The following is a 52,662-nucleotide window of genomic DNA, read 5'->3' as shown; positions in this document are numbered from 1 at the left end:
GGCTGGGGGTGTTCGGCGGGGAGGGGAAAGGCGACGGCCCGCGGCTCCCGGGTGGGGGCGCGGGCCGTCGGGGTGGGGTGGGGTTACGCCTTGCGGAGGCGGAACGTCAGGCCGAGGGGCTCGTCCGTGAACGGGTCGCCGTAGGACGCGTCGGCCTCGCCGGTCGCGAAGTCCGTGGCCAGGACCTCCTCCGCGATGAGCTCCGCGTGGTCCGTCAGGGCCGTCACGAGCTCCGGGTCCGCCGAGGACCACCGCAGGGCGATCCGGTCCGCCACGTCCAGACCGGAGTTCTTCCGGGCCTCCTGGATCAGGCGGATCGCGTCGCGGGCCAGGCCCGCCAGCCGCAACTCCGGGGTGATCTCCAGGTCCAGGGCGACGGTCGCCCCGGAATCGGACGCCACCGACCAGCCCTCGCGCGGGGTCTCGGTGATGATGACCTCCTCCGGGGTGAGGGTCACGGTCTCGCCGTTCACCTCGACCGAGGCCTCACCGGAGCGCAGGGCCAGCGAGAGCCCCGCCGCGTCCGCCGCGGCCACGGCCTTGGCGACGTCCTGCACGCCCTTGCCGAACCGCTTGCCGAGCGCACGGAAGTTGGCCTTCGCCGTCGTGTCCACGAGGGACCCGCCGACCTCGGACAGGGAGGCCAGCGAGGAGACGTTCAGCTCCTCCGTGATCTGGGCCCGGAGCTCCGGGGTCAGGGCGTCGAAACCGGTCGCGCCGACCAGGGCCCGGGACAGCGGCTGGCGGGTCTTGACGCCCGACTCCGCGCGGGTCGCGCGGCCCAGCTCCACCAGGCGGCGGACCAACAGCATCTGCCGCGACAGCTCCGGGTCGATCGCGGTGGTGTCCGCGGTCGGCCACGTCGAGAGGTGGACGGACTCCGGGGCGTCCGGGGTGACCGGGACGACCATGTCCTGCCAGACCCGCTCCGTGATGAAGGGGGTGAGCGGGGCCAACAGCCGGGTCACCGTCTCCACCACGTCGTGGAGGGTGCGCAGGGCCGCCTTGTCGCCCTGCCAGAAGCGGCGGCGCGAGCGGCGGACGTACCAGTTCGACAGGTCGTCCACGAAGGACGACAGAAGCTTGCCGGCGCGCTGGGTGTCGTAGGACTCCATCGCCTCCGTGACCTCGGAGGTGAGGGTGTGCAGCTCGGAGAGCAGCCAGCGGTCCAGGACCGTGCGGTCCGCGGGCGCCGGGTCGGCCGCCGACGGCGCCCAGTTCGACGTGCGGGCGTACAGGGCCTGGAAGGCCACCGTGTTCCAGTACGTGAGGAGCGTCTTGCGGACGACCTCCTGGATCGTGCCGTGGCCCACGCGCCGGGCCGCCCACGGGGAGCCGCCGGCCGCCATGAACCAGCGCACGGCGTCCGCGCCGTGCTGGTCCATCAGCTGGATCGGTTCGAGGGTGTTGCCCAGGTGCTTGGACATCTTGCGGCCGTCCTCGGCGAGGATGTGCCCCAGGCAGACCACGTTCTCGTAGGAGGACTTGTCGAAGACGAGGGTGCCGACCGCCATCAGCGTGTAGAACCACCCGCGCGTCTGGTCGATGGCCTCCGAGATGAACTGCGCCGGGTAGCGCTTCTCGAAGATCTCCTTGTTCTTGTGCGGGTAGCCCCACTGCGCGAACGGCATCGAACCCGAGTCGTACCAGGCGTCGATGACCTCCGGGACGCGCACGGCTTCGAGGGAGCAGCCCTCGTGCGTGCAGGTGAAGGTGATGTCGTCGATGTACGGGCGGTGCGGGTCCAGGGCCGACTGGTCGGTGCCGGACAGCTCGCCCAGCTCGGCGCGGGAACCGACGCAGGTGAGGTGGTTCTCCTCGCAGCGCCAGATCGGCAGCGGCGTGCCCCAGTAGCGGTTCCGGGAGAGCGCCCAGTCGATGTTGTTGTTCAGCCAGTCGCCGAAGCGGCCCTGCTTCACCGAGTCCGGGAACCAGTTCGTCTTCTCGTTCTCCCGCAGCATCGCGTCCTTGACGGCGGTGGTGCGGATGTACCAGGACGGCTGCGCGTAGTAGAGCAGCGCGGTGTGGCAGCGCCAGCAGTGCGGGTAGCTGTGCTCGTAGGCGATGTGCTTGAAGAGCAGGCCGCGCGCGTCGAGGTCGGCGGTCAGCTTCTCGTCGGCCTTCTTGAAGAAGACGCCGCCGACGAGCGGGACGTCCTCCTCGAAGGTGCCGTCGGGGCGGACCGGGTTCACGACCGGCAGGCCGTAGGCGCGGCAGACCGCGAGGTCGTCGGCGCCGAAGGCGGGGGACTGGTGGACCAGACCGGTGCCGTCCTCGGTCGTGACGTACTCGGCGTTCACGACGTAGTGGGCGGGCTCCGGGAACTCGACGAGGTCGAAGGGGCGCCGGTACGTCCAGCGCTCCATCTCCTTGCCGGTGAAGGTCTCGCCGGTGGCCTCCCAGCCCTCGCCGAGGGACTTCTCCAGCAGCGGCTCGGCGACGACGAGGCGCTCCTCGCCGTTGGTGGCGACGACGTACGTGACCTCGGGGTGCGTGGCGACGGCCGTGTTGGACACCAGGGTCCACGGGGTCGTCGTCCACACCAGCAGCGCGGCGTCGCCCGCGAGGGGGCCGGAGGTCAGCGGGAATCGGACGTAGACCGAGGGGTCGACGACCGTCTCGTAGCCCTGGGCCAGCTCGTGGTCGGAGAGGCCGGTGCCGCAGCGCGGGCACCAGGGGGCGACGCGGTGGTCCTGGGTGAGCAGACCCTTGTTGAAGATCTCCTTCAGCGACCACCACACGGACTCCACGTACTCGGGGTCCATGGTCCGGTAGGCGTCGTCCAGGTCGACCCAGTAGCCCATGCGGGTCGTGAGCTCGGCGAACGCGTCGGTGTGACGGGTCACCGACTCGCGGCACTTGGAGTTGAACTCGGCGATGCCGTACGCCTCGATGTCCTGCTTGCCGTTGAAGCCGAGTTCCTTCTCGACCGCGAGCTCGACGGGCAGGCCGTGGCAGTCCCAGCCGGCCTTGCGGGCCACGTGGTAGCCGCGCATGGTGCGGAAACGGGGGAAGACGTCCTTGAAGACGCGGGCCTCGATGTGGTGCGCGCCGGGCATGCCGTTCGCGGTGGGCGGGCCCTCGTAGAAGACCCACTCGGGGCGGCCCTCGGACTGCTCCAGCGTCTTGGCGAAGGTCTTGCTCTCGCGCCAGAACTCCAGGACGGCGTGTTCGAGGGCGGGCAGGTCGACCTGGGCGGGTACCGGGCGGTACTGCGGCGGTGTGGTCATGAGGCTGAACTCTTCCTCCGGCGGGATGTCACTTCCGTCCGGAGGGACGAGAGCCTTGACGCGCTCCCGCGGTACCACCCTCCTTGGCCGTCGGACGGATCCGATGGCCCCCTCATTGGGGTGCGAAGCCGGTTCTACTTCCCGTACGGGGATCCGTGCGGGATCCGTGATCGTGACGGCTTTCTTCCGGCGGCTCCGGGGTGATCCTTCGCATCGCGCTCGCCCCCGGGCTCTCACCGTCCCCGGGTCGCTCCTGGCTGCGTCCGACGCTACTCGTCCCCATCCATGCCTCTCGCTGGGCCCAGTGTACGGGCCGACGCCGCGCGCGGCCGACCGATATTCCGGGCGGGGCGCGGGGCCGCGGGGCGCGGGGCGGAGTGACCCGGATGGGCTGACGCGCCGGTCCCGGTTCCGGTGGGGCGGGAGGGGCGGATTACCGGGCCGTCGGATGGGCACAACGGATGCAGGTTGACCTCGCGGGATGCGCGCCCCGTTGCCGCGGGGCCGGCGTCGATTTATCGTTCCGGCACGATTCGCGAGCAATGATCACAGTATGTGAAGGGGCCGCGGCCATGGTGGCGAAGAAGACCGCCGGGACTACCAAGAAGGCTGTCGGGAAGGCTGTCGGGGCCGAGGTCGGAACCGAGGTCGGAACCGAGGTCGGGGCACCGGCGCCGGCTCCCGCCGAGGCGGCGCCCGAGAAGACGGCCGCCGTGCGGAAGGCGCCCGCGAGAAAGGCATCCGCGAGGAAGTCGGCGACCACCGCCAAGGTGGCCGCCGCCGAGAAGTCGACGGCGAAGAAGGTCACGGCCAAACGGGCCGCGACCGAGGGGGCGGCGCATGCCGCGTCAGAGACGGGAGCCCGGAAAGTGGTCGCCAAGAAGAGCACCGGCACGGCCAGGAAGACGGCCGCTGCCGCCACCAGTGGACTGCCCAAGGCGCGGGGCGGTGCGGTGGCCGCCACCCCCGGAGAGCTCCCCGTACGCCCGGGAGAGGACCCCTGGACGCCGGCGGAGGTCGCCGAGGCACGGGCCGAGCTGGAGAGCGAGGTGCTGCGCCTGAGGGCCGAGCTCCAGGCCTCCGACGCGGCCATCTCCGGCCTGATGCGGGACTCGGGTGACGGCGCGGGGGACGACCAGGCGGACACCGGCACCAAGAACATCACCCGGGAGTCCGAACTGGCCCTCGCGGCGAACGCCAGCCTGATGCTGGAGCAGACGGAACGCGCGCTGGAACGGCTGGAGGCGGGCACCTACGGGCTCTGCGAGACCTGCGGAAAGCCCATCGGAAAGGCCCGGATGCAGGCATTTCCGCGCGCCACGCTCTGTGTGGACTGCAAGCAGAGGCAGGAGCGGCGGCACTAGCCGGGCGGCGGGCGGGCGCCCTGACGTACCCTCGTGTCTCGTCAGGGTCCAGGAACCTGGCAGGGCGGTTTCGCCGGAACCTGGTTCGAGCTAGTTCGAGGGACTCACGTGGCAGAGGCGGAGCGCATCATCGGTACGCCGGAGGTCGGGGACGACACCGAGCCCGAATCGACCGCGCCCAAGGGGCGCCGGCGGATCGTGGCACTGCTGGTGGTGGCGACGCTGGCGTACCTGATCGACCTCGGCAGCAAGATGCTGGTCGTCGCGAAACTGGAGCACGAGCAGCCCATCGAGATCATCGGTGAGCTGCTGAAGTTCTCGGCGATCCGCAACCCCGGGGCCGCCTTCGGCTTCGGCGAGGCCTTCACGATCATCTTCACCTGCATCGCGGCCACCGTGATCGTGGTGATCGTCCGACTGGCGCGCAAGCTCTACAGCCTGCCGTGGGCGATTGCGCTGGGCCTGCTGCTGGGCGGGGCGTTGGGCAACCTGACCGACCGGATCTTCCGTTCGCCGGGGGTCTTCCGGGGAGCGGTCGTCGACTTCATCGCGCCCGCCCACTTCGCCGTCTTCAACCTCGCGGACTCGGCGATCGTGTGCGGCGGGATCCTGATCGTCCTGCTGTCGTTCAGGGGTCTCGACCCGGACGGCACGGTCCACAAGGACTGATCGCGGGGCGGCTCGCGGGAAGGCTCCCGCGCCCCGTCCTGCATACTCGACAGGTGAGTACGATTCCCGAGATCCGAACCCTGCCCGTTCCCGATGGCCTGGAGGGCGAGCGCGTCGACGCCGCCATCGCCCGTATGTTCGGGTTCTCCCGGACGAAGGCGGCCGATCTCGCGGCCGCGGGGAAGGTGTCGGTCGACGGCAGTGTCGTCGGGAAGTCCGAGCGCGTGCACGGTGGCGCCTGGCTCGAAGTCGAGATGCCCGCGCCGCCGCGGCCCGTCGAGCTGGTGGCCGAACCGGTCCCCGGCATGGAGATCGTCCACGACGACGACGACATCGTCGTCATCATGAAGCCGGTGGGCGTCGCCGCCCACCCGAGCCCCGGCTGGACCGGCACCACCGTCATCGGTGGCCTCGCCGCGGCCGGCTACCGGATCTCGACGTCCGGCGCCTCCGAGCGCCAGGGCGTCGTGCACCGGCTCGACGTCGGCACGTCCGGCCTGATGGCCGTCGCGAAGTCGGAGCGGGCGTACACCTCGCTGAAGAACCAGTTCCGCGAGCGCGTGGTCGACAAGCGCTACCACGCGCTGGTGCAGGGCCACCCGGACCCGATGAGCGGCACCATCGACGCGCCCATCGGCCGTCACCCCAGCGCCGACTACAAGTGGGCCGTGACCCAGGAGGGCAAGCCCTCGGTCACCCACTACGACCTGATCGAGGCCTTCCGCGCGGCCTCCCTGCTGGACATCAAGCTGGAGACCGGCCGCACGCACCAGATCCGCGTGCACATGTCCGCGCACCGGCACCCCTGCGTCGGTGACCTGACGTACGGCGCCGACCCGACGGTCGCGAAGCGACTGGGGCTGACCCGGCAGTGGCTGCACGCGGTGCGGCTCGGTTTCGAGCACCCGTCGGACGGCCGATGGGTGGAGTTCGAGAGCGGATACCCGGCGGACCTCCAGCACGCCCTGGACGTGATCCGGGCGGAGAGCGAGTGACCTCGTACCAGGTGCGCGTGGCCTCCTGCGACGCCGACCTGGCGGCCTGTTTCGCCGTGCGCACCGAGGTGTTCGTGGTCGAACAGTCCGTGCCGGAGTCGATCGAGTACGACGCCTACGACGCGATGGCCGTGCACGTGCTGGCCGAGGGGCCGGACGGGGAATCGCTGGGCACCGGCCGGCTGCTGCACGGGCCGGGGGCGCTCGGCAAGACGGGCGCCGCGGAGATCGGCTCCCTCGGGCGGCTGGCCGTCGCGAAGTCCGCGCGCGGACTGGGCGTCGGCGCGGCGCTGGTCCGTGCGATCGAGGCGGAGGCCGCGAGGTTGGGGCTGACCGCCGTCGACCTGGGCGCGCAGACCCACGCCCTCGCCTTCTACGAGCGGCTCGGATACGAGGCCTACGGGCCGGAGTTCCAGGACGCGGGCATCCCGCACCGGTCGATGCGGCGCCGTCTGCCGTAGGTCGTCCGGTGCCGGCCGGGCGTCGGGTGTCGCCGCGGGGCTCGGCCCCGGACCCCGCGCCCGGAAAGCCGGCGGGGCTGGCGGGGCTCGGGGGGCGGATGGGGCAGGCTGGGAGCTGTGGACCAGCTTGCTCTGTTTTTCGTGTTGTTGCTCGGGGCCGTGGTGACCGTACCGCTCGGGGACCGGCTCGGGTTGCCCTCGCCCGTGCTGATGACCATCGGCGGGGTGGTGCTGGCCCTCGTGCCGGCCGTGCCGAACGTCGACATCCCGCCCGAGTACATCCTGCCGCTGGTGCTCCCACCGCTGCTGTACGCCTCCGTGCAGCGCACCTCCTGGCGACAGTTCGCCGCCAACGTGCGCCCCATCCTGCTGCTGGCCGTGGCCCTGGTCTTCGTGACCACCGCCGCCGTGGCCGCCGTCGCGCACGCCGCCGTCCCCGGCCTGCCCATCGCCGCGGCCGTCGCGCTCGGCGCGCTCGTCGCGCCGCCCGACCCGGTCGCGGCCACCGCCGTCGCCGGCGCGCTCGGGCTGCCGCGCCGCATGGTCTCCATCCTGGAGGGCGAGGGGCTCTTCAACGACGTCACCGCCATCGTGCTCTACCACGTGGCCATCGCCGCCGCCGTCAGCGGCAGCTTCTCCTGGCCCGACGCGCTCGGGGAGTTCGTGCTCTCCGCCGTGGTCGCGGTGGCCGTGGGGCTCGCGCTCGGCTGGGCCACGAACCGGCTCATGGGCAGGCTCGGCGAGGTCACCCTGCAGATCGGGCTGACGCTGCTGGTGCCGTTCGTGGCGTACGTGGTCGCCGAGGAACTCCAGGGCTCGGGCGTGCTGGCCGTGCTGACCACCGCGCTGTTCCTCGCCGAGTACGCGACCGACGCCGACGACGTGCTCGGACGCCTCGCCGGGCACACGTTCTGGGAGATCGTCGACATGCTGGTCACCGGCGTCGCGTTCGGCCTGATCGGACTCGAACTGCACCACGTGTTCGGCGTCGCGGGGGACCGTGTGGGAGAGATGGCCGGCTGGGCGGGGATCGTGGTCGCCGTGGTGGTCGGCGTACGACTGGCGTGGCTGTTGCCGGCCGGCTGGCTGGCGAAGAAGCTGCACAACCGGCGCGACTACGACGAGGAGATCCCGGTGAGCTGGCGGGAGAGCGTCGTCATGTGGTGGGCCGGGATGCGCGGCGTGGCCTCGGTGGCGCTGGCCCTGGCCATCCCGCTGAAGGTGGACGGCGGGGACCCCTTCCCGGCGCGGGACCAGATCATCTTCATCGCCTTCGCCGTGATCATGGCGACGCTGGTCTGCCAGGGCCTGACCCTGCCCTGGCTGGTGCGCCGGCTGGGGGTGGAGGCCGACGAGGACGCGGAGAAGGAGACCGAGCGCCGGCTGGCGATCCGCGCCGCCAAGGCCGCGAAGCAGCGGCTGAAGGAGATCGAGGCGGCGGAGGACCTCCCCGAGGACCTGGTGGAGACCCTGTACCGGCGGGCCTACGACGTGGGCGCCAGGATCAGCCCCGACATGGTCGACGAGGAACGGCGGGAGGCGTACGCGAAGCGGGTCGAGCGGATCCGGGACGTCCAGCGGATCCAGCGCGAGATGATGTCCGCCGCCCGGCACGAGGTGCTTTCGGCGCGCAGCGAACCGGGTTCGGACCCGGAGATCGTGGACCGGGTGCTCCGCCACCTCGACGTCCGCAGCCTGCGCAGTCCTTAGGGGGCGAGCGGGGGCTGTTGCACCGCGTCGGCGGTGTTCACGTGGGGGAGGGCGTACGGGTGGTGGTCCACCAGCCAGGTGATCAGGCGCTCGCGGACCACGCAGCGCACGGTCCAGATGTCGTCGGCGTCCTTCGCGGTGACCGTGGCCCGGACCTGGATCGTGTTCGGGGTGGAGTCGGTGACGACCAGGCCGCTCGCGCGACCGTCCCACTCCGGGGTCTCCTTGAGGATCTCCGACAACTGCTCGCGCAGCAGCGGGATCGGCGCCGAGTGGTCCAGGTGCAGGAAGACCGTGCCGGTCATCTGGGCCCCGCCGCGCGACCAGTTCTCGTACGGCTTGCCGGTGAAGTACGAGACCGGCATCGTGATCCGGCGCTCGTCCCAGGTGCGGACCACGAGGAAGGTGAGGGTGATCTCCTCGACCGTGCCCCACTCCTTGTCCACGACCACGGTGTCCCCGATGCGGACGGTGTCGCCGAAGGCGATCTGGAGGCCGGCGAAGAGGTTGCCCAGCGCGGACTGGGCGGCGATGCCCGCCACGATGCCGAGGACGCCCGCGGACGCCAGCATCGAGGCGCCGACCGTGCGCATCGCGGGGAAGGTCAGCAGCATGGAGGCGATGGCCACGACGACGACCACCGCGGTCACGACCCGCTGGATCAGCGTGACCTGGGTGCGGACCCGGCGGACCCGGGCGGCGTCGCCGGCGCCGGCCGCGTAGCGCGTGTACGTCGAGTCGACGACGGCGGTGGCGATCCGGATCAGCAGCCAGGCGGTCGAGGCGATCAGCACCAGGGTGAGGGCCCGGCCCACGCCGTCCCGGTGATCCGTGAGGATCCTGGTCTGGGGGTAGGCGGCCCTCAGCAGGGCCGTGCACAGGACGATCCGGAAGGGTGGACCGCACCGGCGTAGCAGCCCCCACAGGGGTGTCTCGCCGTGGCGGGCGTCGGCCCGGCGGAGCAGCAGGTCAAGCAGCCAGGCGGCGACGAGCGTGAGGACCACCGCGCCGCCGATGACCACGACGGGGCGCAGGACGTTCTCCATATCCATGCCCGTGAACCTAACCGGAAGGGGACCCGGGAAACTGGCACGATGGGGATATGAACATCATGCTCTTCCATTCGACGTACGGGCTGCGGCCCGCAGTGCACGCGGCGGCCGACCGGCTGCGCGCGGCGGGGCACGAGGTCCACGTGCCCGACCTGTTCGAGGGGCGCACGTTCGGGAACGTCGAGGAGGGCATGGCTCACCGGGACGAGATCGGCCGTGACGAACTGCTCAAGCGCGCGATCCTGGCCGCCGCCCCCTACTCGGACCGGGGCCTGGTCTACGCGGGGTTCTCCTTCGGCGCCTCCGTGGCGCAGCACCTGGCCCTGCACGACGAGAAGGCGCGCGGGCTGCTCCTCCTGCACGGTACGTCCGACCTGGACGACGACGCCTCGGCGGACGACCTGCCGGTGCAGCTGCACGTGGCGGACCCGGACCCCTTCGAGCCGCACGACTGGCTGACCGCCTGGTACCTGGGGATGCGCCGGGCCGGGGCGGACGTGGAGGTCCACGGCTACCCGGGCGCCGGGCACCTGTTCACCGATCCCGATCTCGACGACTACGACGCGGAGGCCGCCGAGCAGACCTGGAAGGTCGCGCTGTCCTTCCTCGACGGGCTGTAGGGGGCGGGTGCGCGCGAAGGGGCCCGGCCGGATGGACGCCCGGCCGGGCCCCTGTCACGTGCGTCAGGCCCGGTAGGCCGTCCACATGCTCTTCATGCGCGACACCTGGCCGCTCGTGAACTGGTACATGCAGGAGTCGTACGTGTAGTCCATGAAGTTGTGGATCGGGTCCGCTCCGCTCGCACCGCAGGTGTCGCGGCCGGTCGGGCACTCGAACGCGGCGCTCGCCTCGGCCGGGGTGTCGGAGACCGAGTCGCCGCTGCCCGAGCAGCCGCCCTGGAAGGTGTGGTAAAGGCCGAGCCAGTGGCCGACCTCGTGGGTGGCGGTGTCGCCCTGGTTGTAGTTGGCGGAGGAGCCGCCGGGGATCGAGCTGTTGAGGATGACCACGCCGTCCATCTTGGGCTGGGAGGCGTAGGAGCTCGGGAAGGTGGCCCAGCCGAGGAGCCCGCCGCCGAGGTTGGCGGTGTAGAGGTTCAGGGCGTTCTTGCCGCCCTTGCGCAGGGCGTTCTTCATGTTCTTCTCGGCGGTGGTGCCGTCCGAGACGTTGTACCAGGTCGCGTTGTCGGTGTAGTCGGTCCCGGCCAGCGAGAACTGGAAGCCGGAGTTGACGTTGCCGCTGCCCTGGCCGGCGTAGGCCGAGTTGAGGACGGCGAGCTGGCTGTTGATCTGCGCGGCGGTCAGCTTTCCGGTCGCACCGGAGTGGATGACGTGCACGTAGACCGGGATGGTCGTGGTGGCGGCGACCCGGGCACGCATGCCGTCGAGCTGCTGCGGGGTCGACTGACCGAGTCTTCTCTTGAGGTCGGCGTCCATGGCCTTGACCTGGGCGTCCGTCACCTCGTTCGGGTCGGCGGCCTGGTGGTCGCGCGGGCGCGCGACCCGGGCGTTGGCGGCGGTGCCGCCGGCCTGTTCGAGACAGGCCTGCGCCGGGGTCTTGGCGGTGGGCGCCGCGGCGACGGAGGTGGGGGCCGTCAGCGGGGCGAACGCCAGGGTTCCGGCCAACAGGGCCGTACCCGTGATGCGGCGGCGGAGAAGGGGGGATATGCGGGCGAGAGCGCGCACGTGTACTCCTCGCGAAGCGTGGTGGGGGGTGAGGGACTTCCTCACGCCGGCGCGAGCTTACGTGGGCATGTCATAAGGATGGCAAGATCTCGGCGGTTAAAGATTTGTTGCGTGAGAGACGAAAGGGGCGCCTGGTGTGAACCAAGCGCCCCTCTGAGCAGCAAAATTGATGGAATGTCAGGAAACCGGGCGGTCGGCCCGCTCGACCTTCTGCGTCCCGTTCAGGGTGCGGTACGAACGGGCCCACGTGGAGCGCGCGTCCTGCCTTCGCTTGTCCGAGACCACGAAGTAGTCCATCTGTGAGCGCTCGCCCGTCACGTCCAGGACGCCGTACCCGTGAGAGTCCATGTCCAGCCACTTCACGTGCCAGTTGGCGGCCTTGATGGCCGCCTCGGCGACCAACGAGGCGGTGTCCGCCGGCACGTGCAGGATGTCGTCGATGTTGTCGGAGGTCACCGACGTCACCACGAACTCGGTCGCCGCCGTGCCCGAGCCCGGATACGTCGCCATGTTCACCGGGACGTCGTTCGCCCACGCCATGTGGATGTCACCGGTCAGGAAGACCGTGTTCTTGATGCCGCGGTCCTTCAGGTGGCCCAGGAGTTCCTTGCGGTCGTCCGTGTAGCCGTCCCACTGGTCCGTGCTGATCGTGAGACCGCCCTCGGGCAGGCCCAACAGCTTCGTGAGGGGCTTGAGCAGGTGCGCGGGCAGTGAGCCGAAGGCCACCGGCGAGATCATCACCGAGGTGCCGACCAGCTTCCAGGTGGCGTTCGAGTTCGCCAGCCCCGACTTGAGCCAGTCCAACTGCGCCCGCCCGGTGATGGTGCGCTCCGGGTCGTCCACCGCGCCGCTGCCCACCTTGACCTGCTGCGAGCGGAAGGTCCGCAGGTCCAGCAGGTGCAGGTCGACGAGACTGCCGAAGCGCAGCCGCCGGTAGACGGTGCCGGCTATGGAGGCGCGCACCGGCATCCACTCGAAGTACGCCTGCTTCGCGGCGGCCGCACGGGCCGCCCAGTCGCCCTCGGCGCCGGGGGTGTGGTTCTCGGCGCCGCCGGACCAGGCGTCGTTGGCGAACTCGTGGTCGTCCCATATCGCGACGACGGGGTGCGCCGCGTGCAGCGCCTGGAGGTCCGCGTCGGTCTTGTACGTGCCGTGCCGGGTCCGGTAGTCGGCCAACGAGACGATCTCGTGGCGCGGCTGGTGCGGGCGCACGACGTACTTCGCCTCGGGATAGGCCCCGGAGGCGTACTCGTACACGTAGTCGCCCAGGTGCAGAACCGCGTCCAGGTCGGTGCGGGCCGCCAGGTGCCGGTACGCGGAGAAGTACCCGGACTCCCAGTTCGCGCAGGAGACCACGCCGAAGCGGATCCCCGGCGTCGCCGCGTCGACGGGCGGGGCGGTCAGGGTGCGCCCGATCGCGGAGACGGTCGCCCCCGCCGTGAAGCGGTACCAGTACGGGGTGTGCGGGCGCAGGCCGCGCACGTCCACCTTGACCGTGTGGTCGGACGCGGCGGTCGCCGTGACGGCGCCGCTCGCCACGACCCGGGCGAAGTTGCGGTCCTCGGCGACCTCCCAGCCCACCGCGGTGGCAGGGCCGAGGCCGGAGCCGGGGACGGCCTCGGGGGAGGGGGTGACGCGGGTCCACAGCAGGACCCCGTCGGGCAGCGGGTCGCCGGAGGCGATGCCGTGCGGGAAGGCGGGGGCGGTCTCGGCCGCGTGGGCGGGCGAGAGGCCCAGCGTGGCGATCGGCGCGAGCGCGGCCGCGGCCGCGGCGCCCAGAACCACCGTACGGCGGCGCGGGTTTGTCGCGGCGGGGGAAGAGGAGAGTTGACTGGTCACGGGCGGTCATATTACTGACCGGTATACCGTCGGTACAGACATGGAAAGGCAACGGGCGGACGAACTCCAGGAGTTCGTCCGCCCGTTCTCGTCCGCCCGTTGCCGGGACCGGGGAGGGTCAGCCCGCGAGAGCCTTCTCGATCGCCGCGGTGTACGCCTCCGCCGTCGAGGGAGTCTCGATCTTCTTGCCGTCCATCATCAGCGTCGGCGTGCCCTTCACCTCGGACTTGTTGAAGACCTTCGACATCTCCAGCGCCCACCGGTCATAGGTGCCGTCCTCGACGGCCTTCTTGAACTCGGCGTTGCCCTTGAGCGCCGGGACCGTGTCCGCGACCTTGATCAGGTAGTCGTCCTTGGCGAAGCTGTCGACGGTCTCCTCGGGGTGCAGGTCCTTGGAGTAGAGCGCCCCCTTGTACGCGAGGAAGGCGTCCGGGCTGACGTTCAGCGCCGCGCCCAGCGCGCTCAGCGCGTTCTTCGAACCCTCGCCCTGGGCGGCGTTGTCGATGAAGGTCGCGCCGAAGTAGCGGAGCTTGAACTTGCCCGCGTCCACGTCCTTCTTGATCTGCTCGCCGCTGGTCTGCTCGAACGCGGCGCACGCCGGGCAGCGCGAGTCCTCGTACAGGTCCAGGGTCTTCTTCGCCTCGGGCTTGCCGATGACGACCGTGGTGCCGTTGTCGCCCGAGGTGTTCTTGGGCTTGACCAGCTCCGCCGAGGCGGCCTTCTCCCAGTGGTCGGGCTGGTTGGCCTGCACGACCGCGTAGCCGACACCGCCGGCCAGGGCCAACGTGGCCACCACCGCGCCGGCGACGATCAGCTGCCGGCGCGCCTTGTCCTTCTTGGCCTGCTTCTCGCGCTCGACGCGCAGTCGATCGCGGGCCGCCGCCTTGTTCGCCTGGCTGTTGCGTGAACTCATCGTGATCTCCGTGGGGTGTGGAAGAGGGGGGATTGCCGTACGCGTGTCAGACGCTCGCGAGCGTCCCGCGCACGGGCGGTCCCCGCCGCCCCACGGAATGTGCCGGGAACCGGGTACGGGCACCCGAGCCCGGCCCGGGCGGGCATGCCCGCCGGCGTGCCGGACCGGCGACCGCCGCGACGGAGGTCACCGCCAACAGCAGCGGACGGAAGGCGAAGGCGGCCACGGCCCGCAGCAGCCGGCCCAGCGCCCGCTCGCCGTACCGCAGCCACGCGGCGGCCAGCATCCCGACCGCGACGTGCCCGCCCAGCAGCAGCCAGGGCGTCCAGGGCCCCGCCGCCGCGGACAGCGCTCCCGCGTCGGTCACGGAGCCGGGCACGCCGGCCAGCTGCCCGCCCACCGGGGTGCCCCCGCACAGTTCGTCCAGGCCCAGCGCCCGCAGCGGACCGGCGACCGGGCCGCCCGCGGGGCCGTAACAGAGGTGCTGCCCGGCGGTGAAGACGGTGTCGGCCGCCAGCTCCAGCGGCACCAGCAACCCGGCGATCGGGCCGAAGCCGCGCTCCCGGCCGGCCAGCGCGAACGCCAGGGCGAACACCCCCGCGAAGGAGCCGACCACCAGCGCGGGCGGCAACGGCACCCGGGACATGAGGACGTGCGAGCCCGCGGAGAGCAGCACGACGAACGCGCTGAACAGCGCGGCTCGCAGCCCCCGGAGTCCTGCCCCTGATATGTCCATCGCCGCGAGTCTTTCACGACTCCCTGTGAATCGGAGGCCCCGGGTTCCCGACGGCCCGCCCGCTACGACGTGATCCGGCCGTTGCGGAACAGGTCGACGAAGATCTGGTGGTCGGCGCGCGCCCGGGCCCCGTAGGCGTGGGCGAAGTCGACCAGCAGCTCCGGGAAGCCGACCTCGTCGGCGGCGATGGCCGCGTCGATGGCCCGCTCCGTGGAGAAGGGCACCAGGGACTGGCCGCTCTCCGCCGCGTCCGCCGCCGCGTGCATCGTCGCCGTGGCCCGACCCAGGTCGGCGACCACCGCCGCGATCTCCTCGGGGTCGTCCAGGTCCGACCAGTCCAGGTCCACCGCGTACGGGGAGACCTCCGCCACCAGCTGCCCGGAGCCGTCCAGCTCCGTCCAACCCAGCCACGGGTCGGCGTGCGCCTGGAGGGCCCGCTGCGAGATCACCGTGCGGTGTCCCTCGTGCTGGAAGTAGTCCCGCACCGACCGCTCGGTGATGTGCCGGGACACCGCCGGGGTCTGCGCCTGCTTGAGGTAGATCACGACGTCGTTCTCCAGGGCGTCGCTGTGCCCCTCCAGCAGGATGTTGTACGAGGGCAGGCCGGCCGAGCCGATCCCGACGCCGCGCCGGCCCACCACGTCCTTGACCCGGTAGGAGTCCGGGCGCACCAGGGACTCCTCCGGCAGGGTCTCCAGGTACCCGTCGAAGGCGGCCAGCACCTTGTACCGGGTGGCCGCGTCCAGCTCGATGGTGCCGGGGCCCGCCGTGAAGCGGCGCTCGTAGTCCCGGATCTCCGTCATCGAGTCGAGGAGCGAGAAGCGGGTCCGCGCGCGGGCGGCGCGCAGGGCGGCCAGCAGCGGGCCGTCGGCGGTGTCCAGGGTGAAGGAGGGGACCTCCTCGTGCTTGGCGCCGGTGGCCAGGGCGTGGATCCGCTCCCGGTAGGCGGCCGCGTAGATCCGCACGAGCCCGCTGATCTGCTCGTCGCTGAGCGCCTTGGTGTAGCCGATCAGGGCGACGGAGGCGGCGAAGCGCTTCAGGTCCCAGGTGAACGGGCCGACGTAGGCCTCGTCGAAGTCGTTGACGTTGAAGACGAGGCGGCCGTTGGAGTCCATGTACGTGCCGAAGTTCTCGGCGTGCAGATCGCCGTGGATCCACACCCGGCCGGTCCGCTCGTCCAGGTACGGGCCGCCGTGCCGGTCGCGCTCCAGGTCGGCGTAGAAGAGGCAGGCCGTCCCCCGGTAGAAGGCGAACGCGGACGCCGCCATCTTGCGGAACTTCACCTGGAAGGCAGCGGGGTCGGCGGCGAGGAGCTCACCGAAGGCGGTGTCGAACACATCGAGTATCTGCTCGGCGCGCTGCTCGTTCGTCGTCTCGGGAACCGCCATGGCGGGTGCCTCCTGGTGGCGCTGGATCGATCGCGTGCGGAAGGTGTGGAATCGGACACCGTCCCTGGGTCTGCAACGGATGACCGTACCCGTCGGTGCCCGTTTTCTGTCACTCGGGAGACGTAGACTTCGAGGCTGCCCCCCTCACTCCCGCCCGGAGGACTCCACCGTGACCAAGGCGCCGTTCACGCACCTGCACGTCCACACCCAGTATTCGCTGCTGGACGGTGCCGCGCGGCTGAAGGACATGTTCAACGCGTGCAACGAGATGGGCATGTCGCACATCGCCATGTCCGATCACGGCAACCTGCACGGCGCCTATGACTTCTTCCACACCGCGAAGAAGGCCGGGGTCACCCCGATCATCGGCATCGAGGCGTACGTCGCGCCGGAGTCCCGCCGCAACAAGCGCAGGATCCAGTGGGGGCAACCGCACCAGAAGCGCGACGACGTGTCCGGTTCGGGTGGATACACGCACAAGACGATCTGGGCGGCGAACGCGACCGGCCTGAACAACCTCTTCCGGCTGTCCTCCGACGCGTACGCCGAGGGCTGGCTCACGAAGTGGCCCCGGATGGACAAGGAGACCATCTCCAAGTGGTCCGAGGGGCTGATCGCCTCCACGGGCTGCCCCTCCGGCGAACTCCAGACCCGACTGCGCCTCGGCCAGTTCGACGAGGCCCTCAAGGCCGCCTCCGAGTACCAGGACATCTTCGGCAAGGAGCGGTACTTCCTGGAGCTGATGGACCACGGCATCGAGATCGAGCGCCGGGTCCGCGACGGACTGCTGGAGATCGGCAAGAAGCTCGGCATCCCGCCGCTGGTCACGAACGACTCGCACTACACCTACGCCGCCGAGGCGACCGCCCACGACGCCCTGCTCTGCATCCAGACCGGCAAGAACCTCTCCGACCCGGACCGCTTCCGCTTCGACGGCACCGGCTACTACCTGAAGTCCACGGAGGAGATGTACGCCATCGACTCCTCGGACGCCTGGCAGGAAGGCTGCGCCAACACCCGGCTGGTCGCGGAGCAGGTCGACACCGAGGGCATGTTCCAGTTCCGGAACCTGATGCCGAAGTTCGACATCCCGGACGGCTACACCGAGGTCACCTGGTTCCGCGAGGAGACCATGCGCGGCATGGACCGCCGCTACCCGGGAGGCATTCCGGACGACCGGATGAAGCAGGCCGAGTACGAGATGGACACGATCATCTCGATGGGCTTCCCCGGCTACTTCCTCGTGGTCGCCGACTTCATCATGTGGGCCAAGAACCAGGGCATCGCGGTCGGCCCGGGACGAGGCTCCGCGGCCGGCTCGATCGTCGCGTACGCCATGGGCATCACCGACCTCGACCCGCTCACCCACGGTCTGATCTTCGAGCGCTTCCTGAACCCCGAGCGCGTCTCCATGCCCGATGTCGACATCGACTTCGACGAGCGCAGGCGCGTCGAAGTGATCAGGTACGTCACCGAGAAGTACGGCGCCGACAAGGTCGCCATGATCGGTACCTACGGCACCATCAAGGCCAAGAACGCGATCAAGGACTCCGCCCGCGTCCTCGGCTACCCGTACGCCATGGGCGACCGGCTCACCAAGGCCATGCCCGCCGACGTCCTCGGCAAGGGCATCCCGCTCTCCGGCATCCTCGACCCGACGCACCCGCGCTACGGCGAGGCCGGCGAGATCCGCGGGATGTACGAGAACGAGCCCGACGTGAAGAAGGTCATCGACACCGCCCGCGGTGTGGAGGGCCTGGTCCGGCAGATGGGCGTGCACGCCGCCGGCGTGATCATGTCCAGCGAGACGATCACCGACCACGTGCCCGTCTGGGTGCGGCACACCGACGGCGTCACCATCACCCAGTGGGACTATCCGAGCTGCGAGTCGCTCGGCCTGCTGAAGATGGACTTCCTCGGCCTGCGCAACCTCACGATCATGGACGACGCCGTCAAGATGGTGAAGGCCAACAAGGGGATCGACATCGATCTCCTCGGCCTCCCGCTCGACGACCCCAAGACCTTCGAACTGCTCGGCCGCGGTGACACCCTCGGCGTCTTCCAGTTCGACGGCGGCCCCATGCGCTCCCTGCTGCGCCTGATGAAGCCCGACAACTTCGAGGACATCTCCGCCGTCTCGGCCCTGTACCGGCCGGGCCCGATGGGCATGAACTCGCACACGAACTACGCCCTGCGCAAGAACAAGCAGCAGGAGATCACCCCGATCCACCCGGACCTGGAGAAGCCCCTCGAAGAGGTGCTCGCGGTCACCTACGGCCTGATCGTGTACCAGGAGCAGGTGCAGAAGGCCGCGCAGATCATCGCCGGCTACTCGCTCGGCGAGGCCGACATCCTGCGCCGCGTGATGGGCAAGAAGAAGCCCGAGGAGCTGGCGAAGAACTTCACCATCTTCCAGGAGGGCGCCCGCAAGAACGGGTACAACGACAAGGCGATCCAGGCCCTGTGGGACGTCCTGGTCCCCTTCGCCGGCTACGCCTTCAACAAGGCCCACTCGGCCGCGTACGGACTGGTCTCCTACTGGACCGCCTACCTCAAGGCGAACTTCCCCGCCGAGTACATGGCGGGCCTGCTCACCTCGGTCAAGGACGACAAGGACAAGTCCGCGATCTACCTGAACGAGTGCCGGCGCATGGGCATCAAGGTGCTCCCGCCGAACGTGAACGAGTCCGAGCCGAACTTCGCCGCCCAGGGCGACGACGTGATCCTCTTCGGCCTCACCGCCGTCCGCAACGTCGGCAACAACGTCGTCGACTCGATCATCAAGACGAGGAAGGCCAAGGGGAAGTACTCGACCTTCCCCGACTTCCTGGACAAGGTCGAGGCCGTCGTCTGCAACAAGCGGACCGTCGAGTCGCTGATCAAGGCCGGCGCCTTCGACGAGATGGGCCACACGCGCAAGGGCCTGGTCGCCCACCACGAACCGATGATCGACAACGTGGTCGCGGTGAAGCGCAAGGAGGCCGAGGGACAGTTCGACCTCTTCGGCGGCATGGGCGACGAGGGCGCGAGCGACGAGCCGGGCTTCGGACTCGACGTCGAGTTCTCCGACGTGGAGTGGGAGAAGTCCTACCTGCTCGCCCAGGAACGCGAGATGCTCGGCCTCTACGTCTCCGACCACCCGCTCTTCGGCCTGGAACACGTCCTCTCCGACAAGACGGACGCGGGCATCTCCCAGCTCACCGGCGGCGAGCACTCCGACGGCGCGGTCGTCACCATCGGCGGCATCATCTCGGGCCTCCAGCGCAAGATGACCAAGCAGGGCAACGCCTGGGCCATCGCCACCGTCGAGGACCTCGCCGGCTCCATCGAGTGCATGTTCTTCCCGGCCACCTACCAGCTCGTCTCCACCCAGCTGGTCGAGGACACGGTCGTCTTCGTCAAGGGCCGCCTCGACAAGCGCGAGGACGTCCCGCGGCTCGTGGCGATGGAGATGATGGTCCCCGACCTCTCCTCGGCCGGCACCAACGCGCCCGTCGTCCTCACCATCCCGACGGTCAAGGTGACCCCGCCGATGGTGACCCGTCTGGGCGAGATCCTGCGCCACCACCACGGCAACACCGAGGTGCGGATCAAGCTCCAGGGGCCGCGCACCACGACCGTGCTCCGCCTCGACAAGCACCGCGTCAAGCCCGACCCGGCGCTGTTCGGCGACCTCAAGGTGCTGCTCGGCCCGTCCTGCCTGGCCGGCTAGTCGCTGCTGGCGGCGGCACGCCGCGTACGAGACGCCGCGGCGGCACGCCGCGCACGAGAACGATGCCGCGCACGAGAACGAGGAAGGGCGCGCCCGGGGAAACCGGGCGCGCCCTTCGTCCTGTCCGGCCGACGCGACGCGGGTCGTGGCGGTCGTCGGTCGGGTCGGTGGTGTCGGTGGTGTCAGTTGTGGCCGAACTTCTTTTCCTTGCGCTTGCCGGCCATGTGCATCGGACTCGGCGCGGACGACGGCGAGGGCTCGGGCGTGGATTCCATCGAGCTCTTGCCCGGATCCTGCGCCGACGAGCGGTCCTGGGGCTTGGCGGGCTGCTGGCGGTTCTTGTTCTTGGCCATGGGAAGCCTCCGTGGGGGGTGTAGGGGCCAGGGCCGCCTTCACACTCACACAGCACCACAAAGCGCGCATTTTGGATCATTACTGCGCGTAGTCGGTGCCCCGTCTTCCGGTCGCCGGGAGATACGCCACGCCGATGATCGAGTTCCGGCCGTCAACGTCCTTGCGGTCGGGCAGACTCGGGGAATATCCAGAGGACCCCCACGGAAGAGGGTGGAACGCGTGGACCGCTGCGTCGTCCTGGTGGACGCCGGCTATCTGCTGGGCGCCGCCGCGAGCCTTCTCGCAGGGGAGCCCTCCCGCTCCCGCATCACCGTCGACCACGCCGCCCTCATCCAGGGCCTGCGCGAACGCGCGGAGGCGGACACCGAACAACCCCTGCTGCGGATCTACTGGTTCGACGGCGCGCCCGACCGGGTGCCCCAGCCCGAACACCGCAGGCTGCGCGTGATGCCCCGGGTCACCGTACGGCTCGGTGCGCTGACCCGCAGCGACGGCCGCTGGGCCCAGAAGGGCGTGGACGCGGCCATGCACGCCGAGCTCACCGAGCTGGCCCGCAACCGCGCCTGTTCCGACGTGGTCCTGGTGACCGGCGACGGCGATCTGCTGCCCGGCCTGATGTCCGCCAAGGAACACGGGGTCGCCGTCCACCTGTGGGCCGTCCAAGCCGCCGACGGGGACTACAACCAGTCCGAGGACCTCGTCGCCGAGGCCGACGAACGCCGGGTCCTGGACCGCGCCTGGATCACCCGCGCCGTCCGCGCCAAGGACCTCGCCGGCCTGTGCTCCCCGGCCCCCGCGCCACGCCCGGAGATCGCCGCGATCCTCTCCGCGCCGCTGCCCGAGGCGGCCCTGGCCGAGGCCGCCCGCAACGGCGCCTCCACCACCCCGGCGGACGCCGCCGAGCGCGGCGCGCCCGTACCGCCCGTCACCGAGGGCGCCCGGCCCGTTCCCACGCCCAAGGACCTGGCCGCCCTGCGCGCCCCCGGGGCCGCCGCCCCCGCCACCCACAACGGCCAGTCGGCCGCCCCCGCCGGCAGCGCCCTGCGCTGGTCCTCCGACAAGGGCTGGGTCGACCGGGCGGGACCGCTCGGGGAACCCGCCGAGACCGCCTCGCTGCCCACCCTCGCCCAACTCACCTCCGCCGAGCAGCGCTGGGCCGACCGCGAGGAGGACATCACCACCGTCGGCGGCGACCCCTTCGAGGTCGGCCAGGTCTTCGCCCGACGCTGGATGGAACGGCTCCCCGAGAGCGTCCACCTCCAGAAACTGGCCACCATGTACCCCCGGATCCCGCACCGCATCGACGGTGAGCTGCTGCGTTACGCCGCCCGCTTCGGACTCCTCGCGCACAAGGACGACCAGATCGACGAGCACGACCGCTACGCCATCCGGGCCGGCTTCTGGCGGGAGATCGACGTCCGGGCGGCCGCCGAACACGTGGCCGGTCCGCCCTTCGCGGTGCCCGCGCCGCCGGGGTCGCCGACGCCCCCGGCGGCCGAGTGAGGGCGGAAGCCGCGTAGGCTGCTCCCTCGTGAGTACGGGCACAGCATCAGCGAGGCAGGGCACGGCAGCAGCCGCGGAAGCGGCCTCCGACGTGGTTTGCGCGGTGCGTGACCTGGTCAAGACGTATCCCGCCGTACGCGGCCGGCGCGGCGCGCCCGCCCTGCCCGAGACCCGCGCCACCGACGGGATCTCCCTGGACGTGGGGCGCGGCGAGATCTTCGGCCTCCTCGGGCCGAACGGCGCCGGCAAGTCCACGCTCGTCCGCCAGCTGACCGGCCTCATGAGGCCCGACGGGGGCTCCGTCACCCTGCTCGGCCACGACCTCGTACGCCACCCCGAGCGCGCCTCCCGCCTGCTCGCCTACCTCGGGCAGGAATCCACCGCCCTGGACGAGCTCACGGTGTCCCTGGCCGCCGAGACCACGGGACGGCTGCGCGGGCTCGACGCGCGGGCCGCACGGGCCGCGCGCGACGAGGTCCTGGAGGAACTCGGTCTGACCGGGATCGCCGGCCGGCCCCTGAAGAAACTCTCCGGCGGACAACGCCGGCTGGCCTGCTTCGCCGCCGCCCTCGTCGGTGAACGGGCCGTCCTGGTCCTCGACGAACCCACCACCGGTATGGACCCGGTCGCCCGACGGGCCGTATGGGCCGCCGTGGACCGGCGCCGCGCCCAGTGCGGCGCCACCGTCCTGCTCGTCACCCACAACGTCATAGAGGCCGAGACCGTGCTGGACCGGGTCGCCGTCATCGACCAGGGCAAGGTCATCGCCTGCGACACCCCGGCCGGACTGAAGGCCAAGGTCTCCGGCGAGGTCAGGCTGGAACTGGTGTGGCGGACCACCGCCCCGCTGGAGGTGCCGGAGGTCGCGGCGCTGGCCCCGCGGGCCGTCGAGTCGGGACGGCGGTGGGTGCTGAGGCTGGGCCCCGACGAGGCGCGCGCCGCGGTCGCCGCCGTGACCGGCAGCCCCGCCTTCGCCGCGCTCGACGACTTCACTCTGGCCACGCCGAGCCTGGAAGACGTCTACCTGGCCCTGGGCGGGCGCGTATCGAAGGGGCTGGTCAAGTCGTGAGTGCCGCCGCTGTCGGAGTGCTGGCTCCCCGAGCCCGCTTCTTCCCGGCGCTGGCCGCCGTGTACCGGGCGCAGTTGTCCCGGGCGCGCGTGGCGCGGATCCCGCTGCTGTTCGTGGCCACCTTCCAGTCCGTCGGGATCATGATCCTGATGCGGGGCGTGGTCGACGGGGGCTCCGAGGCCCGCGCCGTCGTCGCCGGCTCGTCCGTCCTGGTCGTCGCCTTCGTCGCGCTGAACCTGCTCGCGCAGTACTTCGGGCAGCTCCGGGCCAGTGGCGGGCTCGACCACTACGCGACCCTGCCGGTGCCGCCCGCGTCCGTCGTCCTCGGCGCGGCCGCCGCCTACGCCTCTTTCACGCTGCCGGGGACCCTGGTCACCGCCCTCTTCGGCTGCCTGCTGTTCGGGCTGCCCATGAGCGGGCTGTGGATCCTGGCCGCCGTGGTGCCGCTCGCCGGCGCCGCGCTGGCCGGACTCGGCGCCGCGCTCGGTCTGCTGGCCCCCCGGCAGGAACTGGCCACGCTGGCCGGACAGCTCGGCATGTCGGCCGCGCTGCTGCTGGGCGTCCTGCCGCCCGAGCGGATGCCCGAGGTCGTCGTCTGGGCGCGGGACCTGCTGCCGTCCACGTACGGCGTCGAGGCCTTCGCCCGCACCTTCGAGCCGCACCCCGACTGGGCGGCGGTCCTCCTCGACCTCGGGGTGTGCGCGGTGGTCGGCGCGCTGTCCCTCGCCGTCGCCACCTGGGCGTACCGCCGCGCGGCGGTCCGCTGAGGCCGGTGCCCGCCGCACCTGGCACGATGTGGGGGTGACCGAAGCCGTGACCCCGCCGCCGTCCCCGTTCGACCCGCCGGCGCTCCCGCCCGAGAAGCCGCGCGACGCCGCCGGGGGAATCACCCCCGCCGATGTCCGAGACGGGGCCGGCGTCGCCCTGGTGGTGGCGGTGGCGGGCGTCCTGCTCGGGCTGTTGTGGGTCTGGCTCGCGCCCAGGGTCCAGTACGTCTCCAACGGGGAGGCCGTCTTCCTGCGGGACACCGAGAGCGAGGCCCGGGTCGGGTCCGACGCCACTTTCCTGCTGCTCTCCGCCGGATTCGGGCTGCTGAGCGGGGTGGGAACCTTCCTGTGGCGGCGCCGGGGCGGCGTACCGCTCGTCGTCGGGCTCGCGGTGGGGTCCTGCTTCGCCGCGCTGGTCGGATGGCGCCTGGGCCTGTGGCTCGGCCCCACGTCCGACCAGGCGGCGGCCGCGCTGAAGGCCGGCAAGGGCGTGCCCTTCGACGCGCCGCTCCAGTTGCTGGCCCACGGGGTGCTGCTGGCGTGGCCGATGGTCGCGGTGGCCGCCCACCTGGGGCTGACGGCCGCGTTCACGCCGAAGGACCCCGAGCCGGACATCGAGTGGTACGGCGCGACCTACCCGCCCGCGCACGCCCACGCCAACGACCCGTCGCCCGAGCCGCCCCGCCCCTGAACACACCGACGGCCCGACCCCGAAGGGTCGGGCCGAACGGGCTACGGGCGCGAGATGGGGGCCAGCACGGCCCCCAGGAGCTCCGTCAGCGTCGCCGCCGGGAGTTCGACCTCCAGGCCGCGACGGCCCGCCGAGACGCAGATCGTGGGATGGGCGGTCGCCGAGGCGTCCAGCACCGTACGCAGCCGCTTGCGCTGACCCAGCGGCGAGATGCCGCCCAGGACGTAGCCCGTGGTGCGTTCCGCCAGGGCCGGATCGGCCATCGAGGCCCGCTTGGCGCCCACGGCCACCGCCAGGGCCTTCAGGTCCAGCGACCCCGACACCGGGACCACCGCCACCGTCAGCACCCCGTCCACGTCCGTGACGAGCGTCTTGAACACCTGCGTGGGGGACACCCCCATCGCCTCCGCGGCCTCCTGGCCGTACGAGGGGTGCGCGGGGTCGTGCTCGTAGGAGTGCACCGTGAACTCCGCCGCCGCCGCGGTGAGGGCCGCTATGGCCGGGGTCGCCGCCCCGGACTTCTTCCTCGCCATCAGTTCGGGCTCGTCGGCGCGCGCGTCAGGTCCACCGCGGGCAGCGACGGCAGATGGCGGATCACGGCCGTCTCGGCGCGCAGCAGTTTCAGTTCCTCGGCGAGCCGGGTCGCCGTGTCCGGCGCCTGGAGCAGACGCTGCTTCGCCGGGATGTCGAGCACCGCCGCCGCGGCGACCAGGTACGAGACCACCGACGGCTCGTCCGGCAGCTCGGCGCCCGTCAGCGACCGCTCACGGGCCCCCGCCAGCCGCTTCTGGTAGTTCCGGAACGCCCGCAGCACGCCCTCGGCGAGCGCTCCCGCGCCCTCGCCCGAGTCCTCGGGGAGTTCCTCCAGCTCCGCGATCAGGAACGGCCCCGACGCGTCGACCGACAGCAGGCGGACCCGGGAGGTCCCGGTGGCCAGCACCTCGAAACTGCCGTCCTCCCGCTCCCGGATCGTCGCGGCGTCCGCGACGCAACCCACCCGGTGGAACGCCTGGATCGGGTCCGCGCCGAAACCGGCCGTCGGGCCCCGCTCGGGCAGCGCCGTCGGATCGGGCAGGCCGGGCGCGGTCGGCGCGACCTCCCGGCCGTCGCGGATCGCGACGACCGCGAAGCGTCGCGGCTCGTCCTCGCTCGTCTTCAGCAGCTCGCGCATCATGGCGCGATAGCGCTCCTCGAAGATGTTCAGCGGCAACACGAGGCCCGGGAACAGCACCGAGTTCAGCGGGAAGAGTGGCAGGCGAACGGTGGTCACGAGGCACAGGGTAGTGGCCGCGGGGCCGCGGCGGTCACCCCCGCCGCAGCAGCCGGGACGCGCCCGCCGCCACCGTCGTGGCCAGGATCCACCCCAGTACGACCAGGGCCGCCGCCCCCCACTGCCAACCACCCCGCAGATCCCACTGCCCCTCCTGCCCGAAATCGACGACCGGGAGCAGCAGATCGAGCGCGTACAGGGCGGCGTTCCAGTGCGGATGCTCGTCCGCCTTGATCGCGGGCGGGTCGAGCCGGGAGAACAGCAGCGAGCCCGCCGCCCACAGCACCGCCATCCACAGCGCCGCCCGGCCCGGCCGGTAGCCGTACACCACCGTCCAGTCCTGGAGGTACCCCCAGGCCTTCGCCGCGGGCGGCAGCGTGGCCCGGCGACGGCGCTGCTTGGCCAACAGCACCATCCGGGCGTCCGCGTCCTCGCCGCTCGCCCGCAGGACCGCCGCGAGCCGCTCGTACGGCTCCGGCGAGTAGTCGGGCGTGGCGGCCTCCACCCAGGCCAGCCGGCGGGCCAGCGGGAAGTGACCCCGGGGCGCGAGCAGCTCGTACGAGCAGCCCTCCATCGACAGCCGACCCGGGCCCGGCCAGCTGGTCGACATGTCGACCAGCTTGACCACCTTGGCCCCGGACAGCACCACCTTTCCCCGCTCAGGCTGCTCGCCGACGAACCGCAGCTCCGGCGTCTGGATCCGCCGCAGGGAGAGCTCCTGTTCCGCCGACAGGAGGAACCGGGCCCCGTAGAAGTCGATCGCGTCGCCGAACCGCCCGTCGTCCAGCCGCATCCCGCCCTCGCACTCGAAGGCCCGCGCCCGCCGACCGCCGAGCGGGGTCTCGCCCAGCCCGTACGGGGGCGTGTGGGTCCCGGAGTCACCGGGGGAGTGGTCCAGGGCGACCGAGGTCAGGTACAGGGTCCGCTCCACGGTGAGCTGCGGGGCGTTCAGCGCGCGCCGCCCCGACGGGTTGCGCAGCCGGGCCCCGCGCAGGCTCATCGACACGCCGACCTTCGCGCCGCGCAGACTGACCTCCCCGTACGCCTCCAGCATCTCGCCCTGGAAGTCCTGCGCCACCGCCATCCCGTCGGCAGCGATGGCCCGACCCTTGCTGTCGCGCTGCACCACCGCCTGGCTGATCAACAGGTCGGTGCCGATCTGCGCGTCGGTCAGCCGTATGCCCCGCGCCACGCGGCACCGCGGCAGGTGCAGATCGCCCTCGGTGTGCAGCCGGGCCGCCTCCAGCCGCGGGATCGCGCAGTTGACCAGGCGCAACGTGCCGAACCGGGCCTCGGACAGCTGGATCTCGCTGTCGAAGCGGCAGGACTGGAACTCCACGTACGGCTCGACGGTGCCCCCGGACAGGTCGAGCCGCCCGCTGATCCGCACCCCGCGCAGCTTCAACGAGGCGACCCGGCCCGGTACCGGCGGTGGGCCGTGGAGCAGCAGCAGGGCGACCGTCCCGGCCCGGACGGTGCGCTCCGGACCCCAGACCCGGTCGGAATGCGGGTCGTCCCGGCCGGCGGCGCGCGCACTGAGGTCGCAGACACCGCCCGTCCGGTACGCCTGCCACATCCGCAGCTCGGCGGCGGTCGCGTCGGCGGGCTCCCCGCCCGCGCGCGCCTCGGCCATGGCGGTCCCCCTCCGCTCGTCCGTCACACCCAGGGGAACGCTAAGGGGCGGCGGTGACGTCCGGGGCGTGTATCAGCCAGTGATACGGGCGAACGGTGCCGGGAAACGGTCTGAGAGAATTGGCAGGTGATCTCTCGTATCGACCTGCGCGGTGACACCCTCCCCGAGGGTGGCGCCCTGCGCGATCTGCTGCCCCGTGCCGAGTTCGACGTGGAAGCCGCCCTGGACAAGGTGCGGCCCATCTGCGAGGACGTCCATCATCGTGGCACGGCGGCGCTGATCGACTACGCGCGGAAGTTCGACGGGGTCGAACTCTCGCAGGTCCGGGTGCCCGCGCAGGCCCTCAAGGCCGCCCTGGAGCAGCTGGACCCGGCCGTGCGCGCCGCCCTGGAGGAGTCCATCCGGCGCGCCCGGATCGTGCACCGCAACCAGCGCCGCGGCGAGCACACCACCCAGGTGGTCCCCGGCGGAACCGTGACCGAGAAGTGGGTTCCGGTCGAGCGGGTGGGCCTGTACGCGCCCGGCGGCCGCTCGGTGTACCCGTCCTCCGTCGTGATGAACGTGGTGCCGGCCCAGGAGGCGGGCGTCGAGTCCATCGCGCTCGCGTCCCCGCCGCAAAAAGAATTCGACGGTCTGCCGCACCCCACGATCCTCGCCGCCTGCGCGCTGCTCGGCGTGGACGAGGTGTACGCGGCCGGTGGCGCCCAGGCCGTCGCGATGTTCGCGTACGGCACGGACGAGTGCGCCCCGGCGAACATGGTGACCGGCCCCGGCAACATCTGGGTCGCCGCCGCCAAGCGCTACTTCACCGGGAAGATCGGCATCGACACCGAGGCCGGCCCCACCGAGATCGCCGTCCTCGCGGACTCCACGGCCGACCCGGTGCACGTCGCCGCCGACCTGATCAGCCAGGCCGAGCACGACCCGCTGGCCGCCGCCGTCCTCGTCACGGACTCCGTCGAGCTCGCGGACGCCGTGGAACGGGAGCTGGAGCCGCAGGTCGCCGCCACCAAGCACGTCGAGGACCGGATCAAGCCCGCGCTCGCCGGCCGGCAGTCCGCGATCGTCCTGGTGGAAAGCCTGGAGGACGGCCTCAAGGTCGTCGACGCGTACGGCGCCGAGCACCTGGAGATCCAGACCGCCGACGCGGCCGCCTGGGCCGCCCGGGTCCGCAACGCCGGCGCGATCTTCGTCGGCCCCTGGGCCCCGGTCTCCCTCGGCGACTACTGCGCGGGCTCGAACCACGTGCTGCCCACCGGCGGCTGCGCCTGCCACTCCTCCGGCCTGTCCGTGCAGTCCTTCCTGCGCGGCATCCACATCGTCGACTACACGCGGGACGCCCTCGCCGAGGTCACCCACCACGTGGTGACGCTCGCCGAGGCCGAGGACCTGCCCGCGCACGGCGCGGCCCTCAAGGCGCGCTTCGGATGGAAGGTCCCCCAGGCATGACCGGCATCGACGACCTCCCCATCCGCGACGAGCTGCGCGGCAAGTCCCCCTACGGCGCCCCGCAGCTCGACGTGCCCGTCCAGCTGAACACCAACGAGAACCCGTACGAGCTCCCCGAGGAGCTGGTGCGGCGCATCGCCGAACGCGTGGCCGAAGCCGCCCGCACCCTCAACCGCTACCCCGACCGGGACGCGATCGAGCTGCGGACCGAGCTGGCCGCGTACCTCACCCGTACCGGCAAGCACCCCGTCGCGCGTGAGAACGTCTGGGCCGCCAACGGATCCAACGAGGTCCTCCAACAGCTCCTCCAGGCCTTCGGCGGCCCCGGCCGCACCGCGATGGGCTTCGAGCCCTCGTACTCCATGCACGCGCTGATCGCCCGCGGCACCGGCACCGGGTGGATCTCCGGCCCGCGCCGGGACGACTTCACCATCGACGCGGAGGCGGCGGAGCGGGCCATCGCCGAGCACGCGCCGGACGTCGTCTTCATCACCTCGCCCAACAACCCCACGGGCACCGCCGTCGGAGCCGAGACGGTCCTCGCCCTGTACGAGGCCGCCCAGGCCGCGCGTGCCGATCGAGGTTCGGCCTCCCTCGTCGTCGTCGACGAGGCGTACGTGGAGTTCAGCCACCACGACTCGCTCCTGCCGCTCATCGAGGGCCGCCCGTGCCTGGTGGTCTCCCGGACCATGTCCAAGGCCTTCGGCGCCGCCGGGCTGCGCCTGGGCTACCTGGCCGCGCACCCCGCCGTGGTCGACGCCGTGCAGCTCGTACGCCTGCCGTACCACCTGTCGGCCGTCACCCAGGCGACCGCGCTGGCCGCGCTGGAGCACACCGACACCCTCCTCGGCTACGTGGAGCAGCTCAAGGCCGAGCGCGACCGCCTCGTCGAGGAGCTGCGGGCCATCGGCTTCGAGGTCACCGAGTCCGACGCGAACTTCATCCAGTTCGGGAAGTTCGACGACTCCCACACCGCTTGGGAAAAGATCCTCGACCAGGGCGTCCTGGTCCGGGACAACGGCGTGCCGGGATGGCTGCGGGTCACCGCGGGCACCCCGGCCGAGAACGACGCGTTCCTGGAAGCGGTTCGCGCACTGAAGAAGGAGCAGCACGCATGAGCCGCATCGGACGGGTCGAACGGACCACGAAGGAGACCTCGGTCGTCGTCGAGATAAACCTCGACGGCACCGGCAAGGTCGACGTCTCGACGGGCGTGGGCTTCTACGACCACATGCTCGACCAGCTCGGCCGCCACGGCCTCTTCGACCTCACCGTCAAGACCGAGGGCGACCTGCACATCGACAGCCACCACACCATCGAGGACAGCGCCCTCGCGCTCGGCGCCGCCTTCAAGCAGGCCCTCGGCGACAAGGTGGGCATCTACCGCTTCGGCAACTGCACCGTCCCGCTGGACGAGTCGCTCGCCCAGGTGACCGTCGACCTGTCCGGCCGCCCCTACCTCGTGCACACCGAGCCCGAGAACATGGCGCCGATGATCGGCACCTACGACACGACGATGACCCGGCACATCTTCGAGTCCTTCGTCGCGCAGGCCCAGATCGCCCTGCACATCCACGTCCCGTACGGGCGCAACGCCCACCACATCGTGGAGTGCCAGTTCAAGGCGCTGGCCCGCGCCCTGCGCTACGCGGCCGAGTTCGACCCGCGCGCCGCCGGGATCCTGCCCTCCACGAAGGGCGCCCTCTAACCGTGACCGGCCTCAACACCATCCTGATCGTCGTCGGCCTCTTCCTCGCCGGTGGCGTCTACTCCTTCCACAAGCAGAAGATGCCCCTGTCGCTGGTCGTCCTGCTCGCCATCGGCTCCGCGATGTGTCTCGCCGCCGGAGTCCTGCGGATCCAAGGGATTTGGGATTGACCTCCTTCCCTCCCTAAGAGGAGGGGAGTCCCACCCTCACGGGTGGGGTTTCCTGTTTCACCACGGACCGCCCCAACCGAGAGGAGGACTCCCGATGAGGTCTTACACCCGCTCCACAGGCAGCGACCGCCAGCCCGGCGGCCAGAAGATTGATCGCGGCGTTCCCGTCCCGGTCGTGGGTCGTTCCGCAGTTCTCGCACGTCCACTCGCGGACGTGCAGGGGCATCGTGTCGGCCGAGGTCCCGCAGACCGAGCACAGGCGTGTGCTGGGGAACCACCGGTCGGTGGTGACCAGCACCCGTCCGTACCAGGCCGCCTTGTACTCCAGCATGGAGCGCAGCTCACGCCAGCCCGCATCGCTGACGGCCCGGGCGAGCGTGTGATTCCTCAGCAAGTTCTTGACGGTGAGGTCCTCGATCACGAGCGTTTGGTTTTCGCGCACGAGTCGAGTCGTCAGTTTGTGCAGATGATCCCGGCGGCGATCGGCAATGAGGGCGTGGATCCTGGCCACGCGGGTGCGGGCCTTGGCTCGGCTCTTGCTTCCCATCTCCTTCCGGGCCAGCGCCCTTTGTGCACGCGCCAGCCGGTCGCGTTCCCTGCGCTCATGTCGGGGATTGGGGATCTTCTCGCCGGTCGAGAGGGTGGCCAGTACGGTCAGTCCGACGTCGATGCCCACCGCATTCGTGGTGGCGGGCATCGGGGCAGGGGTGTCCTCGCACAACAGGGACACGAACCAGCGCCCGGCACTGTCCCGGGAGACCGTCACGGTGCTCGGTGCCGCCCCAGCCGGGAGGGGGCGCGACCACACGATGTCCAACGGCTCGGCCATCTTCGCGAGCGTCAGGTGACCGTCGGCGTAGCGGAACGCACTGCGCGTGTACTCGGCCGAGGCCCGGGACTTCCGCTTCGACTTGAAGCGGGGGTACTTCGCCCGCTTTCCCCAAAACCCCGCGAACGCACTCTGCAGATGCCGCAGTGCCTGCTGCAACGGCACCGAGGAGACCTCGGCCAGGTACGCCAGCTCCTCGGTCCGCTTCCACGTCGTGAGCAGCGCCGACGTCTGTCCGTACCCCATACGCTCCTGGCGGGTCCAGGCATCCGCGCGGGCGGCCAGAGCCAGGTTGTAGACCTTCCGTACACACCCGAACGTCCGCGACAGCCCGGCCGCCTGCGCGTCGGTCGGATAGAAGCGGTACTTGAACGCCCGCTTCACCAGAGAAGAAGTTCCCACGCCCCGGACGCTAGGGGCGGTCACGATCCGAACACAAGTACAGGTCACGGCTTCACGCAGCGGCACCGCGCCTGGGCGCGGTCCCGAGCCGTGGACGCGTTTCCTACCTGGCTGCAGCCGGGAGTTTTCACGCAAGGAGGTTTGGGATGAGCGCTGCTGGTCCCGCCAGACCGACCAAGAAGGTCGTCGTCTTCGACTACGGCTTCGGCAACGTCCGCTCCGCCGAACGCGCCCTCGCGCGCGTCGGCGCCGACGTCGAGATCACCCGCGACTACGACAAGGCCATGGACGCCGACGGACTCCTCGTCCCCGGCGTCGGCGCCTTCGCCGCCTGCATGCGGGGCCTCAAGGACGCCCGCGGCGACTGGATCATCGGCCGCCGGCTCTCCGGCGGCCGCCCCGTCATGGGCATCTGCGTGGGCATGCAGATCCTCTTCGAGCGCGGCATCGAACACGGCGTGGAGACCGAGGGCCTCGACGAGTGGCCCGGTACGGTCGGACCGCTCAAGGCCCCCGTCGTCCCGCACATGGGGTGGAACACCGTCGACGCGCCGGCCGACAGCCAGGCCTTCGCCGGCCTGGACGCGGACGCCCGCTTCTACTTCGTCCACTCGTACGCGGCGCGCGACTGGAGCCTGGAAGTCACCAACCCGCTGATCCGCGCCCCCAAGGTCACCTGGGCCACCCACGGCGAGCCCTTCGTCGCGGCGGTGGAGAACGGGGCCCTGTGGGCCACCCAGTTCCACCCCGAGAAGTCCGGCGACGCCGGGGCCCGGCTCCTCACCAACTGGATCGAGACCCTCTGATGCCGAAGACCCTTGAACTCCTCCCCGCGGTCGACGTCCGCGACGGACAGGCCGTCCGCCTCGTCCACGGGGTCTCCGGCAGCGAGACCTCCTACGGCTCCCCGCTGGAGGCGGCCCTCGCCTGGCAGGCCTCCGGCGCCGAGTGGCTCCACCTGGTCGACCTCGACGCCGCCTTCGGCACCGGCGACAACCGCGCCCTGGTCGCCGAGATCACCGGCGCCATGGACATCAAGGTCGAACTCTCCGGCGGCATCCGCGACGACGCCTCGCTCGCCGCGGCCCTCGCCACCGGCTGCACCCGCGTCAACCTGGGCACCGCCGCCCTGGAGACCCCCGAGTGGGCCGCCAAGGCCATCGCCGAGCACGGCGACAGGATCGCGGTCGGCCTCGACGTGCGCGGCACCACCCTCAAGGGCCGCGGCTGGACCAGCGAGGGCGGCGACCTCTACGAGACCCTCGCCCGCCTGGACTCCGAGGGCTGCGCCCGCTACGTCGTCACCGACATCGGCAAGGACGGCACGCTGACCGGCCCCAACCTGGAGCTGCTGAAGAACGTCTGCGCCGCCACCGACCGGCCCGTCGTGGCCTCCGGCGGCATCTCCTCGCTGGACGACCTGCGGGCCCTGTCCGCGCTCGTCCCGCAGGGCGTCGAGGGCGCCATCGTCGGCAAGGCCCTGTACGCCAAGGCCTTCACCCTGGAAGAAGCCCTGAAGGTGGTCTCCGCATGAGCTCTTCCGACCAGGTACGACGCATCTCCTCCGGTGGCGCCTACGAGGACGTCATCGGCTACTCGCGCGCCGTACAGCTCCCCAACGGCCTGGTCCTCGTCTCCGGCTGCACCGCCGTCGACGGGGGCGGCCCGTACGACCAGGCCATCACGGCCTTCGGCGTGGCCTTCAAGGCCCTGGAGCAGGCCGGGCTCGGCCCCGAGCACGTGGTGCGCACCCGCATGTACCTCACGCACGCCCGCGACGTGGAGGACGTCGGCCGCGCCCACAAGGAGCTGTTCGACGCGGTGCGGCCCGCAGCATCCATGATCATCGTCTCCGGTTTCGTCGACCCCTCCATGGTCGTCGAGGTGGAGGTCGAAGCCTTCGGTCCCTCAGGAGCCTCCGCATGACCCTCGCCGTACGGGTGATCCCCTGCCTGGACGTGGACAACGGCCGCGTGGTCAAGGGAGTCAACTTCCAGAACCTGCGCGACGCCGGCGACCCGGTGGAGATGGCCAAGCTCTACGACGCCGAGGGCGCCGACGAGCTGACGTTCCTCGACATCACCGCTTCCTCCGGCAACCGCGAGACCACCTACGACGTGGTGCGCCGCACCGCCGAACAGGTCTTCATCCCGCTGACCGTCGGCGGCGGCGTGCGCACCGCCGACGACGTCGACAAACTGCTGCGGGCGGGCGCCGACAAGGTGGGCGTCAACACGGCCGCCATCGCCCGCCCCGAGCTGATCCGGGAGATCGCCGAGCGGTTCGGTCGGCAGGTGCTCGTGCTGTCCGTGGACGCCCGCCGCACCGCCTCCGGCTCCTTCGAGGTCACCACCCACGGCGGCCGGCGGAGCGCCGGCATCGACGCCGTGGAATGGGCCCACCGGGCGGCCGAACTGGGCGCCGGGGAAATCCTGTTGAACTCCATGGACGCGGACGGTACGAAGGACGGCTACGACACGGAGATGATCGCGGCCGTGCGCAGGCACGTCACGGTCCCGGTGATCGCCTCCGGCGGCGCCGGCAGGCTGGAGCACTTCCCGCCGGCCATCGAGGCCGGCGCGGACGCGGTACTCGCCGCGTCGGTGTTCCACTTCGGCGACCTGCGCATCGGCCAGGTCAAGGACGCGCTGCGGGGGGCCGGCCACCCGGTGCGCTGACGCCCCGGGGGGCTGCGTTGAACCGGAACACATGGCGTTGGCTGGCCGCCTACGCCGCCTCGCTGATCGGCGACGCGATCTACTTCCTCGCTCTCGGCTGGACCGCCGCGCACGTGGCCGGGCCGGCCGAGGTCGGGCTGGTCATGGCGGCCGGCGCCGTCCCGAGGGCCCTGCTCATGCTGGGCGGCGGGGTGGTCGCCGACCGCTTCGGGCCCCGGCTCGTGGTCGTCTCCTCCGACGCCGTGCGCTGCGCGGTCATCCTCGCGCTCGCCCTGATCGTCGCGCTCGCCTCACCCGGGCTGTGGGTCCTGGTGACGGTGGCCCTGGTCTTCGGGGCCGTCGACGCGCTGTTCATGCCGGCGGTCGGCGCGCTGCCGCCCCGCATCGCCGGCCCCGGACAGCTGGTGCGGGTCCAGGGGCTGCGCAGCCTCGCCGAACGCGTCGGGCACACCGCGGGGCCGCCGGTGGCGGGCCTCGCGATCGGTCTGGGCGGCGTGGGAGCCGCCTTCGGCGTGGCCGCCGCGCTGTTCGGGCTCTCCCTGGTGCTGCTGCTGGCCGTACGGATCGCCCCCACGGTGCGGGACTCCGAGGACCCCTCGGCGGGGCAGACCCCCTGGCGGCAGTTGCTGTCCGGGCTCGCCTACATCCGGCGGCACCCGGTGATCGGTCCGCTGACGGTGTCCGGCGCGCTGAGCCAGCTCGGCACCTCCGCGCCGCTCACCCTGGGGCTGATCCTGCTGGCCGAGGAGCGGGACTGGGGCGCCGGCGGGGTCGGCTGGATCATCGGCGCCTTCGGGGCGGGTGCGGCGTCCAGCGCCCTGGTCCTGACGCTGGTGCCCCGGTTCCCCCGCGCGGGCGCGGTGCAGAACCTCACCCTGATCGTCGGCTCGGCCGGCATCGGCAGCCTCGCCCTGGCCCCCGGCCTGCCGACCGCGGTCGCCGTCTCGCTGCTGACCGGCCTGGTCTGCGGCATCTGCGGAGGCCTGGCCGTCGCCCTGATCCAGACCTCCACCGACCCCGCGTACCTGGGCCGGGTCAGCTCGGTCATGGCCTTCACGGCGGTGGGCCTGGCCCCGCTGTCCTACCCCGTTTTCGGCCTGGCGGTGGACCTGTGGGGCATCACCCCGGTGTTCCTGGCCGGCGGCCTGCTGAGCATGGCGGGAGCGGTGGTCGGCACCTCGGCCCGCGAGGTCCGCAGGGCGGAACTCGCCTTCGCCTGACCGCCTGACCGCCTGACCGCCGGGGCCCGGGCCCTCCGCCGACCCGGCGGCCCCGCACACGCCCGCCGGGCGCTACAGGCCCAGCCGCGCCGTCGTCAGCTTCGCGACGGCCTCCGCCGGACCGTCCAGCTCCACCGCCGCCGAGGACTGGCGGCCGAAGCAGAACAGCGTGAGTTCGCCCGGCTCGCCCGTGACCGTCACCACCGGGGTGCCTTTGTGCGCCACCGTCGTCTGGCCGTTCGGGCGGCGCAGGACCAGCCCCACCGGGGAGCGGCGGCCCGTCAGCCGGGCCAGCTTCTCCAGGCGGGACCAGAGGGAGTCCGAGAACACGGGGTCCAGCGCCCGCGGCGACCAGTCGGGCCGGGCCCGCCGGACGTCCTCCGCGTGGACGTAGAACTCCACCGCGTTGGCCGCCTCGTCGATCTGCTTCAGGGAGTAGAGGGACATCTTCGGCGGGCCGGTACGGATCAACTGGATCAGTTCCTCGTACGGCTTGGCCGCGTACTCCTCCATCACCTTGTCCAGCCGGGTCTTCAGCACGTCCAGCAGGAGACCGCCCGCCGCGTCCGGGCGGCGTTCGCGGACGACCACGTGCGCCGCGAGTTCCCGGGCGCGCCAGCCGTCGCACAGCGTCGGCGCCTCCGGCCCCGCCGACTCCAACAGGTCGGCCAGGAGCAGTCGTTCACGCTTCGCATGGGTAGACATGCGGGCCAGCCTACGGCCGGAACCCGTCGCGCGCCCGCCCATCAGGTGGACGGCGCTCCGTGATCGCCGCCTTCTCCCGGCACAATGGCCTCATGAGTACGACCTCCCTCGACCCCGCCATCGCCGCCCGTCTCAAGCGCTCCGCGGACGGTCTGGTTCCGGCCATCGCCCAGCAGTACGACACCGGTGAGGTGCTCATGCTCGGCTGGATGGACGACGAGGCCCTGCACCGGACCCTGACCACCGGGCGCTGCACGTACTGGTCCCGCAGCCGCGGGGAGTACTGGGTCAAGGGAGACACCTCCGGCCACTTCCAGCACGTGAAGTCCGTCGCCCTCGACTGCGACGCCGACACCCTCCTCGTGAAGGTCGACCAGGTCGGGGCCGCCTGTCACACCGGCGCCCGTACGTGCTTCGACGCCGATGTCCTCCTCGGCGACACCGAATAGGTAGGGTTCCACGCCATGGATCTCGAGACGTTCCGCAAGCTCGCCGTCGACCGCCGCGTCATCCCCGTCAGCCGCAAACTGCTGGCCGACGGCGACACGCCCGTGGGGCTCTACCGCAAGTTGGCCGCCGAACGCCCCGGAACCTTCCTCCTGGAGTCCGCCGAGAACGGCCGCTCCTGGTCCCGCTACTCCTTCGTCGGCGTCCGCAGCGACTCCACCCTGACCGTCCGCGACGGCCGGGCCCACTGGATCGGCACCCCGCCCGTCGGGGTACCCACGGACGGCGACCCGCTGGAGGCCCTGCGCGCCACCGTCGAGGCCCTGCACACCCCCCGCGACATCGCCGGCGGAATGCCGCCCTTCACCGGCGGCATGGTCGGCTACCTCGGCTACGACATCGTCCGCCGCCTGGAGCGCATCGGCGAGCACACCGCCGACGACCTGGAGCTGCCCGAGCTGACGATGCTGCTCACCTCCGACCTGGCCGTCATGGACCACTGGGACGGCACGGTCCAGCTCATCGCCAACGCCATCAACCACAACGACCTCGACACGGGCGTGGACGAGGCGTACGCGAACGCGGTCGCCCGCCTCGACGCCATGGAGGCCGACCTCGCGCGGCCCGCCCCGTACGTACCCACCCCGCTGCCCGTCTCCGAGCTGCCGGAGTTCTCCGCCCTGTGGGGCGGCGAGAAGTACCAGGCGGCCGTGGAGGACGTGAAGGAACGCATCCGGGCCGGCGAGGCCTTCCAGGTGGTGCCCTCGCAGCGGTTCGAGACGCCCTGCGAGGCCTCCGCGCTCGACGTCTACCGGGTGCTGCGGGCCACCAACCCCTCCCCGTACATGTACCTCTTCCGCTTCGAGAACGGCTTCGACGTGGTCGGGTCCAGCCCCGAGGCGCTGGTCAAGGTCGAGGACGGCCGGGCCATGGTCCACCCCATCGCCGGCACCCGGCACCGCGGGGCCACCCCGCAGAAGGACAACGACCTCGCCGAAGAGCTGATGGCGGACCCCAAGGAGCGCGCCGAGCACCTGATGCTCGTCGACCTCGGCCGCAACGACCTGGGCCGGGTCTGCGCCCCGGGGTCGGTGGAGGTCGTCGACTTCATGTCGATCGAGCGCTACTCCCACGTGATGCACATCGTCTCCACCGTCACCGGCCGGCTCGCCGAGGGCAAGACCGCCTTCGACGTGCTCACCGCCTGCTTCCCCGCCGGCACCCTCTCGGGCGCGCCCAAGCCGCGCGCCATGCAGATCATCGAGGAGCTTGAACCCTCCCGCCGCGGGCTGTACGGCGGTTGCGTCGGCTACCTCGACTTCGCCGGGGACTCCGACACGGCCATCGCCATCCGCACGGCGCTGCTGCGCGACGGGACGGCGTACGTCCAGGCCGGCGCGGGGGTCGTGGCGGATTCGGTGCCCGAGCTGGAGGACCTCGAATGCCGCAACAAGGCCGCCGCGGTGCTCCGCGCGGTGGGAGCGGCGAACCGCCTCCACCGCGGCTGAGGACGTAGGGGATAGTGGGGTGCGTGAGTGCCGTACCCCCGCCCCGAAACGATGCCGCCGCCCCCGGGACCGAAGAGGCCCCGCCGAGGCCCGAGAGCGGCGCCGGCCGCCGCAGCGTGGCCGTCGCCCTGCTGTTCGGCGCGCTCGGCGCCACCGTCGTGCTGCTCGCCTCCGGCCGCGTCTGGGCCCAGGGCCGGGCGGCCGTCGGCGGTGGTTCGCTGCCGCTGAGCGCCGACGGGCGGGCCGTCACCGGCCTGCCCGCCGCCCTGGCGATCGTCGCCCTCGCCGCCCTGGTCGCCGTCTTCGCCGTCCGCGGCAGGAGCCGGCGGCTGGTGTCCGGACTGCTCGCGCTGAGCGGTCTGGGCGCCGCCCTGGCGGCCGTGTTCGCCGCCGACGACCACCGGGCCCTGGACGAACAGGCCGCCAGGACCACCGCGGACACCGCGGCCCAGGTGGTCGGGCTCACCCATACGGCGTGGCCGTACGTCACCGCCGTCGGCGGGGCCCTGATCCTGCTGGCCGGCCTCCTGGCCCTGCGCTTCGGCCGGAGTTGGCCCGCGATGGGCGGCCGCTACGAACGCGACGGCAGCCCCCGCACCCGGACTCCCGCGCCCGTGGACCCGGACCGGCCCGAGGACCTGTGGAAGGCTCTGGACCGAGGCGAGGACCCCACCCGCTGACGGGACCCCCGTGAGCGAGCGCCGCGTCCGGTGCGGGACAATGGGCACCGAGCGTTCGACACAGCACGTGACGTGCGACAGAGCAACGAGGAGCAACTCATGGCGGGCACGAGCCACGGACACACCCCGGCCGCCTGGACCGGTGTCATCATCGCCTTCATCGGTTTCTGCGTCTCCGGCGCCTTCATGGTGCTCGCGAACCCGCTCGGGTTCTACGCCGGCCTGGGCGTCGTCGTCCTCGGCGGTGTCGTCGGGATGGCGATGAAGGCCGCCGGCATGGGCGCTCCGAAGGCCGCCCACAAGGACCTCGCCGAGGTCATCGCCGCGTCCAAGGTCCCCGCGAGCGTCTGACGCACGCGGACCGGGAGAAGCGGAAGGCGCGGCCCTGTCGGGCTGCGCCTTTTGTCATGACCGGAGAGAATCGGCGCGTGGACGCCTCCCGCACCCCTCCCGCCCCGCACCCCGCCCCCGGGCCCCCGTTGCCTCCGTACGCCCCGCCCGCCCCGGTGCGGGCCTCCCGGGCCCGGACGATGGCCGTTCCCGTCCTCACCCTGGCCGGGGTGGTCGCCGCCTTCGCGTACGTGGGCGCGGTCGACCCCAACGAACCCGGGCACTACCCGGTCTGCCCGCTGTTCCGGCTGACGGGCATCCTGTGCCCCGGCTGCGGCGGGCTGCGCAGCGCCCACGCCTTCGCGCGGGGCGACCTGCTCACCGCCCTCGGCGCGAACGCGGCGGCGGTCGCCGGCTACGTGCTTTTCGCGGCGTTCACCGCCGTGTGGCTGGTCCGGGCCTGGCGCGGCGCCCCGGCCCCGCGGATCGACCTGAAGCCGGCGTACTGGTGGGTTCTCGGATCCCTGATGCTGGTTTTCGCGATGGTCCGCAATCTCCCGTTCGGGGCGGCCCTGGCCCCCTGAGGACCGTGCGACAGCCGGAGGAAGCCCGCATTCCGACTGTCCAGTCCCTGGGAAACGGCGACGTCCGTGCGGAGGCCGCGGCGACCTGCGGATACCATTTGAGTGTGCCGACCTTGCAGTGATACGTGTCTGTGAGGCGGCCGACCGTCATCGACCCGGAAGGGGGCCGCTCGCGTGAGTGTGCTCGACGAGATCATCGAAGGGGTCCGCGAAGACCTTGCCGAACGGCAGGCCCGCGTGAGCCTCGACGAGCTCAAGGAGCGTGCCGCCAAGGCGCCCCAGGCCAAGGACGGTGTCGCGGCCCTGCGCGGCGACAGCGTCAAGGTGATCTGCGAGGTCAAGCGCTCCAGCCCGTCCAAGGGCGCGCTGGCCGCCATCGCCGATCCGGCCGCGCTCGCCGCCGACTACGAGGCGGGCGGTGCGGCGGTCATCTCCGTCCTCACCGAGCAGCGCCGTTTCGGCGGCTCGCTGGCCGACCTGGAGGCCGTCCGCGCCCGCGTGGACATCCCGATCCTGCGCAAGGACTTCATCGTCACGGCCTACCAGCTCTGGGAGGCCCGCGCCTACGGCGCCGACCTCGCCCTGCTGATCGTCGCGGCCCTGGAGCAGGAGGCCCTGGTCTCCCTCATCGAGCGCGCCCAGACCATCGGTCTGACCCCGCTCGTCGAGGTCCACGACGAGGAGGAGGTCGAGCGCGCCGTCGCCGCCGGAGCCAAGATCATCGGTGTCAACGCGCGCAACCTCAAGGACCTCAAGGTCGACCGCTCCACCTTCGAGCGCGTCGTCCAGGAGATCCCCGACCACATCGTGAAGATCGCCGAGTCCGGCATCCGCGGACCGCACGACCTGATCGCCTACGCCAACGAGGGCGCCGACGCCGTCCTCGTCGGGGAGTCCCTGGTCACCGGACGCGACCCGAAGGCGGCCGTGGCCGACCTCGTCGCCGCCGGCGCCCACCCCGCCCTGCGCCACGGGCGGAGCTGACCCCTCCCGTGCCGCCCTTCCGCTCCTTCGTCCGCACCCGACCGGGCCCCGGCCCGGCCGCCGTGCCGACGACGCACGCGCCGCTGGCGCGCGGCTGCCGCCCCCGCGGCTGCCGTGCCCCGGCCCGGCGCGTGCACGGGCGACGGGTGCGCTACGTGATCGGCTCCGAGCCGGGCCAGGTCAACGGCATGCGATGGCGCGGCGCCTCGGCGCCGTAACGAAGACCACGCCCCGTCCGGTACCCCGCGTACCCGCCGGGTGGTCCCGTACGGCCCGCCGCCCCGAGCCGCCGGCTCCGGGCGCGGGTCGCTCCGTCCGTACCCTCCCCACCCCTCAGCGGGGTGCGCGTGGTGCGGGCAGGCGGCGCAATACGGTGAAGTCCTCCCGTCGCACCCCGTAGGAGTAGTGGCCATGTCCACCAGCTCGTTCTTCATCCCGGACCCCGAGGGTCACGTCCCCAACGCCGAGGGCTACTTCGGCGACTTCGGCGGCAAGTTCATCCCGGAGGCCCTCGTGGCCGCCGTGGACGAGGTCGCCGTCGAGTACGAGAAGGCCAAGAGCGACCCGGCCTTCGCGGCCGAGCTCGACGAGCTCATGGTCAACTACACCGGCCGGCCCAGCTCCCTCACCGAGGTGCCCCGGTTCGCCGAGCACGCGGGCGGCGCGCGGATCTTCCTCAAGCGCGAGGACCTCAACCACACCGGCTCGCACAAGATCAACAACGTGCTGGGCCAGGCACTGCTCACCAAGCGCATGGGCAAGACCCGCGTCATCGCCGAGACCGGAGCCGGCCAGCACGGCGTGGCCACCGCCACCGCCTGCGCACTCTTCGGCCTCGACTGCACCATTTACATGGGCGAGATCGACACGCAGCGCCAGGCCCTGAACGTGGCCCGGATGCGCATGTTGGGCGCCGAGGTCATCGCGGTGAAGTCCGGCTCCCGGACCCTCAAGGACGCCATCAACGAGGCCTTCCGCGACTGGGTGGCCAACGTCGACCGCACCCACTACCTCTTCGGCACGGTCGCCGGCCCCCACCCCTTCCCCGCGATGGTCCGCGACTTCCACCGGGTCATCGGCGTCGAGGCCCGCCGCCAGATCCTGGAGCGCGTCGGACGGCTGCCCGACGCGGTCGCGGCCTGCGTCGGCGGCGGCTCCAACGCCATCGGCCTGTTCCACGCCTTCATCCCGGACGCCGGCGTCCGCCTGGTCGGCTTCGAGCCCGCCGGACACGGCGTCGAGACCGGGGAGCACGCCGCCACGCTCACCGCGGGCGAGCCCGGCATCCTGCACGGCTCCCGCTCCTACGTCCTCCAGGACGAGGAGGGCCAGATCACCGAGCCGTACTCGATCTCGGCGGGCCTGGACTACCCGGGCATCGGCCCGGAGCACTCCTACCTCAAGGACACCGGCCGCGGCGAGTACCGGGCGGTCACCGACGACGCCGCCATGCAGGCCCTGCGCCTGCTCTCCCGCACGGAGGGCATCATCCCGGCGATCGAGTCCGCGCACGCCCTCGCGGGCGCCCTCGACCTGGGCCGGGAACTGGGCCCGGACGGCCTGATCGTCGTCAACCTGTCCGGTCGCGGCGACAAGGACATGGACACGGCCGCGCGGTACTTCGACCTGTACGACACCGACGGCGAAGTCGCCGAGAACGAGTTCTCCGAGGGGGACGACAAGTGAGCACCACGCACGGGACCGGCAACATCGAACTGCTCACCGCGACCCTCGCGAAGGCGAAGTCCGAGGACCGTGCCGCCCTCGTCGCCTACCTCCCGGCCGGCTTCCCGACCGTCGACGGCGGCATCGAGGCGGTCAAGGCCGTCATCGCGGGCGGCGCGGACGTCGTCGAGATCGGCCTGCCGCACAGCGACCCGGTCCTGGACGGCCCGGTCATCCAGACCGCCGACGACATCGCCCTGCGCGGCGGAGTCAAGATCGCCGACGTGATGCGGACCGTGCGCGAGGCCCACGAGGCCACCGGGGTCCCGATCCTGGTGATGACGTACTGGAACCCCATCGACCGCTACGGCGTCGAGCGGTTCGCCGCCGAGCTCGCCGCGGCGGGCGGCGCTGGCTGCATCCTGCCCGACCTGCCGGTCCAGGAGTCCGCGCTGTGGCGCGAGCACGCGGCCAAGCACGGTCTGGCGACCGTCTTCGTCGTGGCCCCCAGCAGCCGGGACGCCCGCCTGGCCACCATCACCGAGGCCGGCTCGGGCTTCGTCTACGCGGCCTCCCTGATGGGCGTCACCGGCACCCGCGCGTCCGTCGGCAACGAGGCGCAGGCCCTCGTCGAGCGGACCCGCGCCACCCCGGGCGCCCGGCGCGGCCTCCCGGTCTGCGTCGGTCTGGGCGTCTCCAACGCCGCTCAGGCGAAGGAGGTCGCCGCCTTCGCCGACGGGGTGATCGTCGGCTCGGCCTTCGTGAAGGTGCTGCTGGACGCGCCGGACCCGCGGAGCGGGCTCGCCGGGGTGCGGGCGCTGGCGGCCGAGCTTGCGGAAGGCGTACGCAGGTCCTGACGCCGGACGGGCCCCGAGCGGGGTTCTGTAGCCCGATCGGGTGGAAGTGGGAGCGGGGAGGCACGAGAGTGCCTCCCCGCTTCGTTTGGCCGAACGTGAGCGACAAGAACGACGGTGCGAACCGCGATGCGACGAAACGATCGGCCCGGGAGCGACTCCTCGTGGAGCGCGAGCGGCAGAAGACCCGGGACAAGCGCCGACGGACCCTGATCGTGGCGGCGGCGGTGGTCGGCGTACTCGGTCTGGCCGCCGTTGTCGGCCTGATCGCGGCCAACACCGGGAAATCGGGCGACTCCGCCAAGGGCCCGGTGGTCGCCCCGTCCGGGGCCGTGGGCAAGGACGCGCTCGCGATCCGGACGGGCAAGGACGCGGCCACGTCCACCCTGACCGTCTGGGAGGACTTCCGCTGCCCGGCCTGCAAGGCCTTCGAGGACAACTACCGGGCCACCGTCCACGAGCTGGAGGCGAAGGGACAGCTCAAGGTCGACTACCACCTGGTCACGCTGATCGACGGGAACATGGGCGGCACCGGCTCCCTCAAGGCGGCCAACGCCGCCGCGTGCGCCCAGGACGCCGGGAAGTTCCCCGCGTACCACGACGTCCTCTTCCAGAACCAGCCCGAGGAGGTCGACGACGCCTACGGCAAGAACGCCAAGCTGCTGGAGCTGGCCGGGAAGGTGGAGGGGCTCGACACCCCCGAGTTCCGCGCCTGCGTCGAGAAGGGCACGCACAACGCCTGGGCCGGCAAGTCGCAGGAGGCGTTCCGCGCCGGGAAGTTCCGGGGCACCCCGACGATCCTCCTCGACGGGAAGGACATCTTCGCCGACCAGGCGAATCCGCTGACCCCGCAGAAGCTGAAGGCGCAGGTGGAGGCAGCGGCGAAGGGCGGGTCGGCCGCCCCGAGCCCGAAGGCCTCCGGGACGGGCAAGAACGGGTCGAAGGCCTCGTCCTCCTCCTCGTCCTCCTCTTCTTCTTCGTCCGGGCTGTCGTCCTCGACGTCGACCGGATCCTCCTCGAACAGGTCCTCCTCGAACGGTTCCTCGTCGCGGTCGGGCTCGACGGCGGGGAGCCAGGCCGGTTCCGCCGGTTCCGCTTCCGTCTCCCGGGGGGCCGGCGAGGACTGAGAGGCCCCCGGGGAAGGCGTGGCGTCCCTGTATCGATTCAGCCGAGGTTGCCGGGCGGGTTGCGGTCTGCACCGCCCGGCAGGGTAGCGTCGGTCCTGCCATGGAACTTGCCTATATCCCCAGCCCGTCGACCGGCGTGATCCATCTCGGACCGATCCCGCTCCGCGGCTACGCGTTCTGCATCATCATCGGCGTCTTCGTCGCCGTCTGGCTCGGCAACAGGCGCTGGATCGCGCGCGGCGGAAAGCCGGGCACGGTCGCGGACATCGCCGTGTGGGCGGTGCCTTTCGGCCTTGTCGGCGGTCGCCTCTACCACGTCATCACCGATTACCAGCTCTACTTCGGCGAGGGCCGCAACTGGGTCGACGCCTTCAAGATCTGGGAAGGCGGCCTCGGCATCTGGGGCGCCATCGCGCTGGGCGCCGTGGGCGCCTGGATCGGCTGTCGACTCCGCGGCATCCCGCTGCCGGCCTGGGCCGACGCCCTGGCCCCCGGCATCGCGCTGGCCCAGGCCTTCGGACGCTGGGGCAACTGGTTCAACCAGGAGCTCTACGGCCGCGCCACCGACCTGCCGTGGGCGGTGAAGATCAGCGAGGGCCCGAACCGGGTCGCGGGGACCTATCACCCCACCTTCCTGTACGAGTCCCTGTGGTGCGTCGGCGTCGCCGTGCTGGTGATCTGGGCCGACCGCCGCTTCAAGCTGGGACACGGCCGGGCCTTCGCCCTGTACGTGGCCGCGTACTGCGTCGGCCGCAGCTGGATCGAGTACATGCGCGTCGACGAGGCACACCACATCCTCGGCCTGCGGCTGAACGTGTGGACCTCGATCGTGGTCTTCCTGCTGGCCGTGATCTACCTGGTGCTGTCCGCGAAGCTGCGGCCGGGCCGCGAGGAGATCGTGGAGCCGGACCGCGGTCCCGCCGCCGGGGACGCGAAGACCCCGATCGACGCCGCGGACGCCGAACCGAAGGACGCCGACGTGAAGGACGCCGACGCGACGGACGCGGAGGCGAAGAGCGTGGCCGGGGACAAGACGCCGAGCCTCGTCAAGGCCGAGAGCGCGCCGAGGGACACCGAGCCGAAGGACGCCGAGCGGGCGGACGCGGAGTCGGCCTCGGGGACGGCTTCCGAGACGGCCTCCGAGGCCAAGAAGGTCTGACCGGTCCGGACCGGGGGTCCGTGATCGACGCAGTGGGGTGCCGCGCTCAGCGCGGCACCCCACTGCGTTGCCCGGCAGGACCTAGACCCGGTCGCCGCGCCGGGAGAGGGTCAGGGTGCGGTGGGCGGCCGCGACCACGGCCGGGTCCACGAACCGGCCGTCGGGGAGGGCCAGCGCGCCCGGAGTGGCCCGGGCGGCGGTGACGATCTCCTCGGCGGCGCTGACCTCTTCCGGGCCGGGCACGTAGGCCCGTTCGATCACCGGGAGCTGGCGCGGGTGGATCGCGGCCCGGCCGAGGAACCCGAGGGCCCGGCCGCGCGCGCAGGAGACGGCCAGCGCCTCCAGGTCCCGGATGTCGGGGAACACCGACTGCGCGGGCGCGACCAGACCCGCGGCCCGCGCCGCGACCACCACCCGTGAGCGCGGCCAGTCCAGGCCCGCCTCGGCGCTGACGTTCAGGTCGGCCCGCAGGTCCGCCTCGCCGAGGGAGAGGCCGTGCAGGGCCGGGTGGGCGCGCGCGATCTCGTACGCCCGCTCCACGCCCAGGGCCGATTCCAGCAGCGCGTACAGGGCCACGCCGCCGGTGCGGTTCGCGACGGCGGTGATCTGCTCGGGGGCGGCGATCTTCGGCAGCCGCAGCGCCGACAGCCCCCGGAGCCCGGTCAGGGCGCTGAGGTCGGCGCCGGCCCACGGCGAGTCCAGGGCGTTGACCCGGACCTGCACGGGCACCGGCGGCCGGTCGGCGAGCAGTTCGGCCGTCGCGGCCCGCGCGTACTCCTTGCGGGAGGCCGAGACCCCGTCCTCCAGGTCGACGATGACGGAGTCGGCCCCCGAGTGCAGGGCCTTCCAGACCACCTCGGGGCGGTCGCCGGGAGCGTACAGCCAAGTAAGGATCACAGGACTCCGTCCTTCGCGAGTGCGGTGATCTCGGCCTCGGTCAGGCCGAGTTCGGTGAGGACGGCCTCGGTGTCCGCGCCGTGGGGGCGGCCCGCCCAGCGGATGGCACCCGGGGTGCCGGACAGCCGGAAGAGCACGTTCTGCATGCGGAGCGGCCCGAGTTCCGGGTCCTCCACCTCGGTGATCGTGTCGAGCGCGGCGTACTGCGGATCGGCCATGACGTCCCGTACGTCGTAGACCAGCGCGACCGCCGCCTGGGCGTCCTCGAACGCGGCGATCACCTCCTCCGCCTTGTACCGGGCGATCCAACCGCCGACCGCCTCGTCGAGCACCCCCGCGTGGGCGGCCCGGCCGGAGCCCGTCGCGAACCAGGGCTCCGCGATCAACTCCGGTCGACCGACCAGCCGCATCACGCGCTCCGCGATGGACTGCGCCGAGGTGGACACGGCCAGCCAACGCCCGTCCGCGCTGCGGTAGGTGTTGCGGGGCGCGTTGTTGGTGGAGCGGTTGCCCGTGCGCGGCTGGACGAAACCGAGCTGGTCGTACCAGAGCGGGTGCGGACCCAGCACCGTCAGGATCGGCTCGATGATGGCCAGGTCCACCACCTGCCCCTGCCCGGTGCGGTCCCGGCCGGCCAACGCCGTCATCACGGCGTACGCGGTGGTCAGCGCGGCGACGGAGTCGGCGAGCCCGAACGGCGGCAGGGTCGGGGGGCCGTCCGGTTCCCCGGTGATCGCGGCGAAACCGCTCATGGCCTCGGCGAGGGTGCCGAAGCCGGGGCGGTGGGCGTACGGGCCGTGCTGACCGAAGGCCGTCACACGGGCCAGCACCAGCCGCGGGTTGGCGGCGGACAACTCCGGCCAGCCCAGGCCCCACTTCTCCAAGGTGCCGGGGCGGAAGTTCTCGATGATCACGTCGGCGCCGGCGGCGAGGCGGAGCAGGGTGTCCCGCCCGCCGGGAGCGGACAGGTCGAGGGTCATCGTCCGCTTGTTGCGACCGAGCAGCTTCCACCAGAGGCCGACCCCGTCCTTGGCGGGACCGTGTCCGCGCGAGGGGTCGGGACGGACCGGGTGCTCGACCTTGACGACCTCCGCGCCGAAGTCCCCGAGGAGGGTGGCCGCCAGCGGGCCGGCGAAGAGGGTGGCCAGGTCCAGGACGCGCAGTCCGGCGAGGGGACCGGTGGCGTCGGCGACCGGGCCGGGGGTGGTGGCGGGCCGGGTCGCGGGCGCGCGGTGGGGTGTCCGGGTCACGAGGCGCCCCCGGTGGCTCGGCCGGCCGCCGCGGTGGTCCCGCCTCCGGGCTCGGGGCCGGTGTCGGGGGCGGTCGCGGCGAAGGCGTCCGTCTCGGACCGGGTCGGCATCGAGTCCTGGGCGCCGGGCCGTTGCACGGACAGCGCCGCCGCCGCCGAGGCCCAGCGCAGCGCCCCGGGCATCGGACGGCCCTCCCCGACGGCCACGGCGAGCGCCCCGACGAAGGTGTCGCCGGCGGCGGTGGTGTCCACGGCCCGGACCCGGATCGCCGGCAGAGCCAGCGGCTCGCGCCCCCGTGCGGCGAACAGCACCCCGGCCCCACCGAGGGTGATCACCACCTGCGGCACGCTGCGCAGGAGCGCCTCGGCGGCCCGGTACGGGTCGGTGAGCCCGGTGAGGGTCGCCGCCTCGTGCTCGTTGGGCACCAGGAGGTCGGTGACGTCGAGGAGTTCGGCGGGCAGGGGCCGGGCGGGCGCCGGGGTGAGGATCGTACGGACACCGTGGGCGCGGGCGGCGCGGGCGCCGGCGATCACGGCCTCCAGGGGGAGTTCGAGTTGCAGGAGCAGGGAGTCGGCCGAGCCGATCCGGGAGTCGTCGCCCACCTCCAGCCCGGTGACGCGGGCGTTGGCGCCGGGGATGACGACGATGCTGTTCGCGCCCTCGTCGTCGACGGTGATGTGGGCGGTGCCGCTGGCCCCCTCCACCGTGCGCAGGGCGGCCGTCTCCACGCCGGCCGCGGCGAGCGCGGAGCGCAACCGTACGCCGAACTCGTCCGCGCCGACCGCGCCGATCATCACCACCTCGCCGCCGAGGCGGGCGGCGGCCACGGCCTGGTTGGCGCCCTTGCCGCCGGGGACCGTGTGGAACGCGCGGCCGGTGACGGTCTCCCCGAGGCGAGGCGCCTTGGAGACGTAGGCGACGAGATCCATGTTCGTACTGCCGAGCACGGCGATGGCCGTCATGAGCGGGCTGCCTCCTGAGCGGTGAGGTGGGCGAGGGTGTCGAAGCCGACGCCGTCGAAACCGGGCACGCTGGTGGCGAGACGGTTGCCCAGCGGCGCGGTCCAACGCCGCGGGAGCCGCTCGGGCGATCCGGTGAGGAGCCCGGCGAGGGAACCGGCGGTGGCGCCGTTGGAGTCGGTGTCCCAGCCGCCGGACACGGCGTTGCAGACCGACCGGGTGAAGTCGCCGTCGGCGTGGGTGAGCGCCGCCGCGATCAGGGCCGTGTTCGGGAGGGAGTGGACCCAGTGGTGGTGGTCGTAGCGGGCGTGGAGGACGTCCACGACCCGGTCGAAGTCGCGGTGGCGGCCCGCCTCGTCGATGCCGAGGCGGACCGCCCCGGCCAGGCGCGAGCGGGGCGGTACGACGGCCAGCCCGGCCCGCAGCGCGCCGTGCACGTCACACCGGCCGCCGGCCGCCTCGGCGATGGCGGCGGCGGTGAAGAGGGCCGCGTAGATCCCGTTGCCGGTGTGGGTGAGGGCGGCGTCCCGGTGGGCCTGGGCCGCGGCGGCCACCGGGTCGCCGGGGTTGGTCCAGCCGTGGACGTCGGCCCGGATGAGGGCGCCGATCCACTCGCGGAACGGGTTGTGGTGGGTGGCGCACGCGGGGGGCTCCAGGCCCTGGAGGAGGTTGCGGTAGGCGACGCGCTCGGCGGTGAAGGTCCGGCCGGCGGGGAGTTCGTCGAGCCAGAGCCGTGCGACGTCGGCGGTGGTGAAGGACTTGCCGTGGCGCTGGAGCAGGAGCAGGTTCAGCAGGGGGTAGTTGAGGTCGTCGTCCTCGGGCATGCCGTCGATGTTCTCGGCGAGGGAGGTCGGGGCGGACCTGCGGTTCCAGGGATGCGCGGCCAGCAGCTCCGGCGGGACGCCGCGGGCGGTGAACCAGTCGGACAGTGGCCAGTTGCCGGTGGCGCGGGCCAGGGCCCGGATCCCGTCCAGGGGGAGCTTCTCGACGGGCTTGCCGAGCAGGCACCCGACGGCCCGCCCGAGCCAGGCGGCCTCCAGGCGGGCGACGTCGGGGCGGGCCGCCGGCGGCGATGGCGCGGGGCGGTCGGTGAGGGTGGCCGGCAGGGGTTCGGGCCGGGGTCGGCCGTCGGGGCGGGTCGGTGGGGGAGCCGGGGGCCAGGTGGAGCGGATGGCGGGCCAGGTCTCCGGCTCGTCGGCGGCCAGCGGCGAGGGCAGGGCGGCGAGTTCGGCCAGCAGACGACCGGCCAGGGCGCGCAGCTCCGGCGGCGCGGCAGCGGCCGAGGCGCCGGCGCGGGCCGGGGCCGCACGGCCCCCCGCGTCGAGCCAGGCGCGCAGCAGCGGCCGCGCCTCGCGCCCGTCCTCCGCCGCCTGACGGAACTCGTGCCCGACCAGGTCCTCCGGCTGGACCCAGGTCAGGCGCACCGCGCACGCCGCGGGCCCGGTCACCGCGGCGTCGCGATCTCGGCGAAGGCCGCCTCGTGGGCGCGGCGCCGCTCCCGGTCGCGGTCGAAGACCTCCCGGGCCACCGTCGCCAGCGCGGCCGCCGGCGCGTGCAGGTCCAGCCGGCTGGCCTCCGCCACCTGCTTCGCCCAGCCGGCGGGGACCACGGCCTCGCCGCCCAGGGCGCCGGCCATCGCCCCAGCCATGGTGGCGATGGAGTCGCAGTCCCGGCCGTAGTTGACCGCCCCGAGCACGGACGCCTCGTACGCCCCGTCGGCCACCAGCAGCATGCCGAGCGCGACGGGGAGTTCCTCGATCGAGTGCAGCCGCGAGGGCCGCCGGGCGCCGAGCGAGGGTGTGCGGTAGTCCGGGCCCACCGAGTCGTACGGGGCCACCGCCACCCGCAGGGGGGCCAGCGCCGACTCGAAGTCCCGGTGGCGCGCGGCCACGTCGCACACCGCCGCGATGGCCTCCCGGGTGCCGTCCTTCGCCAGCGACAGGGCCGTCTCGACGACCGAGGCCGCGCTCGCGCCCGGTACGCACGCCGCCGCCACCGCGGCGGCGAACACGCCCGCCGCCTCCCTGCCGTACGAGGACTGGTGCGCGCCCGCGACGTCCAGCGCCTCCGCGTACGCGGCCGCCGGATGGCCCGCGTTGACGAGCCCGACCGGGGCCATGTACATCGCGGCGCCACAGTTGACGATGTTGCCGGCGCCGGCCTCGCGGGGGTCCGCGTGGGCGTAGTGGATCCGGGTCACGATCCACTTCTCGGCCAGAAAGATCCGCTGGAGGGGCAGGGCCTCGGCTTCGAGTTCCGGGATCCAACGGGGGTTCGTCATGAGGTCCGGGACGAGGTGGTCGGCGACCGCGTACGCGTCCAGGTGGTCCCGCACGCTCTCGTAGACCCGGACCAGCGCGTGCGTCATGAGGGTGTCGTCGGTGACGTGCCCGTCGCCCTTGTGGTAAGGCGCGATGGGGCGGGCGGTGCGCCAGTCCTCGTACCAGGGGCCGACGATGCCGTGGACCCGGCCGCCGTGCCGTTCGACGATCCGGTCCGGGGACCAGCCCTCCACCGGACCTCCCAGGGCGTCGCCGACGGCGGCGCCGATCAGGGAGCCGGCCACGCGGTCGTCGAGGGAGAGGGGAGCGTGCGTCATGTCCGAATCATCCCTTGGGCGTTGGGGTTTTTGGGGGAGGTGAGCTCCGTACGGGTGAGCAGCGCGGCGAGTTCGACGAGATCGGTGCCGGCCAGGCGGGGCAGCGCGCAGCCGGACAGGGTGCGGCAGGCCTCGCGCCAGGCGGGCGGGAGGGAGTCGCCGCCCCCGAGGGCGCCGGCGAGGGCGCCGGCCAGGGCGGGGGCGGAGTCGGCGACACGGGAGAGACAGGCGGCCGCCGGGACGGCCTCGGAGACCTTGCCGCGAGCCGCGGTGGCCAGGGCGAGGGCGACCGGGACGGTTTCGGCGGCGGCGATTCCGTAGCTGTACACGTGGTCGACGATCTGGTGTTCCAGCAGCGGGACGATGGCGAAGGCGCCTCCGTCCGGATCGGCGCGGGCGAGTTCGACGGCGTGACGGGCGTTGCGGCCGATCTCGGTGGAGGCGGGCAGCTGTGCGAGAGCGGCGTCCACGGCGGCGTCGGTGTCCGCGCCGCCGAGGGCGGTGGCGATGGCGGCGGCCATGGCGCGGGCGCCGTGCACCCCGTCGCCGTCCTGGGTGTACCGGGCGTCGAACTCCGCGAGGTCGGCCGCGGCGCGGGGGTCCCCGGGGTGGACGACGGCCAGGACACAGGCGCGGACGCAGGCGGCGTCGTCGAAGTAGTGCGGGTTGTCGTGGCCGGTGGCGGGCGGGCGCAGGCCGGCGGCGAGGTTGCCGAGGCCGGCGCGGACGGAGATCCGGGCGCGCAGGGGCAGTACGGCCGACTCGACCTCGGGGGCGCGCTCGGCCGCCGCCGCGACCTCGGAGGCCAGGGCGTTCCACGCCAGGTCGATGGCCGCCCGCATCCGGCGGGACCGGCTGAGGTCGCTGAGCAGCACCCCGGCGGCCGTCAGCACGGACTCGGCGGCGAACGCGGCCCACTCGGCGTCGTCGGACGGGCCCAGGCGCAGTGGTTCCGGGGGCTGGTTGAGGGCGATCGGGACGGGGAGCGTGGTGGTGGCGTTCTGCTCGGCGAAGGTGTCGAGCTCGCGGGTCAGGCGGCGGGTCCACTCGGGCATCCGGCTGGCCCGGTGCCGGGCGGCGGGCCAGCCGGCCGCGTCGCCCGCGGCGAGACCGAGGAGGAGCCCCTCGATACGGCGCGGCCCGCTCGGCCCCTCCGGGGTGGAGGCGGTGCCGGTCGCCTCCGCGGGGGGCGGGGCGGCGAGGGCGGTGGTGCGCGGCCCCGGGTGCGGCGCCTCGACCGGGAGGTGCCCGCCCCGGGGGCCCCGGCCCGCGACCGTGCCCGGCGCGGGCGGCCCCCCGAGTCCTGCGGGTGGGACCGCGGCGCCCGGGACGGGAACGGGCACGAGGAGGGGGACGGAGACGGGAACGGGCACGAGGGTGGCGACGGGGACGGGGACGGGGGCGGCGAGGGCGGGGGGGG

General features: G+C 72.3%; 49 protein-coding genes and 1 pseudogene. 31 read left to right on the top strand and 19 right to left on the bottom strand.

Annotated features, from left to right (window positions below; all coding sequences use genetic code 11):
* Positions 1-83 precede the first annotated feature (83 nt).
* Positions 84-3,230 carry an isoleucine--tRNA ligase gene (gene ileS / locus ADK55_RS26035; protein WP_053682239.1) on the bottom strand — a complete coding sequence of 1,049 codons (3,147 nt, stop codon included), beginning with the start codon at positions 3,228-3,230 and terminating at the stop codon, positions 84-86.
* Positions 3,231-3,802: 572 nt separating this feature from the next.
* Here ileS and ADK55_RS26030 point away from each other — a divergent pair.
* The 5 genes from ADK55_RS26030 to ADK55_RS26010 all read left to right on the top strand — a co-directional run bounded on the left by ADK55_RS26030 (position 3,803) and on the right by ADK55_RS26010 (position 8,429).
* Positions 3,803-4,594 (top strand): TraR/DksA family transcriptional regulator, encoded by a 792-nt coding sequence (locus ADK55_RS26030; RefSeq protein WP_053682232.1) that lies wholly within the window; start codon positions 3,803-3,805, stop codon positions 4,592-4,594.
* A 108-nt stretch (positions 4,595-4,702) separates the two neighbouring features.
* Positions 4,703-5,263: a signal peptidase II gene (gene lspA, locus ADK55_RS26025; protein WP_053682231.1), complete on the top strand. Its 561-nt coding sequence runs from the start codon at positions 4,703-4,705 to the stop codon at positions 5,261-5,263.
* A 53-nt stretch (positions 5,264-5,316) separates the two neighbouring features.
* On the top strand, positions 5,317-6,258 hold the full coding sequence (locus ADK55_RS26020) for an RluA family pseudouridine synthase (protein ID WP_053682230.1): 942 nt from the start codon (positions 5,317-5,319) through the stop codon (positions 6,256-6,258).
* On the top strand, positions 6,255-6,719 hold the full coding sequence (locus tag ADK55_RS26015; protein ID WP_053682229.1) for a GNAT family N-acetyltransferase: 465 nt from the start codon (positions 6,255-6,257) through the stop codon (positions 6,717-6,719). Before ADK55_RS26020 ends, ADK55_RS26015 begins: the two co-directional genes overlap by 4 nt.
* Before the next feature lie 117 nt (positions 6,720-6,836).
* Positions 6,837-8,429, top strand: coding sequence for a Na+/H+ antiporter (locus tag ADK55_RS26010; RefSeq protein ID WP_053682228.1), 1,593 nt, complete (start codon positions 6,837-6,839; stop codon positions 8,427-8,429).
* Here the strand turns inward: ADK55_RS26010 and ADK55_RS26005 are convergent.
* Positions 8,426-9,475, bottom strand: a complete 1,050-nt coding sequence (locus ADK55_RS26005) for a mechanosensitive ion channel family protein (protein WP_053682227.1) — start codon at positions 9,473-9,475, stop codon at positions 8,426-8,428. The genes ADK55_RS26010 and ADK55_RS26005 overlap by 4 nt on opposite strands.
* A gap of 56 nt (positions 9,476-9,531) precedes the next feature.
* On the opposite strand from ADK55_RS26005, the gene ADK55_RS26000 reads away from it, so the two are divergent.
* Entirely contained in the window at positions 9,532-10,101 is a 570-nt protein-coding gene (locus tag ADK55_RS26000) for a dienelactone hydrolase family protein (RefSeq protein WP_053682226.1), read from the top strand.
* Between the two features lie 63 nt (positions 10,102-10,164).
* On the opposite strand, the gene ADK55_RS25995 is transcribed toward ADK55_RS26000, so the two are convergent.
* The 5 genes from ADK55_RS25995 to ADK55_RS25975 all read right to left on the bottom strand — a co-directional run bounded on the left by ADK55_RS25995 (position 10,165) and on the right by ADK55_RS25975 (position 16,039).
* On the bottom strand, positions 10,165-11,163 hold the full coding sequence (locus ADK55_RS25995; protein WP_053682225.1) for a zinc metalloprotease: 999 nt from the start codon (positions 11,161-11,163) through the stop codon (positions 10,165-10,167).
* Positions 11,164-11,340: 177 nt separating this feature from the next.
* Positions 11,341-13,002, bottom strand: a complete 1,662-nt coding sequence (locus ADK55_RS25990; protein ID WP_053682224.1) for an alkaline phosphatase D family protein — start codon at positions 13,000-13,002, stop codon at positions 11,341-11,343.
* Between the two features lie 118 nt (positions 13,003-13,120).
* The gene (locus ADK55_RS25985) at positions 13,121-13,915 is read right to left on the bottom strand and encodes a DsbA family protein (RefSeq protein ID WP_053682223.1); all 795 of its coding nucleotides are present in this window, start codon (positions 13,913-13,915) and stop codon (positions 13,121-13,123) included.
* A 46-nt stretch (positions 13,916-13,961) separates the two neighbouring features.
* On the bottom strand, positions 13,962-14,651 hold the full coding sequence (locus ADK55_RS25980; RefSeq protein WP_053682222.1) for a hypothetical protein: 690 nt from the start codon (positions 14,649-14,651) through the stop codon (positions 13,962-13,964).
* Between the two features lie 62 nt (positions 14,652-14,713).
* A complete protein-coding gene (locus tag ADK55_RS25975; RefSeq protein WP_053682221.1) occupies positions 14,714-16,039 on the bottom strand; it encodes a DUF2252 domain-containing protein in 1,326 nt (441 codons plus the stop codon).
* A 169-nt stretch (positions 16,040-16,208) separates the two neighbouring features.
* Between ADK55_RS25975 and dnaE the strand changes: the two genes are divergently transcribed.
* Positions 16,209-19,751: a DNA polymerase III subunit alpha gene (dnaE, locus tag ADK55_RS25970; RefSeq protein WP_053682220.1), complete on the top strand. Its 3,543-nt coding sequence runs from the start codon at positions 16,209-16,211 to the stop codon at positions 19,749-19,751.
* Positions 19,752-19,933: 182 nt separating this feature from the next.
* On the opposite strand, the gene ADK55_RS39290 is transcribed toward dnaE, so the two are convergent.
* The gene (locus ADK55_RS39290) at positions 19,934-20,104 is read right to left on the bottom strand and encodes a hypothetical protein (protein ID WP_199826626.1); all 171 of its coding nucleotides are present in this window, start codon (positions 20,102-20,104) and stop codon (positions 19,934-19,936) included.
* 211 nt (positions 20,105-20,315) lie between these two features.
* Between ADK55_RS39290 and ADK55_RS25965 the strand changes: the two genes are divergently transcribed.
* The 4 genes from ADK55_RS25965 to ADK55_RS25950 are packed head-to-tail and all read left to right on the top strand — an operon-like array spanning position 20,316 to position 24,135.
* Positions 20,316-21,608, top strand: a complete 1,293-nt coding sequence (locus tag ADK55_RS25965) for an NYN domain-containing protein (protein ID WP_053682219.1) — start codon at positions 20,316-20,318, stop codon at positions 21,606-21,608.
* 28 nt (positions 21,609-21,636) lie between these two features.
* Positions 21,637-22,677: an ABC transporter ATP-binding protein gene (locus ADK55_RS25960; RefSeq protein WP_078999410.1), complete on the top strand. Its 1,041-nt coding sequence runs from the start codon at positions 21,637-21,639 to the stop codon at positions 22,675-22,677.
* Positions 22,653-23,444, top strand: a complete 792-nt coding sequence (locus ADK55_RS25955) for an ABC transporter permease (protein ID WP_053682238.1) — start codon at positions 22,653-22,655, stop codon at positions 23,442-23,444. The genes ADK55_RS25960 and ADK55_RS25955 overlap by 25 nt, the downstream gene beginning before the upstream one ends.
* Before the next feature lie 34 nt (positions 23,445-23,478).
* Positions 23,479-24,135 (top strand): hypothetical protein, encoded by a 657-nt coding sequence (locus tag ADK55_RS25950; RefSeq protein ID WP_053682217.1) that lies wholly within the window; start codon positions 23,479-23,481, stop codon positions 24,133-24,135.
* A gap of 41 nt (positions 24,136-24,176) precedes the next feature.
* Here ADK55_RS25950 and ybaK read toward each other — a convergent pair whose 3' ends face one another.
* The 3 genes from ybaK to ADK55_RS25935 are packed head-to-tail and all read right to left on the bottom strand — an operon-like array spanning position 24,177 to position 27,038.
* A complete protein-coding gene (gene ybaK / locus ADK55_RS25945; RefSeq protein WP_053682216.1) occupies positions 24,177-24,668 on the bottom strand; it encodes a Cys-tRNA(Pro) deacylase in 492 nt (163 codons plus the stop codon).
* Positions 24,668-25,405 carry an LON peptidase substrate-binding domain-containing protein gene (locus tag ADK55_RS25940; protein ID WP_053682215.1) on the bottom strand — a complete coding sequence of 246 codons (738 nt, stop codon included), beginning with the start codon at positions 25,403-25,405 and terminating at the stop codon, positions 24,668-24,670. Before ADK55_RS25940 ends, ybaK begins: the two co-directional genes overlap by 1 nt.
* Before the next feature lie 34 nt (positions 25,406-25,439).
* The gene (locus ADK55_RS25935; protein ID WP_053682214.1) at positions 25,440-27,038 is read right to left on the bottom strand and encodes a hypothetical protein; all 1,599 of its coding nucleotides are present in this window, start codon (positions 27,036-27,038) and stop codon (positions 25,440-25,442) included.
* Positions 27,039-27,164: 126 nt separating this feature from the next.
* Between ADK55_RS25935 and hisD the strand changes: the two genes are divergently transcribed.
* Genes hisD through ADK55_RS39285 form a run of 4 tightly spaced genes read left to right on the top strand, consistent with a single transcriptional unit; the run spans position 27,165 to position 30,365 of the window.
* Positions 27,165-28,487 carry a histidinol dehydrogenase gene (hisD, locus tag ADK55_RS25930; RefSeq protein WP_053682213.1) on the top strand — a complete coding sequence of 441 codons (1,323 nt, stop codon included), beginning with the start codon at positions 27,165-27,167 and terminating at the stop codon, positions 28,485-28,487.
* Positions 28,484-29,605: a histidinol-phosphate transaminase gene (locus tag ADK55_RS25925; RefSeq protein WP_053682212.1), complete on the top strand. Its 1,122-nt coding sequence runs from the start codon at positions 28,484-28,486 to the stop codon at positions 29,603-29,605. Before hisD ends, ADK55_RS25925 begins: the two co-directional genes overlap by 4 nt.
* A complete protein-coding gene (gene hisB / locus ADK55_RS25920; protein ID WP_053682211.1) occupies positions 29,602-30,195 on the top strand; it encodes an imidazoleglycerol-phosphate dehydratase HisB in 594 nt (197 codons plus the stop codon). The genes ADK55_RS25925 and hisB overlap by 4 nt, the downstream gene beginning before the upstream one ends.
* Positions 30,196-30,197: 2 nt before the next feature.
* A complete protein-coding gene (locus tag ADK55_RS39285; protein ID WP_053682210.1) occupies positions 30,198-30,365 on the top strand; it encodes a hypothetical protein in 168 nt (55 codons plus the stop codon).
* Between the two features lie 13 nt (positions 30,366-30,378).
* Here ADK55_RS39285 and ADK55_RS25910 read toward each other — a convergent pair whose 3' ends face one another.
* Positions 30,379-31,596 carry an RNA-guided endonuclease InsQ/TnpB family protein gene (locus tag ADK55_RS25910; RefSeq protein WP_234350241.1) on the bottom strand — a complete coding sequence of 406 codons (1,218 nt, stop codon included), beginning with the start codon at positions 31,594-31,596 and terminating at the stop codon, positions 30,379-30,381.
* Positions 31,597-31,742: 146 nt separating this feature from the next.
* Here ADK55_RS25910 and hisH point away from each other — a divergent pair, with 146 nt between their 5' ends.
* From hisH to ADK55_RS25885, 5 genes are read left to right on the top strand one after another with little or no spacing between them, the layout of a single operon-like run.
* A complete protein-coding gene (hisH, locus tag ADK55_RS25905) occupies positions 31,743-32,402 on the top strand; it encodes an imidazole glycerol phosphate synthase subunit HisH (RefSeq protein WP_053682208.1) in 660 nt (219 codons plus the stop codon).
* Positions 32,402-33,130 (top strand): bifunctional 1-(5-phosphoribosyl)-5-((5-phosphoribosylamino)methylideneamino)imidazole-4-carboxamide isomerase/phosphoribosylanthranilate isomerase PriA, encoded by a 729-nt coding sequence (priA, locus tag ADK55_RS25900; protein WP_053682207.1) that lies wholly within the window; start codon positions 32,402-32,404, stop codon positions 33,128-33,130. The genes hisH and priA overlap by 1 nt, the downstream gene beginning before the upstream one ends.
* On the top strand, positions 33,127-33,522 hold the full coding sequence (locus tag ADK55_RS25895; RefSeq protein WP_053682206.1) for a RidA family protein: 396 nt from the start codon (positions 33,127-33,129) through the stop codon (positions 33,520-33,522). The genes priA and ADK55_RS25895 overlap by 4 nt, the downstream gene beginning before the upstream one ends.
* On the top strand, positions 33,519-34,274 hold the full coding sequence (hisF, locus tag ADK55_RS25890) for an imidazole glycerol phosphate synthase subunit HisF (protein WP_053682205.1): 756 nt from the start codon (positions 33,519-33,521) through the stop codon (positions 34,272-34,274). The genes ADK55_RS25895 and hisF overlap by 4 nt, the downstream gene beginning before the upstream one ends.
* A 17-nt stretch (positions 34,275-34,291) precedes the next feature.
* Complete coding sequence (locus ADK55_RS25885) at positions 34,292-35,494, top strand: MFS transporter (protein WP_234350240.1); 1,203 nt, start codon at positions 34,292-34,294, stop codon at positions 35,492-35,494.
* Positions 35,495-35,566: 72 nt separating this feature from the next.
* Here ADK55_RS25885 and ADK55_RS25880 read toward each other — a convergent pair whose 3' ends face one another.
* A complete protein-coding gene (locus tag ADK55_RS25880; protein ID WP_053682236.1) occupies positions 35,567-36,199 on the bottom strand; it encodes a TIGR03085 family metal-binding protein in 633 nt (210 codons plus the stop codon).
* A 92-nt stretch (positions 36,200-36,291) separates the two neighbouring features.
* Between ADK55_RS25880 and hisI the strand changes: the two genes are divergently transcribed.
* The 11 genes and pseudogenes from hisI to lgt all read left to right on the top strand — a co-directional run bounded on the left by hisI (position 36,292) and on the right by lgt (position 45,537).
* Complete coding sequence (gene hisI, locus ADK55_RS25875) at positions 36,292-36,648, top strand: phosphoribosyl-AMP cyclohydrolase (RefSeq protein ID WP_053682235.1); 357 nt, start codon at positions 36,292-36,294, stop codon at positions 36,646-36,648.
* A 15-nt stretch (positions 36,649-36,663) separates the two neighbouring features.
* The gene (locus tag ADK55_RS25870; RefSeq protein ID WP_053682204.1) at positions 36,664-38,154 is read left to right on the top strand and encodes an anthranilate synthase component I; all 1,491 of its coding nucleotides are present in this window, start codon (positions 36,664-36,666) and stop codon (positions 38,152-38,154) included.
* 14 nt (positions 38,155-38,168) lie between these two features.
* Positions 38,169-38,834, top strand: a complete 666-nt coding sequence (locus tag ADK55_RS25865) for a TIGR02234 family membrane protein (RefSeq protein WP_053682203.1) — start codon at positions 38,169-38,171, stop codon at positions 38,832-38,834.
* Positions 38,835-38,933: 99 nt separating this feature from the next.
* A complete protein-coding gene (locus ADK55_RS25860) occupies positions 38,934-39,185 on the top strand; it encodes an HGxxPAAW family protein (protein WP_053682202.1) in 252 nt (83 codons plus the stop codon).
* A gap of 56 nt (positions 39,186-39,241) precedes the next feature.
* Entirely contained in the window at positions 39,242-39,748 is a 507-nt protein-coding gene (locus tag ADK55_RS25855) for a DUF2752 domain-containing protein (protein ID WP_078999409.1), read from the top strand.
* 174 nt (positions 39,749-39,922) lie between these two features.
* The gene (trpC, locus tag ADK55_RS25850; RefSeq protein WP_053682201.1) at positions 39,923-40,732 is read left to right on the top strand and encodes an indole-3-glycerol phosphate synthase TrpC; all 810 of its coding nucleotides are present in this window, start codon (positions 39,923-39,925) and stop codon (positions 40,730-40,732) included.
* 8 nt (positions 40,733-40,740) lie between these two features.
* Positions 40,741-40,950: a tryptophan biosynthesis modulator TrpM gene (trpM, locus tag ADK55_RS25845; RefSeq protein WP_053682200.1), complete on the top strand. Its 210-nt coding sequence runs from the start codon at positions 40,741-40,743 to the stop codon at positions 40,948-40,950.
* 193 nt (positions 40,951-41,143) lie between these two features.
* The gene (gene trpB / locus ADK55_RS25840) at positions 41,144-42,418 is read left to right on the top strand and encodes a tryptophan synthase subunit beta (RefSeq protein WP_053682199.1); all 1,275 of its coding nucleotides are present in this window, start codon (positions 41,144-41,146) and stop codon (positions 42,416-42,418) included.
* Positions 42,415-43,254: a tryptophan synthase subunit alpha gene (gene trpA, locus ADK55_RS25835; protein WP_053682198.1), complete on the top strand. Its 840-nt coding sequence runs from the start codon at positions 42,415-42,417 to the stop codon at positions 43,252-43,254. Before trpB ends, trpA begins: the two co-directional genes overlap by 4 nt.
* Before the next feature lie 95 nt (positions 43,255-43,349).
* A pseudogene (locus ADK55_RS25830) lies at positions 43,350-44,141 on the top strand (thioredoxin domain-containing protein); the annotation flags it as partial.
* Positions 44,142-44,478: 337 nt separating this feature from the next.
* The gene (lgt, locus tag ADK55_RS25825) at positions 44,479-45,537 is read left to right on the top strand and encodes a prolipoprotein diacylglyceryl transferase (protein WP_053682196.1); all 1,059 of its coding nucleotides are present in this window, start codon (positions 44,479-44,481) and stop codon (positions 45,535-45,537) included.
* A gap of 81 nt (positions 45,538-45,618) precedes the next feature.
* On the opposite strand, the gene ADK55_RS25820 is transcribed toward lgt, so the two are convergent.
* The 6 genes from ADK55_RS25820 to ADK55_RS25795 are packed head-to-tail and all read right to left on the bottom strand — an operon-like array spanning position 45,619 to position 52,585.
* On the bottom strand, positions 45,619-46,434 hold the full coding sequence (locus ADK55_RS25820) for an HpcH/HpaI aldolase/citrate lyase family protein (RefSeq protein WP_053682195.1): 816 nt from the start codon (positions 46,432-46,434) through the stop codon (positions 45,619-45,621).
* The gene (locus ADK55_RS25815; protein ID WP_078999406.1) at positions 46,431-47,684 is read right to left on the bottom strand and encodes a CaiB/BaiF CoA transferase family protein; all 1,254 of its coding nucleotides are present in this window, start codon (positions 47,682-47,684) and stop codon (positions 46,431-46,433) included. The genes ADK55_RS25820 and ADK55_RS25815 overlap by 4 nt, the downstream gene beginning before the upstream one ends.
* Positions 47,681-48,646, bottom strand: coding sequence for a ribokinase (gene rbsK, locus ADK55_RS25810; protein ID WP_078999404.1), 966 nt, complete (start codon positions 48,644-48,646; stop codon positions 47,681-47,683). Before rbsK ends, ADK55_RS25815 begins: the two co-directional genes overlap by 4 nt.
* Positions 48,643-50,091 carry an ADP-ribosylglycohydrolase family protein gene (locus tag ADK55_RS25805; RefSeq protein WP_053682194.1) on the bottom strand — a complete coding sequence of 483 codons (1,449 nt, stop codon included), beginning with the start codon at positions 50,089-50,091 and terminating at the stop codon, positions 48,643-48,645. The genes rbsK and ADK55_RS25805 overlap by 4 nt, the downstream gene beginning before the upstream one ends.
* Entirely contained in the window at positions 50,088-51,242 is a 1,155-nt protein-coding gene (locus ADK55_RS25800; protein ID WP_053682193.1) for an ADP-ribosylglycohydrolase family protein, read from the bottom strand. Before ADK55_RS25800 ends, ADK55_RS25805 begins: the two co-directional genes overlap by 4 nt.
* Positions 51,239-52,585: an ADP-ribosylglycohydrolase family protein gene (locus ADK55_RS25795; RefSeq protein WP_078999413.1), complete on the bottom strand. Its 1,347-nt coding sequence runs from the start codon at positions 52,583-52,585 to the stop codon at positions 51,239-51,241. Before ADK55_RS25795 ends, ADK55_RS25800 begins: the two co-directional genes overlap by 4 nt.
* Positions 52,586-52,662 lie beyond the last annotated feature (77 nt).

Source organism: Streptomyces sp. WM4235, from assembly GCF_001279725.1.
Taxonomy (GTDB): domain Bacteria; phylum Actinomycetota; class Actinomycetes; order Streptomycetales; family Streptomycetaceae; genus Streptomyces.
Note: the sequence above shows the minus strand (reverse complement) of the source record. Positions and strands in the feature narration are given on the sequence as shown.

What these genes read in the sequence shown, in the direction of transcription:
- priA (WP_053682207.1), top strand. Translation starts at nt 32,402, where the DNA reads ATGCCGAAGACCCTTGAACTCCTCCCCGCGGTCGACGTCCGCGACGGA.
- hisB (WP_053682211.1), top strand. Translation starts at nt 29,602, where the DNA reads ATGAGCCGCATCGGACGGGTCGAACGGACCACGAAGGAGACCTCGGTC.
- ADK55_RS26005 (WP_053682227.1), bottom strand. Translation starts at nt 9,475, where the DNA reads ATGGAGAACGTCCTGCGCCCCGTCGTGGTCATCGGCGGCGCGGTGGTC.
- ADK55_RS25870 (WP_053682204.1), top strand. Translation starts at nt 36,664, where the DNA reads ATGGATCTCGAGACGTTCCGCAAGCTCGCCGTCGACCGCCGCGTCATC.
- ADK55_RS25980 (WP_053682222.1), bottom strand. Translation starts at nt 14,651, where the DNA reads ATGGACATATCAGGGGCAGGACTCCGGGGGCTGCGAGCCGCGCTGTTC.
- ADK55_RS25895 (WP_053682206.1), top strand. Translation starts at nt 33,127, where the DNA reads ATGAGCTCTTCCGACCAGGTACGACGCATCTCCTCCGGTGGCGCCTAC.
- ADK55_RS25800 (WP_053682193.1), bottom strand. Translation starts at nt 51,242, where the DNA reads ATGACGCACGCTCCCCTCTCCCTCGACGACCGCGTGGCCGGCTCCCTG.
- ADK55_RS25880 (WP_053682236.1), bottom strand. Translation starts at nt 36,199, where the DNA reads ATGTCTACCCATGCGAAGCGTGAACGACTGCTCCTGGCCGACCTGTTG.
- ADK55_RS25935 (WP_053682214.1), bottom strand. Translation starts at nt 27,038, where the DNA reads ATGGCCGAGGCGCGCGCGGGCGGGGAGCCCGCCGACGCGACCGCCGCC.
- ADK55_RS25985 (WP_053682223.1), bottom strand. Translation starts at nt 13,915, where the DNA reads ATGAGTTCACGCAACAGCCAGGCGAACAAGGCGGCGGCCCGCGATCGA.
- ADK55_RS25855 (WP_078999409.1), top strand. Translation starts at nt 39,242, where the DNA reads ATGACCGGAGAGAATCGGCGCGTGGACGCCTCCCGCACCCCTCCCGCC.
- trpB (WP_053682199.1), top strand. Translation starts at nt 41,144, where the DNA reads ATGTCCACCAGCTCGTTCTTCATCCCGGACCCCGAGGGTCACGTCCCC.
- lgt (WP_053682196.1), top strand. Translation starts at nt 44,479, where the DNA reads ATGGAACTTGCCTATATCCCCAGCCCGTCGACCGGCGTGATCCATCTC.
- hisH (WP_053682208.1), top strand. Translation starts at nt 31,743, where the DNA reads ATGAGCGCTGCTGGTCCCGCCAGACCGACCAAGAAGGTCGTCGTCTTC.
- ADK55_RS26030 (WP_053682232.1), top strand. Translation starts at nt 3,803, where the DNA reads ATGGTGGCGAAGAAGACCGCCGGGACTACCAAGAAGGCTGTCGGGAAG.
- rbsK (WP_078999404.1), bottom strand. Translation starts at nt 48,646, where the DNA reads ATGACGGCCATCGCCGTGCTCGGCAGTACGAACATGGATCTCGTCGCC.
- ybaK (WP_053682216.1), bottom strand. Translation starts at nt 24,668, where the DNA reads ATGGCGAGGAAGAAGTCCGGGGCGGCGACCCCGGCCATAGCGGCCCTC.
- ADK55_RS25860 (WP_053682202.1), top strand. Translation starts at nt 38,934, where the DNA reads ATGGCGGGCACGAGCCACGGACACACCCCGGCCGCCTGGACCGGTGTC.
- ileS (WP_053682239.1), bottom strand. Translation starts at nt 3,230, where the DNA reads ATGACCACACCGCCGCAGTACCGCCCGGTACCCGCCCAGGTCGACCTG.
- ADK55_RS26000 (WP_053682226.1), top strand. Translation starts at nt 9,532, where the DNA reads ATGAACATCATGCTCTTCCATTCGACGTACGGGCTGCGGCCCGCAGTG.
- ADK55_RS25925 (WP_053682212.1), top strand. Translation starts at nt 28,484, where the DNA reads ATGACCGGCATCGACGACCTCCCCATCCGCGACGAGCTGCGCGGCAAG.
- hisF (WP_053682205.1), top strand. Translation starts at nt 33,519, where the DNA reads ATGACCCTCGCCGTACGGGTGATCCCCTGCCTGGACGTGGACAACGGC.
- hisI (WP_053682235.1), top strand. Translation starts at nt 36,292, where the DNA reads ATGAGTACGACCTCCCTCGACCCCGCCATCGCCGCCCGTCTCAAGCGC.
- ADK55_RS25975 (WP_053682221.1), bottom strand. Translation starts at nt 16,039, where the DNA reads ATGGCGGTTCCCGAGACGACGAACGAGCAGCGCGCCGAGCAGATACTC.
- ADK55_RS39290 (WP_199826626.1), bottom strand. Translation starts at nt 20,104, where the DNA reads ATGGCCAAGAACAAGAACCGCCAGCAGCCCGCCAAGCCCCAGGACCGC.